Origin of the sequence: Streptomyces sp. sk2.1 (assembly GCF_008120935.1) — a bacterium.
In the GTDB taxonomy this organism is placed as follows: domain Bacteria; phylum Actinomycetota; class Actinomycetes; order Streptomycetales; family Streptomycetaceae; genus Streptomyces.
Genome location: NZ_RDBO01000020.1, coordinates 390,024 through 433,448 on the forward strand (window position 1 = coordinate 390,024; position 43,425 = coordinate 433,448).

Annotated in this window: 37 protein-coding genes; 19 read left to right on the plus strand and 18 right to left on the minus strand. The window is 72.8% G+C overall.

The genetic code is table 11. From position 1 onward, the window contains the following. Positions 1 to 359, plus strand: a 359-nt coding sequence (locus EAO76_RS05190) for a type ISP restriction/modification enzyme (RefSeq protein ID WP_316248316.1), incomplete at its 5' end; no start/stop codon positions are given. Positions 360 to 385: 26 nt separating this feature from the next. Here EAO76_RS05190 and EAO76_RS05195 read toward each other — a convergent pair. Then, positions 386 to 1,093, minus strand: a complete 708-nt coding sequence (locus EAO76_RS05195) for a TetR/AcrR family transcriptional regulator (protein WP_148833791.1) — start codon at positions 1,091 to 1,093, stop codon at positions 386 to 388. Between the two features lie 62 nt (positions 1,094 to 1,155). Between EAO76_RS05195 and EAO76_RS05200 the strand changes: the two genes are divergently transcribed. Together EAO76_RS05200 and EAO76_RS05205 are read left to right on the plus strand one after the other, a co-directional pair. Next, a complete protein-coding gene (locus EAO76_RS05200; RefSeq protein ID WP_148833793.1) occupies positions 1,156 to 2,151 on the plus strand; it encodes an ATP-binding cassette domain-containing protein in 996 nt (331 codons plus the stop codon). Further along, the gene (locus EAO76_RS05205) at positions 2,148 to 2,963 is read left to right on the plus strand and encodes an ABC transporter permease (RefSeq protein ID WP_148833796.1); all 816 of its coding nucleotides are present in this window, start codon (positions 2,148 to 2,150) and stop codon (positions 2,961 to 2,963) included. Before EAO76_RS05200 ends, EAO76_RS05205 begins: the two co-directional genes overlap by 4 nt. Before the next feature lie 243 nt (positions 2,964 to 3,206). Here the strand turns inward: EAO76_RS05205 and EAO76_RS05210 are convergent, their stop codons facing one another. Next, entirely contained in the window at positions 3,207 to 3,470 is a 264-nt protein-coding gene (locus EAO76_RS05210) for a hypothetical protein (RefSeq protein ID WP_148833798.1), read from the minus strand. Positions 3,471 to 3,741: 271 nt separating this feature from the next. Then, positions 3,742 to 4,551 (minus strand): SGNH/GDSL hydrolase family protein, encoded by an 810-nt coding sequence (locus EAO76_RS05215; RefSeq protein ID WP_148833800.1) that lies wholly within the window; start codon positions 4,549 to 4,551, stop codon positions 3,742 to 3,744. A gap of 235 nt (positions 4,552 to 4,786) precedes the next feature. Between EAO76_RS05215 and EAO76_RS05220 the strand changes: the two genes are divergently transcribed. Then, on the plus strand, positions 4,787 to 5,881 hold the full coding sequence (locus tag EAO76_RS05220; RefSeq protein WP_148833803.1) for a DUF5925 domain-containing protein: 1,095 nt from the start codon (positions 4,787 to 4,789) through the stop codon (positions 5,879 to 5,881). 53 nt (positions 5,882 to 5,934) lie between these two features. Here the strand turns inward: EAO76_RS05220 and EAO76_RS05225 are convergent, their stop codons facing one another. After that, complete coding sequence (locus EAO76_RS05225; protein ID WP_148833804.1) at positions 5,935 to 6,309, minus strand: GntR family transcriptional regulator; 375 nt, start codon at positions 6,307 to 6,309, stop codon at positions 5,935 to 5,937. A gap of 83 nt (positions 6,310 to 6,392) precedes the next feature. On the opposite strand from EAO76_RS05225, the gene EAO76_RS05230 reads away from it, so the two are divergent. Both EAO76_RS05230 and EAO76_RS05235 read left to right on the plus strand, forming a co-directional pair. Further along, positions 6,393 to 7,313, plus strand: coding sequence for a GNAT family N-acetyltransferase (locus EAO76_RS05230; RefSeq protein WP_148833806.1), 921 nt, complete (start codon positions 6,393 to 6,395; stop codon positions 7,311 to 7,313). Then, positions 7,294 to 7,788 (plus strand): DUF402 domain-containing protein, encoded by a 495-nt coding sequence (locus tag EAO76_RS05235; RefSeq protein WP_148833808.1) that lies wholly within the window; start codon positions 7,294 to 7,296, stop codon positions 7,786 to 7,788. The genes EAO76_RS05230 and EAO76_RS05235 overlap by 20 nt, the downstream gene beginning before the upstream one ends. Before the next feature lie 414 nt (positions 7,789 to 8,202). Here the strand turns inward: EAO76_RS05235 and EAO76_RS05240 are convergent, their stop codons facing one another. Continuing rightward, positions 8,203 to 8,919 (minus strand): TetR/AcrR family transcriptional regulator, encoded by a 717-nt coding sequence (locus EAO76_RS05240; protein ID WP_148833810.1) that lies wholly within the window; start codon positions 8,917 to 8,919, stop codon positions 8,203 to 8,205. A 172-nt stretch (positions 8,920 to 9,091) separates the two neighbouring features. Here EAO76_RS05240 and EAO76_RS05245 point away from each other — a divergent pair, with 172 nt between their 5' ends. The 3 genes from EAO76_RS05245 (at position 9,092) to EAO76_RS05255 (ending at position 13,770) form a co-directional block, all read left to right on the plus strand. Then, on the plus strand, positions 9,092 to 10,543 hold the full coding sequence (locus EAO76_RS05245; protein ID WP_148835576.1) for an APC family permease: 1,452 nt from the start codon (positions 9,092 to 9,094) through the stop codon (positions 10,541 to 10,543). A gap of 87 nt (positions 10,544 to 10,630) precedes the next feature. Continuing rightward, positions 10,631 to 12,268: an amidohydrolase gene (locus EAO76_RS05250; protein ID WP_148833812.1), complete on the plus strand. Its 1,638-nt coding sequence runs from the start codon at positions 10,631 to 10,633 to the stop codon at positions 12,266 to 12,268. Beyond that, on the plus strand, positions 12,265 to 13,770 hold the full coding sequence (locus tag EAO76_RS05255) for an amidase (RefSeq protein ID WP_262375280.1): 1,506 nt from the start codon (positions 12,265 to 12,267) through the stop codon (positions 13,768 to 13,770). Before EAO76_RS05250 ends, EAO76_RS05255 begins: the two co-directional genes overlap by 4 nt. Before the next feature lie 40 nt (positions 13,771 to 13,810). Here the strand turns inward: EAO76_RS05255 and EAO76_RS05260 are convergent, their stop codons facing one another. Both EAO76_RS05260 and EAO76_RS05265 read right to left on the minus strand, forming a co-directional pair. Next, complete coding sequence (locus EAO76_RS05260) at positions 13,811 to 15,361, minus strand: trifunctional class I SAM-dependent methyltransferase/NUDIX hydrolase/VOC family protein (protein ID WP_148833814.1); 1,551 nt, start codon at positions 15,359 to 15,361, stop codon at positions 13,811 to 13,813. A 222-nt stretch (positions 15,362 to 15,583) separates the two neighbouring features. Beyond that, positions 15,584 to 16,477: a triacylglycerol lipase gene (locus EAO76_RS05265; RefSeq protein ID WP_148833816.1), complete on the minus strand. Its 894-nt coding sequence runs from the start codon at positions 16,475 to 16,477 to the stop codon at positions 15,584 to 15,586. A gap of 256 nt (positions 16,478 to 16,733) precedes the next feature. Between EAO76_RS05265 and EAO76_RS05270 the strand changes: the two genes are divergently transcribed. The 7 genes from EAO76_RS05270 (at position 16,734) to EAO76_RS05300 (ending at position 24,300) form a co-directional block, all read left to right on the plus strand. Next, a complete protein-coding gene (locus EAO76_RS05270; RefSeq protein WP_148833818.1) occupies positions 16,734 to 17,771 on the plus strand; it encodes a DUF3533 domain-containing protein in 1,038 nt (345 codons plus the stop codon). A 190-nt stretch (positions 17,772 to 17,961) separates the two neighbouring features. Then, positions 17,962 to 19,350, plus strand: coding sequence for a hypothetical protein (locus EAO76_RS05275; protein ID WP_148833820.1), 1,389 nt, complete (start codon positions 17,962 to 17,964; stop codon positions 19,348 to 19,350). Between the two features lie 52 nt (positions 19,351 to 19,402). After that, entirely contained in the window at positions 19,403 to 20,695 is a 1,293-nt protein-coding gene (locus EAO76_RS05280; RefSeq protein ID WP_148833822.1) for a MoxR family ATPase, read from the plus strand. Between the two features lie 14 nt (positions 20,696 to 20,709). After that, positions 20,710 to 21,972: a DUF2201 family putative metallopeptidase gene (locus EAO76_RS05285; protein WP_187438536.1), complete on the plus strand. Its 1,263-nt coding sequence runs from the start codon at positions 20,710 to 20,712 to the stop codon at positions 21,970 to 21,972. A gap of 120 nt (positions 21,973 to 22,092) precedes the next feature. After that, the gene (locus EAO76_RS45875) at positions 22,093 to 22,605 is read left to right on the plus strand and encodes a hypothetical protein (RefSeq protein WP_148833826.1); all 513 of its coding nucleotides are present in this window, start codon (positions 22,093 to 22,095) and stop codon (positions 22,603 to 22,605) included. A 110-nt stretch (positions 22,606 to 22,715) separates the two neighbouring features. Continuing rightward, positions 22,716 to 23,189 carry a phospholipase gene (locus tag EAO76_RS05295; RefSeq protein ID WP_148833828.1) on the plus strand — a complete coding sequence of 158 codons (474 nt, stop codon included), beginning with the start codon at positions 22,716 to 22,718 and terminating at the stop codon, positions 23,187 to 23,189. Positions 23,190 to 23,424: 235 nt separating this feature from the next. After that, the gene (locus tag EAO76_RS05300; RefSeq protein ID WP_187438466.1) at positions 23,425 to 24,300 is read left to right on the plus strand and encodes an alpha/beta fold hydrolase; all 876 of its coding nucleotides are present in this window, start codon (positions 23,425 to 23,427) and stop codon (positions 24,298 to 24,300) included. Positions 24,301 to 24,349: 49 nt separating this feature from the next. Here the strand turns inward: EAO76_RS05300 and fxsT are convergent, their stop codons facing one another. The 4 genes from fxsT to fxsA form a co-directional block, all read right to left on the minus strand. After that, positions 24,350 to 28,279 (minus strand): FxSxx-COOH system tetratricopeptide repeat protein, encoded by a 3,930-nt coding sequence (gene fxsT / locus EAO76_RS05305; protein WP_148833830.1) that lies wholly within the window; start codon positions 28,277 to 28,279, stop codon positions 24,350 to 24,352. After that, a complete protein-coding gene (fsxC, locus tag EAO76_RS05310; RefSeq protein WP_187438467.1) occupies positions 28,263 to 29,585 on the minus strand; it encodes an FxsC protein in 1,323 nt (440 codons plus the stop codon). Before fsxC ends, fxsT begins: the two co-directional genes overlap by 17 nt. A gap of 244 nt (positions 29,586 to 29,829) precedes the next feature. After that, entirely contained in the window at positions 29,830 to 32,061 is a 2,232-nt protein-coding gene (fxsBH, locus tag EAO76_RS05315; protein ID WP_187438468.1) for a radical SAM/SPASM protein FxsBH, inactivated beta-hydroxylase extension form, read from the minus strand. A gap of 77 nt (positions 32,062 to 32,138) precedes the next feature. Further along, the gene (gene fxsA / locus EAO76_RS05320; protein ID WP_187438469.1) at positions 32,139 to 32,306 is read right to left on the minus strand and encodes an FxSxx-COOH cyclophane-containing RiPP peptide; all 168 of its coding nucleotides are present in this window, start codon (positions 32,304 to 32,306) and stop codon (positions 32,139 to 32,141) included. 225 nt (positions 32,307 to 32,531) lie between these two features. On the opposite strand from fxsA, the gene EAO76_RS05325 reads away from it, so the two are divergent. After that, positions 32,532 to 33,458 (plus strand): DUF4231 domain-containing protein, encoded by a 927-nt coding sequence (locus tag EAO76_RS05325; RefSeq protein ID WP_262375281.1) that lies wholly within the window; start codon positions 32,532 to 32,534, stop codon positions 33,456 to 33,458. Positions 33,459 to 33,591: 133 nt separating this feature from the next. Here the strand turns inward: EAO76_RS05325 and EAO76_RS05330 are convergent, their stop codons facing one another. From EAO76_RS05330 to EAO76_RS05360, 7 genes are all read right to left on the minus strand, one after another. After that, on the minus strand, positions 33,592 to 34,071 hold the full coding sequence (locus EAO76_RS05330) for a hypothetical protein (RefSeq protein ID WP_148833832.1): 480 nt from the start codon (positions 34,069 to 34,071) through the stop codon (positions 33,592 to 33,594). Positions 34,072 to 34,281: 210 nt separating this feature from the next. Then, positions 34,282 to 35,181 carry a S1 family peptidase gene (locus tag EAO76_RS05335; protein WP_148833836.1) on the minus strand — a complete coding sequence of 300 codons (900 nt, stop codon included), beginning with the start codon at positions 35,179 to 35,181 and terminating at the stop codon, positions 34,282 to 34,284. 258 nt (positions 35,182 to 35,439) lie between these two features. Beyond that, a complete protein-coding gene (locus EAO76_RS05340) occupies positions 35,440 to 36,255 on the minus strand; it encodes a DUF1684 domain-containing protein (protein ID WP_148833838.1) in 816 nt (271 codons plus the stop codon). 4 nt (positions 36,256 to 36,259) lie between these two features. Further along, positions 36,260 to 37,561 (minus strand): NtaA/DmoA family FMN-dependent monooxygenase, encoded by a 1,302-nt coding sequence (locus EAO76_RS05345; protein WP_148833840.1) that lies wholly within the window; start codon positions 37,559 to 37,561, stop codon positions 36,260 to 36,262. Beyond that, the gene (locus tag EAO76_RS05350) at positions 37,558 to 38,643 is read right to left on the minus strand and encodes an LLM class flavin-dependent oxidoreductase (protein WP_148833842.1); all 1,086 of its coding nucleotides are present in this window, start codon (positions 38,641 to 38,643) and stop codon (positions 37,558 to 37,560) included. Before EAO76_RS05350 ends, EAO76_RS05345 begins: the two co-directional genes overlap by 4 nt. Positions 38,644 to 38,694: 51 nt before the next feature. Continuing rightward, entirely contained in the window at positions 38,695 to 40,548 is a 1,854-nt protein-coding gene (locus EAO76_RS05355) for an FAD/NAD(P)-binding domain-containing protein (protein ID WP_148833844.1), read from the minus strand. Between the two features lie 524 nt (positions 40,549 to 41,072). Beyond that, the gene (locus EAO76_RS05360) at positions 41,073 to 42,320 is read right to left on the minus strand and encodes a DUF5685 family protein (RefSeq protein WP_187438470.1); all 1,248 of its coding nucleotides are present in this window, start codon (positions 42,318 to 42,320) and stop codon (positions 41,073 to 41,075) included. A 306-nt stretch (positions 42,321 to 42,626) separates the two neighbouring features. Here EAO76_RS05360 and EAO76_RS05365 point away from each other — a divergent pair, with 306 nt between their 5' ends. Then, positions 42,627 to 43,067, plus strand: a complete 441-nt coding sequence (locus EAO76_RS05365) for a cell division protein SepF (protein ID WP_148833848.1) — start codon at positions 42,627 to 42,629, stop codon at positions 43,065 to 43,067. A gap of 137 nt (positions 43,068 to 43,204) precedes the next feature. Then, on the plus strand, positions 43,205 to 43,425 hold a 221-nt coding region (locus EAO76_RS45880; protein ID WP_148841624.1), incomplete at its 3' end, for a transposase.

The following is a 43,425-nucleotide window of genomic DNA, read 5'->3' on the forward strand; positions in this document are numbered from 1 at the left end:
GCCGCATCTCGCCCGTGCCCGCCGGGGCCTGGGATTTCCGGGTGGGCGGGGTCCGGGTGCTGGAGCTGTGGTTCGGACGCCGCGCGGCGTCCGGCGCGCCGGACCCGGACGGCCTGGAGGCCGTGCGCCCCCGGGCCTGGCTCCAGGAATGGACCTCGGAGCTGCTGGAGCTGATCACCCTGCTGGCGCTGCTGGACGGGCTCCGTCCCCGGCAGGAGGGCCTGGACGTCGGCCCGCCGGTCACCGCCGCGGACCTGCGGGCGGCGGGCGTCCTGCCGGCCCCGGCCGCCGCGCGCCGGCCCGCGTCCGTGCTGGACCATCAGGAGGAGGGCCCGGACGGGCAGTTCGCGCTGCTGTGACCGGGCGTACGGCGGCCGCCGGGGAGTCACCGGTCGAACGAGTCCAGTACCCGGTCGAGCGCCCGGTCGAAGATGCCCTCCAGATCGATCGGCCCGGGGTCCTCGGCGAACCCCGCCGCCATCCGCGGGTACTTCCCGGTCGCGATCTGGCTGATCAGGTAGGCGGTGCGCACCTGCTGCTCCTGCTCCTCGGACCAGGGCAGCGACCGGCTGCGCTCCGCCGTGGCGATCTCGTTGGCCACATAGGTGGTGACCACGCCGTTGACCATGGCGATCAGTTCCATCTTCTCGCCGAACCGCGCGTCGACCCCGTCCAGGCAGCTGAGCGCGTACTCCAGGTACCGCAGCGCGTTCGGGCTGAAGCCGTACACGGGTGACATCAGCCGGGGCACCCAGGTGTGGCGGTGCATCATCGCGCGGGCCTGGCGGGCCAGCGCGCCGAGGTCGGCCCGCCAGTCACCGGACGGTTCGGGGAGCTCGTACTCGGCGCTGACCGCGTCGAGCATCAGCTCGTGCAGGTCCTCCTTGCGCGGCACGTAGTTGTAGAGCGACATCGTGCCGCAGCCCAGCTCCGCCGCGACCTTCCGCATGGAGACCGCGTCGAAGCCGTCCGCGTCGGCGATGCGGACGGCCGCCGCCGCGATGTCGGCACGGCTGAAGGCCGGCCGGGGGCCGCGGCCCGCACGCTCGGGGCGCGCCCAGATCACTTCGGGTACAGCGGGTCGCCCCACCATCGATCATCACCTCGCCCCCATCTTAGTTACGTACAGCGTACGTAGTGCGGTACGGTGGTCGCATGACAACTACGTACGCTGTACTTAGTGAAGGTCTGGAGAAGCGCTACGGCGACGTCCACGCGCTGCGCGGGCTCGACCTCGCCGTGGCCGAGGGCTCCGTCTGCGGGGTGCTGGGGCCGAACGGCGCGGGGAAGAGCACCGCGGTCCGGGTGCTCACCACGTTGACGGCACCGGACGCCGGGAGTGCCCGGGTCGCGGGCCACGACGTGGTGCGCGAGGCGGCGGCGGTGCGCGGGGCGATCGGCGTCACCGGGCAGGACGCCTCCGTCGACGGCGAGCTGACCGGGCGGCAGAACCTGCGGCTCTTCGCGAAGCTGTTGCGGCTGCGCGGCGCGGCCGCGCGCGGCCGCGCCGACGAACTCCTGGAGCGCTTCGAGCTGACCGGGGCGGCCGACCGCCCGGCCCGCACATACTCGGGCGGCATGCGGCGCCGCCTCGACCTCGCGGCCAGCCTGCTGACCCGCCCGCGGGTGCTCTTCCTGGACGAGCCGACCACCGGGCTCGACCCGCACAGCCGCAACCAGATCTGGGCCGCGATCCGGGACCTGGCGGGCCTCGGCACGACCGTCCTGCTCACCACGCAGTACCTGGAGGAGGCCGACCAGCTGGCCGACGACATCGTGCTGATCGACCGGGGCCGGGCCGCCCACCGCGGCACCCCCGCGGAGCTGAAGTCCCTCATCGGCAGCTACGCCGAGGTGGTCGTCGCCGACGACTCGGCGCTGGTCCCGGCGGCCGGCGTGCTCGACCGGCTCACCGGCACCGAACCGGCGCTCGACCACGAGCACCGCACCGTGGGCGCCGTCGCGGCCGACACCACGCTCACCCTCCCGCGGATCGTCCGCGAACTCGACGCGGCCGGAGTGCCGCTGGTCGACGCGAGCCTGCGTCCGCCGACGCTCGACGAGGTCTTCCTCCGGCTGACCGGCCGCGGCGACGTCCGCACCACCCCGAACCCGACCCCCGGCCCGACCCCGAAGGAGGCAGCGGCATGAGCGTCACGACACCGCGCGTCGCCCCCGCCACGAGCACCCCGGTCGCCGACTGCCTGGCCATGCTGGGCCGTCACCTCCAGCGGATCAAGGCGTCCCCGGGCGTGATGATCCTGACCCAGACCATGCCGATCACGATGCTGCTCTTCTTCGGGTACGTCTTCGGCAGCGCCCTGGCCGTGCCCGGCCAGGAGTACCGCGCGTTCCTGGTGCCGGGGCTGCTGGCGGCGACGGCGGCGAACGGCATCATGGTCGGGATGTTCCAGTCGGCGCAGGACTGCCAGCGCGGGGTGATGGACCGGCTCCGCACGCTGCCGATGAGCCGCCCGGCCGTGCCCTTCGGCCAGACCGCGGCCGACCTGCTGACCACGGCCGTCGGCATGGTCCCGCTGATCCTGGTGGGGCTCGCGGTCGGCTGGCGGATCGAGGGCGGACCGCTCGCCGCGCTGGGCGCCCTCGGGCTGCTGCTGCTCTTCCGCTTCGCCACGTCCTGGCTGGGCTACTGGCTGGGCCTGCTGATCCGCAACGAGGAGATCGCCGGCCAGGTGGGCAGCGCCACCTTCGTCCTGCCGCTGCTGTCGAGCGCGTACATCCCGACCGACAACCTGCCGGGGTGGCTGCGGACGGTCGCGGAGTGGAACCCGATCAGCGCCATGGCCTCGGCGACCCGGGACCTGTTCGGCAACGCGTCACCGGCCTCCGACGCCGCCTGGCCGGTCGCCCATCCGGTGGCCGGGACGCTGCTCTGGTCGGCACTGCTGCTCGCGGTGTTCGTGCCGCTGTCGGTACGGCGCCACGCACGCGGCGGCGAGTGACGGGAACGCCGGTGGCGGCGCCCGGCGCGGGAGTGACGGTCCGGCGCGGGGGACGGCGATCCGCCGGAGGGGGAACATGCCGAAGCGCCGCCGCCGGCCCCGGGGATGACGGGGAGGGTCGACAGCAGCGCGGAGCCGGGACGGTGCGTTTGGTTCACCGTCCCGGACCGGAGGCCCGGATGACGGGCCCCGGCCGGGGAGTCCGGGCCGAGGACCGACGGGTGGTCATGACGGGCCGAGGGGTCAGCGGTGACTTCCGAAGAGCGAACGCCTCAGTCGTCGCAACGGCGCGAAGAGCGACACCCGCGCGCTCTTGCTCCGACGGCGGTGAGCGGCGTCGCGCGAGGTGAGCTCGCGCATCAGCAGCGTCGCCTCCGCGGCTTCCCGCTGTGGCACGGCGGGTCCGCCGAGCACCGCGAGATGACGGTCGAGGCGCGAACTCGTCGCACCGCTCCCGCATGTGATGGCAGGCACACGCGGCCTGCTCCGCATCGCTATCTGTTCCATGTCACTCCCCACCCGTACGAGGGCACCCGCCCCGGGCAGGTTAACCCTATCGCCCCGCGACGACACTCGTGTATCCCGGGCGCAGGATTGCGCACACCTGTACGGGGGTTGACACCGGCCTCCGGATCCCTTCGCGTCGGGGCGAATTGGGCGCGAGGGACCCGGTCCGGTCCGGTGGCCGTGCGCGACCCGCCGGACGGAGGCCCCGTCGGGCGGGGCCTCCTGCCCGACGGACGGCCGACGGGACCGGCGGGTGCGCGACCGGGCGGAATCAGGCCGCCGAGGTGAAACCGGGCAGGTAGCCGCCCGACTGCCCGGCGGCGGTGGGGTGGTAGGACTCGCCGATGTTCAGCCAGTTGACGCTGTGCAGCCAGGAACTGCTGGAGCAGATCTCGTGGCCGGTGAACCGCCCCGCGACGTCGGCGAAGGCGAATCCGTGGTCGGCGGCGCGCTTGGCGGTCGCCGTGTTGAGGTGGTCGGCCGCCGAGTTGATCGCGGAGCGCACCTTGTCGCTCAGGCCGACGGCGCAGCTGCCGCCGATCTGGTAGAAGCGCGGGTAGCCGAGGACGACGACCCGGGCGGACGGCGCCTTGGCGCTGATCGCCGAGTACACCGAGTCGAGGTTCCCCGGCAGGGTGGTGTCCACGAAACTGCGGGCCGTGGCGATCCGGTCGAGGCAGGTGGTCTCCGACTGGAGCACGCAGGTGAGCATGACGTCGGCGAAGCCCGCGTCGTTGCCGCCGATGGAGATCGAGACCAGGTCGGTCGAGGAGTTGAGGGGGCCGAGCTGATTGGCCTTCACGTCCCCGGTGCGGGCACCCGAGCAGGCGGTGAAGGCGAAGGAGGCGGGCGAGTTCGCGGCGGCCCAGAGGGCGGGGTACGACTTGGTGCTGCGCTTGCAGGAACCGCTGGCGCCGTCGTAGCTGCCGGCCCCGACGCCCGAGGAGTACGAGTCTCCGAGAGCGACGTAGTCGACGGCCTGGACGGACGGGGCGGCGAGGGCGGTGGCCGCACCGGTCAGGGCGAGCACGGCACCGAGCAGGAGCGAGGACGAGAACGCCGCGAGTCGGGACATCTTCATGGAACCTCCCGTGGACCGACGGGCGGGATCTCCACCCGGTCTGCCGAGTCCGTGGTAGCAGCAGCCGCACCCCTGCCGGAAGTGGGCATGCCAAGTTGCTCCAACGAGTCCTCCCGTGCGCCCCTTTGATCCCGAGTCATACCCCCGCTCCCCCCTTCCGGGTGACGGCCAGGGGGCGGTCGGAGGGCGGCGAAACCCGGGTGCACCCGCGGTCCCCGTGCCCGATCATGGCGCCATGTCAGCCACTCCCGAGTCCGCGCTGCCGATCCGGCTCACCGTCGACGACAGCGATTCCCCGTCGGACGTCATCGACGCGCTGTTCCTGGGCCGCTTCGCGACGGGCGAGCAGCCGTACTCGCACAGCACCTCCCTGGAGCGCGTCAAGGCCGGGGCCAGCCTGCTGCCCCCGTCCGCCAAGGTGCTGCGCGCCGCCCGCGACGACGACCGCAGCGCCACCCTCGCCGAGGGCGACGGCTGGACGCTGCTCGTCTCCCGCTGGAACCGCGGCGCCGACGTCACCGTCACCGCGACCGGCCCGGAGCTGGCGCGGGAGGTCCTCGACCGGGCGACGGACGGCGCCCGGGACGAACCCGAACCCCGCCCGGAGAACGTGACGATGGGCTTCTGGTACGCCTCCCCGCGCCGCGGCCCGCACCGCACCACCCGGCAGATCTCCTCCGGCACCTGGGACGAGGTCCGCGGCAACTACACGGCTCCGGTGGCCCGCGCCATGGACCGGCTGATGACGCTCACGCCCGACGACGTCTCGGGCCGGCTGCTCCTGCTGCACGGCCCGCCGGGCACCGGCAAGACGTCCGCGCTGCGCACGCTCGCGCGCTCCTGGCGGGACTGGTGCCAGGTCGACTGCGTGCTCGACCCGGAGCAGCTCTTCAACGACGTCGGCTATCTGATGAACATCGCGATCGGCGAGGACGACGGCACCGCGAAGGGCCGGTGGCGGCTGCTGCTCCTGGAGGACTGCGACGAGTTGATCCGCGGCGAGGCCAGGCACACGGCGGGCCAGGCGCTGTCCCGGCTGCTGAACCTCACCGACGGGCTGCTGGGCCAGGGCCGCAACGTGCTGGTGGGGGTCACCACCAACGAGGACCTGGGCCGGCTCCATCCGGCCGTGGTCAGGCCCGGCCGCTGTCTCGCCAGGATCGAGGTGGGCGCGCTGACCCGCGAGGAGGCGGTGGCCTGGCTCGGCACGGAGGAGGGGATCGGCCGGGAGGGCGCGACGCTCGCCGAGCTGTACGCCCTGCGGCGCGGCAACGGCCCGGCGTCGGTCCCGAAGCAGGACTCCGGGGCGGACGCGGGCCTGTACCTCTGACGCCCGCGCCGGGGGCCGGGCGTCCGGCCCGGACCCGGCGTCCTCCGCCCGGGTCAGTCCGCGTACGCCGCCCGCACCGCGTCCGCCACCAGGGACAGCGCCTCGTCCCGGGGCAGGCCCAGCCGCCGCGCGTGCTCCGCGTACTCCTGCGCCGCGGCCGCCGCGTGCCGGTCCGCCGCGTCACCGGCGGCGGCGACGAACGTGCCGTTGCGCCCCCGGGTCTCGATCACCCCGTCGGTCTCCAGCGCGCGGTACGCCTTCGCGACGGTGTTCGCGGCGAGGCCGAGCTCCTCGGCGAAGCCGCGTACGGTCGGGAGTCTGAAGCCGACGGGCAGCGCGCCGGAACGGGCCAGTTCGGAGATCCGCGTGCGCAGTTGCTCGTACGGGGCGATGCCGGAGTCCGGGTCAAGGACGATCTTCAAAGTCACGTCCCGATTCTCCCCCACACCGCCCCCGTCACCGCCGGAAATTCAGGGGCGGGCACCTGCGTCCCGCGCGTAGCGTCCGGTTCATGACTGTCATCGTTCGCGACTTCCGGCCCGCCGACGCGGAGGACTGGGTACGGATCCGGCGCGCCGCGCTCCCCTACATGGTGACGACTCCCGAGCACGTCGTCCACGACCTGTCCCGCGCCCATCCCGACAAGCGCTACCGGCTGCTGGTGGCCGAGGAGGACGGGCAGCTCATCGGGACCGCGCAGGTCGGTCTCGCGTACGACAGCCCCGAGCCCGGCCAGGGATTCTGCAATCCGTACACCCACCCGGAACACACCGGGCGCGGGGCGGGCGCACTGCTGCTGGGAACGGCCGAGGAGCACCTGGCCCGGGAGGGCGCGACCACGGTCCACGCCTGGGTGCTCGACGCCCCGGCGAACCGCGCCTTCGCCGAGAGGCGCGGCTACGCGCCGAGCCGTTCGGCGCACTTCCTCCACCTCGGCCTGGCGGGCGGGAACCTGCCGCCCCGTCAGGAGCCGCCGGCGGGGGTGGAGCTGCGCACCGCCGCGGACTTCGCGGACGATCCGCGTCCGCTCTTCGCGCTGGACGCCGAGACCGTGGCCGACGAACCCGGCGACATCCAGGCCGAGTTGACCGACTACGAGGACTGGCTCGACCACACCTGGAACGTCCCCCTGCTCGACCGCGAGCTGACCACGGTCGCGGTGGTCGACGGGGAGCCGGCGGCGTTCAGCCTCGCGGAGACCGACGGTCTGACCCGGTACATGTCCGGCATGACCGGCACCCGTCGGGCGTACCGCGGCCGGGGTCTGGCCAAGCTCGCCAAGAACGACTCGCTGCACCGGGCCCGCGCCGCCGGGTACACGGACGCGTACACCGGCAACGACACCGCGAACGGCCCGATGCTGGCGGTCAACCGGTGGCTCGGCTACGAGGTCTGCGCCACGGAGGTGCGGTATGTCCGCGGCCTCGGCTGAGACCTCGCTGACGGTCGCCCTGGTGAAGGCCGGGCGGACCAAGATCAGCTATCCGGCGGACGTGGTCCGCGACGACGGCGTCCGGGTGACGGTGCGTGCGCCCTGGGCGGCGCCCGGCGTGCGCGACTTCGGCTTCGTGCGGTTCGAGCCGGGCGACGTGTTCACCGAGCACTACTGGCGCGACCGGTGGTACGCGGTGAAGGAGGTCCGTTCCGGCGCGGGCGTGCTCAAGGGCTGGTACTGCGACGTCGCCCGCCCCGCCGTGCTGCGGGACGGCCGGCTCCTGGTGGAGGACCTGGACCTCGACCTGTGGGTGTCGGCGGACGGCACGTCCGTGCTGCGGCTGGACGAGGACGAGTTCGAGCACAGCGGTCTGGCCGGACGCGACCCGGCGGCGGCCGACGCGGCCCGCCGGGCGCTGGACGAACTGGAGCGGCTGGCCCGCGCGGAGGGCCTCGCACCGCTGCTGGCCTGACCGTCCGCCGGGGCTCCGGGGGCCGTTCCCCGGCCGGGAACGGCCCCACCCGGACGCGGGGCGGCGGCCCCCGGCCGGGACCGGCGCACCCGGCCGCGCAGGCGCCCCGCCCCGGTGAGCCGTGCCGAGGAACGCGGAGAAACGGGTACGGGTGCCGGTCGCGGCGCGCCGGGTCGAGCACCGCCGCGCCCTCGTCGCCCCGAGCGCCCCTCGGGTGGTCCGTGGAGCGGCCGTGTCCGCGGGTGCCGCCGTCGGGCTCCGGGCCCGAATCGATGTCGACGGCCTCGGCGCAAGGCATGGCCGGGCGGCCGGGTCCGGACCGGGCCCGGACCCYGRCGCCCGGCCATGCCTTGCGCCGAGGCCGTCGACCCCCGGACCCGGTCGCGCCCGGACCCGACCGCGCCCGGCCTGCGCTCAGTCGCCCGCCGCTGCCGCTCCGGGCAGCCTCGACTCGGCGGCGTCGAGGAGCAGCTCCAGCGCGAACGGATAGCCGCTGAGCGTCATGTCCTCGGCCAGCAGCCCGGCGGTGGCAGCGATATGGGGGTAGGTGTCCGCGTCCAGGCGGCCGTAGCGGCGCTGCCACACCTGGAGATCCGCGGCCTGCGCGGCAGCCGGCAGGGCGAGCGTGGCCGAGTCCAGGGCCGCGAAGGCGAGCGCCTGGTCCACGAAGGCGTGGTAGATCCGTACCACCTCCGGGTCGGGGAAGCCGGCCGACCTGAGTATGCCGAGGATCGCCTCCACGGCCCGCGTCTCGTTGTTCCGCCCGGTCGTCCGGTGCGCGGCCAGCATGGCGGCCTGCGGGTGCGCCTGGTACGAGGCGTGGACGCGCAGGCCCAGTTCGCGCAGGTCGCCGCGCCATTCACCGGTGGGCCGCCAGCCCTGCTGGGCGCGGCCGATGAGCTCGTCGGCGACCGCCAGCAGAAGATCGTCGGTGCTGTGGAAGTACCGGTAGAGCGCACTGGGGTCGGCGCCCAGTGCGGCGCCCAGCCGCCGGACCGTCAGGGCATCCGCACCATGCTGGCCGACCAGCCTCAGCGCCGTCTCCACAATGACCTGTTCGGACAGCACCGTGCCCTGTTTCGTCGGCCTTCTGCGCCGCCGCCGCGATTCCGGAACCACACGCTCACTCATGGCGCGGAGCTTATGACAACACCATTGACCTGTTAAGGGGGCAACGGTTTCATGGCCTGCCATCCGGGCTCTCCGGCGACTTTCCCCCTGAGCAAGGCGACGACCGTTGGCGGTACCAGTGAAGAACGCAAGCACCACGCCGGACAGCGGCGACCAGATCCCGCGGGCCACGATGCGCAAGTCAATCGGCATCGTCGACGGCATCGTCCTCGCCGCGTCGAGCACCGCGGCCACCAGCAGCATCGGCGTCGGACTCGGCCTGATGGCGACCATCGTCGGCCTGCACCTGCCGGCGATCATGCTGCTCGCCTTCCTGCCCGTGCTCGGCATAGCCGGCGGATACGGCCGGCTCAACCGCGTCGACCCGAACGCGGGCAGCAGCTACCAGTGGGTCGGCCGCATTTTCAGTCCCTGGCTGGGCTTCCTGACCGGATGGGTCAACGTCGTCGGCACCATCGTGTTCATGGCCTACACCACGACGATCACGGGCTCGGCGATCATCCAGCTGCTGGGCCAGGCCGAGCTCCACAGCATCGGGGGCCTGGCCCTCGATCCGGACTCCACCCTTCAGTCGACCCTGCTCGGCATGGCCGTCCTGATCGCCGCCGCGCTGGTCGCGGTGCGCGGACTCGACCTGGCGGCACGTCTCCAGAAGTACCTGCTGATCTTCGAGTACGGCGTGCTGCTCGCGTTCTGCGGCTACGGTCTGTTCGCCGGTGACCAGCCCTTCTCGCTCCAGTGGTTCAACCCCTTCGACATTCCCTCGGCCGCCGCCCTCGCCCAGGGCATGGTGCTCGCGGTCTTCTGCTACTGGGGCTTCGAATCGGTCTTCAGCGTCGGCGAGGAGGTCGGCGACCCGCGGGACGCCTCCCGCGGCGGGTTCATCGCGCTGACCGTCATGATGCTTCTCTTCCTGCTCGCCGGCACCGCCTTCCAGCGGGTCCTGCCCCTGGACGAACTGGCCGACAACGGAGCGCAGGGACTCGCCTACTTCGGCACCGAGCTCGCCGAGCAGCCGCTGGCCGCCCTGCCGCTCATCGCCCTCATGTTCTCCGCGGTCGCGTCGCTCCAGGCCTCGGTCATCCCCACCGCCCGCGGGATGTACGCGATGGGCCGCGACGGCGTTCTCGGCCCGGTCTGGACACGGTTGCACCCCAAGCACAGAACCCCCGCCGTCGGCACCCTGCTGATCACCGCGATCGCCCTGGTCCTCGCCACGCTGGCCCTGGTCATCCCCACCGTCAACGATCTGATCTTCGCCTCCGTCAACGCGATCGGCATCGTCGTCGCCCTCTACTACGCCCTGACCGCCGCGGCCGCCGCGGTGCGCTTCCGCCACCTGCTGCGCACCTCACCGCTGGAGGCCCTGCGCGCCGTCGTCGGTCCGGTGCTGGGCGCGCTCGCGCTGCTCGCCACCGGCGGCTACCTCGCCTGGACCTTCTACCGCTCCACCGACCACTTCGAGGTCTCCGCCGACAACGGATGGTTCGCGCTGCTCGTCCCGGTCCTGATGATCGGTTCCGGACTGCTGGCCGCCGCGTGGGCCCGCTGGCACCGCCGGTCGCCCTACTTCGTCCCCGCCCGCGTCCCCTCGGCCGACGGCGAGCCCACCGCCGCCGTGTGACGTCCGCACCGCCGGTCCCCGGTGCGAACCGCGACACCTCGTTCCATCCAGCGGCCCCGGGCCGCCGAACCACCAGGAGCACCTCCCATGACCAAGGCCGATCTGGTCTTCTCCCAAGGCCCCGTGCACACCGGCGATCCCGCCCGCACCCGGGCGAGCAGCCTCGCCGTCACCGGGGAGCGGATCTCGGCCGTCGGACATGACGAGGTACGGGAACTGATCGGCCCGAAGACCGAAGTGGTCGACCTCAGGGGCAAACTGCTGCTCCCCGGCTTCCAGGATTCCCACATCCACGCCGTCTACGGTGGCCTGGAACTCGCCGAGTGCGACCTCAGCGGCACCGAGGACGCCGGCGACTACCTGCGCCTCGTCGGGGAGTACGCCCGCGCCCGCCCCGGCCTCGCCTGGATCACCGGCGGCGGCTGGTCGCTGGACAGCTTCGAGGGCGGGCTGCCGACCCGGCAGCTGCTCGACGCCGTGGTCCCCGACCGCCCGGTGTACCTGGTCAACCGGGACCACCACGGTGCCTGGGCCAACACCCGCGCGCTCGAACTGGCGGGGGTCGACCGGGACACTCCGGACCCCGACGACGGCCGGATCGAGCGGGAGGCCGACGGCACGCCGAGCGGCGTCCTCCAGGAGGGCGCCACCGGTCTGGTGGCCCGGCTGCTGCCCGCGAAGACCGCCGCCGATCGCCTCGACGGCCTGCTGCGCGCGCAGCGGCTGCTCCACTCGCTCGGGATCACCGGCTGGCAGGACGCCCTGCTCGGCGTGTTCAACGGCCAGCCCGACCCCTCCGACGCATATCTCACCGCCGCCCGCGAGGGGACTCTCACCGCCCGGGTCAACGGTGCGCTCTGGTGGGACCGCGCCCGGGGCGCCGACCAGATCCCGGAGCTGGTCGCCCGTCGCGAGAAGCTGGCCCACGGCAGGTTCCGGGCGGGCTCGGTGAAGATCATGCAGGACGGCATCGCGGAGAACTTCACCGCCGCGATGACCGCCCCCTACCTGGACGGCTGCGGCTGCGCCACCGCCAACAGCGGCCTGAGCTTCGTCGACCCGGTCGCGCTGTGCGCGTACGTCACCGAGCTCGACGCGCTCGACTTCCAGGTGCACTTCCACGCTCTCGGCGACCGCGCGGTGCGCGAGGCGCTGAACGCGGTCGAGGCGGCCCGCACCGCCAACGGCCGCCGTGCCACCCGGCACCACCTCGCTCACCTCCAGGTGGTCCACCCCGACGACATTCCGCGTTTCGCCGAGCTCGGGGCGATAGCCAACATCCAGCCGCTCTGGGCTTCACACGAACCCCAGATGGACGAGCTGACCATCCCGTTCCTCGGCCCCGAGCGCGCTGCCCGGCAGTACCCCTTCGGTTCCCTGCTGCGAGCCGGTGCCACGCTCGCGGCGGGCAGCGACTGGTCCGTGAGCAGCCCCGACCCGCTCGCCGGAATCCACGTCGCCGTCAACCGGATGCAGCCCGGGGCGACCGACGGCCGGGTCTTCCTGCCCGAGCAGCGGCTCGACCTCGCCACCGCCGTCGCCTCCTACACCGCGGGCTCGGCCCACGTCAACGGCATGGACGACGCCGGAACGCTGCGGCCGGGCCACCTCGCCGACCTGGTGGTCCTCGACCGGGACGTCTTCACCGAACCGGTCGAGGAGATCCACGCGGCCCGGGTCCTGCAGACCTACGTCGGGGGATCGCGGGTGTACTCCGCCTCATGACGGACGTGCCCCTGGACCGGGCCACCCCTGCGGCCGACTCCCAGCCCCTGCGGCTCATTTCGAAGGAACAGCACATGACCGACCTCACCGACCTCGCCTACCTGCCCGCCACCGAGGCCCTGCGCCGCTTCCGCGACCGCTCGCTCTCACCGGTCGAGCTGATGACCGCGGTCATCGCGCGTGCGGAAGCCGTAGAACCGAAGGTCAACGCCCTGGCCGAGCAGACCTTCGAGGAGGCGCTCGCCGCCGCCCGCGAGGCCGAGGCCCGCTACGGGGGCAAGGGCGAGGCACCCCGCGCGCTGGAGGGCCTGGCCGTGGCGACGAAGGAGGAGCAGCCCATCGCGGGACGCCTCAGCACGGACGGCTCGCTGGCGTTCCGGGAGGAGATCGCCGAGCAGACGCACCCGGTGATCGAGCGGGTCCGGGCCGCCGGCGGCATCGTGCACGCCCGGACCACGACGCCGGAGTTCAGCTGCGCGGGTTACACCCAGTCACGGCTGTGGGGCATCACCCGGAACCCGTGGAACACGGAGTTCAGTCCGGGCGGCTCCTCGGGCGGTGCGGGCGCCGCGCTCGCGGCGGGCGAGACGACGCTCGCGACCGGCTCCGACATCGGCGGCTCGATCCGCATCCCCGCTTCGTGCACGGGCACGGTCGGCTTCAAGCCGCCCTACGGGCGCGTGCCGTCGATGCCGCCCTTCAACCTCGACACGTACTGCCACGACGGCCCGATGGCGCGTACCGTCGCCGACTGCGCCCTGCTGGAGAACGTCATCGCGGGGCCCCATCCTCTGGACGCCGTCTCGCTGCGGCCCGGATTCGTCCTGCCCGAGCGGTTCGGGAGCGTCGAGGGCCTGCGCGTGGCGCTCTCGGTCACCCTCGGGGACTGGCCCGTCGATCCCGAGGTCGAGGCCAACACCCGCGCGGTCGCCGAGGCGTTGCGCGCGGCCGGTGCCGTCGTCGAGGAGGTGGAGGTCCCCATCATGCGGGCGGACGTGATGCGGGCCGCGATGATCCATTTCGGCTCGATCTTCGGCCCGTACATCGCTTCGGTCGCCGCCGAGCACGGTGACCTGCTCACCACGTACGCGCTCGACTTCGCCCGGCGGGCCGGCGAGGCCGTCCGGGAGCCCGGCAGCTTCCTCCAGGGCCTCGAACTCGAAGCCGGGGTGCAGACGACGCTCGGTCTGCTGCTGGAACGCCACGACGTCCTGCTGTGCCCGACGACCGCCGTCCCGGCACTCGGGGCGGACGACGACCACCTCTCGTCCAAGGTCGTGATCAACGGCGTCGAGCTGGACTTCTATCTGGAATCCGCGATGACCACACCGTTCAACATGGCCAGCCGCTGCCCGGTGCTGAGCGTGCCGTCCGGCTTCGCCTCGACCGGCGTACCGACGGGGGTGCAGATCGTCGGACGCACCTATGACGACACCACGGTGTTCCGCGTCGCGCAGGCCGTCGAGTCCGCCCGGCCCTGGAACCGCACCCCGGTCCTCTGACACACCGCCGACCGGGCCCGGTCCGTTCGCGCGGACCGGGTCAGTCGCGGCGCCGCGCCCAGACGTCGGCGTACGGATCCGCTTCCACCCGTGCCGGGCGGGGCTCCCGGCGGCCCCCGGCGACCAGCTCCACCTCGTATCCCGCGGCGTCCTCCAGATAGGCGGCGACGTGCTCCTCGCCGCCCGCGTGCGGATAGCGGTCCGCGAAGAGCTGCCGCCAGCCGTGCTCCGGGGCCCGCGCCACCAGGGCGTCGAGGGCGGCCCGGTCGCGGACGTGGAACGCGAGGTGGTTGAGCCCGGGGCGGCGGCGGTCGTACGGCTCCGGGATCAGGTCGGGCGACTGCTCGACCACCACGTAGCTCTCGCCGCGCCGCCAGCTCCGCCCGTGCTCCCAGCGCTGGTACGGGACGTGGCCCAGCTCGCCGAGCAGCCAGCCCCATCCCCGCTCGGCCGCCGCCAGGTCGGGCACCCACAGCTCGATGTGGTGCACCCCTCCGCCGCCGGCCCGCCCGGCCGGCAGCGCGACGGCCCGGCCCGCGCCGTGCGGCCGATGGGCCACGGAGTCGCCGTCCTCGTGCCAGTGGATCAGGAAGTGCTCCCCCGCGCGGTATCCGTCGAGCCCCGCCCGGCAGTAGGCGACCATGTCGTCCGGGAGGTCGTCCAGCGGGAACCATCTCAGCTCGGAGCACTTGTCCGGCTCGCGGTTGTGGGGTTCGCGGCCGGGGTCGTACTCCGCCTCGAAGAACCAGCCCGTCCTGGGGGCGCCGCCGGGGCCCCGGTGCTGCATGACCAGGGCGACCCGCAGCTCGTCCGGGCCGAGTTCGAGCCCGATCTCCTCGGCTGCCTCGCGGATCATCGCCTCGCGGACGTCCTCGCCGTCCTCGACGTGCCCGGACGGGCCGTTGAACAGCCCGTCCGCGTACCCCGTGTTGGCGCGGCGGGCGAGCAGGACCTCGGAGCCCCGGCGGAGGATCAGGTGCACGTCGACGACCTCGGTGTGCCGGTGCGGCGGCACGGCGCGGGCCACCAGGGCGTAGCGCTCGTCGTGGACCCGCTTGCCCCAGAGGTCCGGATCGTCGGAGAGCCGCTCGTGGTGGACGCGCTCGGTGAATTCCGAGAGCAGCCCGGTCAGGGTCTCGGCGGGGACTCCGACGCCATTCCAGACCCCTTCGATCAGGATCAGCCGGCCGCCGGGCCGCAGCAGGCCGAACCAGTGGCGCAGGGCCGCGGCCGGATCGGGCAGCAGCCACACCACGTGCCGGGCCAGGATGACGTCGAACTGCCTTCTGCCGACCGGCGGTCGGGCCGCGTCCCCGAGGAGCACCCCGGTCCCCGTCCCGGCGAGCTTGGCCCGTGCCTGCTCCACCATGCGCGGGGACCGGTCGAGGGCCGTGACCCGGTGGCCCTGCCCGGCGACGAGGAGGGAGAGGCTCCCGGTGCCGCATCCCAGGTCCAGCACCTCGGAACGCTCCCCGGGCAGCCAGCTCTCCATCCGCCGCGCCCAGGCGTGCCGGACCACCGGGTCGAGCAGGCCGTGGTCGGGTTCCTCGTCGAAGGAGTCGGCCGCGGAGTCCCAGTCGATCGTCGTCATGGGTCGATCGTGCCAGCCGCCACCGACAACGGCGCCCCTCCGGACGGATCGCGATCGGCTCGCGGTGGTGAATCCGGGCGCACGGGCCGTTCGAGCGGCGCCACACCGGCTCACGGCGGTACGAAGGGGCACGGCCGGACCGGCCCCCCGTACCGCCGCGGGTGCGACCGCTCGTCACCGGCGCACGGAGCGCCCCGGGCCCCGCCCTCCGGGCGAGAGCCTTCAGCCGATGACCGAGGCGCAGGTGGTGGGGGTGGCGTGTGCCGGGTCGAGGGCGTTCACCACCTCGTGGTAGGCGATCCGGTCGACGGTGCCGATCGCCACGTGCTCGGAGAGGTCGAGCGGGCACAGGTCCTGGAGCAGGACGTTGCGCACGTTCGGCCCGTCCAGGAACTGCGTGCGGTACGGGGTCACGACCTCGTCGTACCGGGTCGCGATGACGGTGTACTTCACGCCCGGCACGGTGTCGTCGCCCGCGTTGAGCCTGGTCATGAACGGGGAGCCCGCCACCTGGTCGGCGAGGCCGGGGGTGTTGGCGTTCAGCAGGTCCTCGACCCCGGGGAAGTACGGCAGCAGTTTCGTCAGCCCGAGGAGGGTGGTGCCGTGGTTGTCGGGGGCGAGCCCGATCAGGGCGTTCACCTTGGCGGCGCCGCCGAGGAACTTCAGGTAGTAGTTCGGCATCATGCCGCCCTGGGAGTGGCCGACGAGGTCGGCCTCGGGAGCACCGGTGGCGGCGAGCACCTTGTCGACGAACGCGGCGAGCTGACCGGCCGACTTGTCGATCGGGCCGAGGCCGTTGAAGAGCGGCACGCCGGGCAGCTGGCCGTAGTCGAGGGAGTAGACGCAGTAGCCCCGGTTGACCAGGTAGGGCGCGAGGACCAGCCAGTTGTCGATGGAGTTCCCGAAGGTCCCGTGGACCAGGACGACCGGTCGGGGGTGGGCTGCGGAGGGCTTGCAGGAGTAGTCGTTCCAGCCGCGGGAGGTGGCCGCGGCGGCGGTGGGGGCGGCCGCGGCCGCGGTGGTCGTGGAGGCGGCGACTGCGGCGACGGCGAGGAGCAGTGCGGCGAGGGTCCTGCGCGCACGTGGGGTGCGCGACGCACGGTTCCAGGGCAGCATCGTGGGGTCTCCTTGCGGCTCAGGGGAGTTTCGATGTCTGTGCACCCTGCGGCCCGGACCACAAGTTCTGACGCTGGCTCTGCTTGCTTCGTGCCAAATTACGCGTGAGTAAGGTGGCATGGGAAGTTACGCGTCGGTAAAAAGTGTCGGCGCGTCAACCCTGCGGGGCGGAACCGTGCGGACGGCCCGGTCCCGCGGTCCGCCATCCGGCCCAGCCCCGACTGCACGAACGGCCGATGCCCCGGAACGTGGGGACATGACTTTCGTCGACGAGGTGAAGAACGCCGTCACCCCACGGGCCGCGCTGCTCGTCATCGGTGTGCTCGCACTGCAGTTGCTGTTCATCACGTCCTACGTCGGGGCACTGCACAAGCCGAAACCGACGGACGTGCCCTTCGGCGTGGTCGCACCCCAGCAGATGTCCGCCCGGCTCACGGCCGACCTGAAGGCGCTGCCCGGCGGTCCGCTGGACCCCCGCCCGGTCGCCGACGCGGCCACGGCCCGCGAGCAGATCCTCGACCGCGAGATCGACGGCGCCCTGGTCGTGAACCCCACCGGCACCACCGACACCGTCCTCGTCGCCTCCGGCGGCGGCACGGCCATGGCCGACACGCTGACGCGGATCATCACCGAGGTCGACCGGACGCAGCAGCGCACGGTGCGCACCGTCGACCTGGCCCCCGCCTCCGACCAGGACTTCAACGGGATCTCGTCCTTCTACCTGGTCGTGGGCTGGTGCGTGGGCGGCTACCTCTGCGCCTCGATCCTCGCGATCAGCGCGGGCGCCAAGCCCGCCAACCGCCGGCGCGCGGTGATCCGGACCGGTGTCATGGCGCTGTACTCGATCGTGGGAGGGATCGGCGGCGCGCTCATCATCGGCCCGATCCTCGGCGCCCTGCCCGGAAGCTTCTGGGGCCTGTCGGGGCTGGGCGCGCTGACCGTCTTCGCGGTCGGCATGCTCACTCTCGCCCTCCAGGCCCTCACGGGCATCGTCGGCATCGGCCTGGCCGTCCTGATCGTGGTGATCGCGGGCAACCCGAGCGCCGGCGGTGCCTTCCCGCTGCCGATGCTGCCGGACTTCTGGCGGGCGATCGGCCCCGCCCTGCCGCCCGGCGCGGGCACCTGGGTGGCGCGCTCGATCGCCTACTTCAAGGGCAACACGATCACCGGCCCCCTGCTGGTGCTCTCCGCGTGGGCGGTGGCGGGCACGATCGTCACCCTCCTGGTCGCCGTGCGCCGCACCCCGGAGGAACTCACCGGCGACCACCCCGCCATCGGCTCGGTCGTCGACTGACCCCGCGGCCCGGCGACCTCGCGCCACAGGTCCGGCGCGGGGCCCTCCGGAAGTCCGGCCCGGGGTCCGGCCGGACCTCCGACCGGAAAGAAAGTCCTGGCCGATCGGGGAAAGGGGAGCTACGCTGCCCCGCGATGACCACTTACTCTCTCAGCAGATTGGGGGACCCGTCCGCGCAAGGTGAGTGCTGATGCTCACTCAGGACGCGAACGGGGATTCCCGGCTTTCCTTCTGGCGGCGCGTGCGCGAGTTCGCCGTGCCGCCCTCCATGATCGAGACCGCGACCGCCCGCCGCCGGGTCGGCGACTGGGCGGGGGCGTGCGCCGCCGCGGGCATCGACGTCGACCTCAACCCCCGGTCCGCGGCACGCGCCCACGGCCGGGAACTCGCCTCCCGGCTCCGGGACGATCTCCGCCACCTGGCACCCGACCTGTTGCGCTGGCACATGCCGAGGATCGCTCCTCGCGGGCTGCTGCGACCGGGCCTGACGATCACTCTGGCCCGGTACGCCACCGAGGGGCCCGACGGCGTGCGCCCGGTGCACCTGGTGGTGCGGACCCCGCCCGCCTGGGCGGACGCCGGACAGCGGGTCGGTCTCGCGCTGTGGGACGGCTCCGGGGACGGTCCCCGCCGCCACCCGCACCATCGCCCGAACCCCCGGTTCCGCCTCGACCTGCACCGCCACCTGTGGGATGCGCGCCGGGCCGACGAGTTGCGGGTCCGGTCCGGGTTCGGCCCGCCGCCCTCCGACGACCCGCCCCCGGTGCCCCCGGAGGTGCTGGAGGCGGTGCCGCCGGGGCGTCACTGCGCCGTCGACCGGTGGGCGGCCGAGGCTCGGCTCCTGCTCCGCGCCGAGGGACGGTCCGCGGGCCCCGTCGCCGTACGGCTCGGGGGCCGGCACCGGCTGCTCCTGGACCTGGCCGCGGAACGGGACGGCTACGGGCCGCCCGCGCTGCGGCTCGCGGGCGGGGCCGACGGCCCGTACGCACCACCGGTCCTGCCCGACGCGGCGACCTGGACGCTGCCCGACCTCGAACTGATCCGTACCGGTGCGATCGGGGCCGGCCAACTGCACCCGCTGGTCGCCGCGGCCCTGATGCCGGGTCACACCCCGGCCGCCGCGTCCCGGCCCCCGGACCCGTCGGGGCAGCCGCGCCTCGTGGAGTGCCGGGGCGACCGGCACCGGATCGGTCTGGTCGACGGGGTGCTGGTCCCGCTGGACCACGACCCGGCCGAGATCCGCCGGGAGGAGCTGCTGGTCGCCCTGACCGGCACTCCGCTCCCCTGCCTGCGGGCCATCGACGAGGCGCACCGCCGCCCGGACTGCCTCACCGGCGTGCGCGAACGCCTGGACCACGGCGACATCGCCGGTGCGCTGGCCGTCGTCGAGGGCCTGCTGGGCCCCGGCGCGCTGCTGCGCAGCGGCGAACTGCGGGACGAGCTGGAGGAGGCCGCGCGACGGCGGATCACCTACGGGCTGTTCCGGGCGGGTCTGGCCGAAGGGCCCGACCGCATCCGTCCGTACCGCCATCGCCCCCGGCAGCGCCGCGCGCACCCGCGCGACGCGGCCCTTCGCTGAACCGGCGCCCGCCGGCCCCGTACATCCACCACGACTCCGAAGGTGATCAGCCATGCCCGTACGCACCCCCGCAGCATCCTCCGCACCCTCCACCCCTTCCCTCTCCCCCGTCGTCCGGGACCGTGTCTCCCAGCTCGACATCGCCGACGAACTGACGGCCCTGCTGAGCGAGACCACCACCGAACCCCGCCCCGACAGCCGGCTGGAGGCCCTGACCCTGGCCGTGGCCGCCGACCTGCCCGTACTCCTGTGGGGGCAGCCGGGCATCGGCAAGACCGCCGCCCTCACCCGGCTCGCCGAGTCCCTGGACCTTCCGCTGACCACGGTCATCGCCAGCGTGCACGAGCCGTCCGACTTCTCGGGACTGCCCGTCGTCGGGGACGATCCCGCGGAACAGGGCGTCCCGATGGCGCCGCCGGACTGGGCGGTGCGCCTGGTGAGGGCCGGCCGGGGGCTGCTGTTCCTGGACGAACTGTCCACCGCGCCCCCGGCCGTCCAGGCCGCCCTGCTCCGCCTCGTGCTGGAGCGGCGGGTCGGCGCCCTGCGACTGCCTTCCGGGGTACGGATCGTGGCCGCCGCCAATCCGCGTTCCTCGGCGGCCGACGGCTGGGAGCTGAGCCCGCCGCTGGCCAACCGGTTCGTGCACCTCCAGTGGACGCACGACCACGAGGTGGTGGTGCGCGGCCTCGGCGGGACCTGGCCCCGGGCGACGCTGCCGCGGCTCGATCCCGGACGGCTGCCGCAGGCCGTGGACTTCGCCCGGCGCGCGGTGTGCGGGCTCCTCACCGGCCGTCCCGCGCTCGTGCACCGACTGCCCAGCGGCGAGACGCACCGGGGCGGGGCCTGGCCGTCGCCCCGCAGCTGGGACATGACCCTGCGTCTGATCGCGTTCGCGACCGCGGCCGGCTCCTCCCGGGACGTGCTCTCCCTGCTGGTCAGGGGCACCGTGGGGGACGGTCCGGGGCTGGAGCTGCTGGCGGCCCTGGACCGGATGGACCTGCCGGACCCCGAGACGCTCCTCGCCGACCCGGCGGGGGCCGAGCTGCCCGAACGGGGGGATCTGCGCCAGGCCGCGCTCGACGGCGCGGTGGCGGCGGTCCGCAACCGCCCGGAGAAGTCCCGCTGGGACGCGGCGTGGGCGCTCCTGGTCCGGGCGCTGGAGGACGGGGCCCCGGACGTGGTGGTCGTCCCCGCGACCACGCTCGCCTCGCTGCGCCAGGAGGACTGGGACGTTCCGGAGTCGATCGAACGGCTCGCCGGAGTGGTCTCCCTGTCCCGGCGGGCGGACCGGGCGGCGGCACGGACGGCGGACCGGGCCTCGGCCGCCACGAAGGCCGGCCGATGACCCCGGACGAACCGATGCCCCCGGACGGGCACGGAACACCGGACGGGTCCGGGGCGCTGGACGGGTCCGGGGCGCTGGACCTCGACAAGCTCTTCGCCGCCCGGCTGCAGGCCGTCCGGGTCCGCCCCTATCTGGCGACCGCCCTGTTCGCCCTGCGGGTCGTGGAGTCGCGGCGGGTGCCGACGATGGCCGTCGACCGGCACTGGCGGTGCTACGTCTCGCCCGGCTTCGTGGACCGGACCCCGGTGGAGGAGCTGGCCGGGGTATGGGTGCACGAGGTGTCGCACCTGCTGCGCGACCACCACGGGCGCGGCGACCGGGTCGCCCGGGAACGCGGGCTGACCGGCCCCGGGGAGCGGCTGCGGATGAACATCGCCGCCGACTGCGAGATCAACGACGACGTGTTCGGCGAGGGACTGACGCGGCCGGAGGGCGCCGTCGATCCGGAGGCCCTGGGGCTCCCCGCGGGGCAGCTCATGGAGGACTACCTGCGCCAGTTCCGGCTCGGGTCGCATCTGGGGGACCTCGCCTGGCTGGACTGCGGCAGCGGCGCCGACGGGCTGGAACGGGAGTGGGACCTGGGGCCGGACGGCGCGCACGGCCTCAGCGAGCAGGAGCAGGACGCGGTCCGGTTCCGGGTGGCGCAGGGCATCACCGGCCGTCCGGGGAACGCCCCGAAGGGGTGGAAGCGGTGGGCGGAAGAGGCGTTCCACCCGCCCCAGCCGTGGCGGGAGCTGCTGGGCGCGGCGGTCCGTTCGGCCGCCTCCGGGGCCGGTGCGGGCGACGACTACACGTACGGCCGCCCGTCGCGGCGCTCGGCGAGCGTGCCCGGAGCCGTCCTGCCGAGCCTGCGGCGCAGGCCGCCCCGGGTCTGCGTGGTCATCGACACGTCCGGTTCGGTCAGCGACGCCGAACTGGGCAGCGCCCTCCTGGAGGTCGTCGCGATCTCCCGCGCCGTCGGCGGCCGTCGCGACCTGGTCACCGTCCTCCCGTGCGACGCGGCCGCCCGGGTCGCGCACCCGCTGTGCAGTGCCGAGGGGGTACCGCTGGTGGGCGGCGGGGGCACGGATCTGCGCACGGGCTTCACCAGGGCGCTGCGGACGCGGCCCCGGCCCGATGTGGTCGTGGTCCTGACCGACGGTCAGACGCCCTGGCCGAGCGCTCCGCCGTCGTGCCGGACGGTGGTGGGCCTGTTCCCCCGGCCGTGGGACGAGGACGACCCCCACCACGTCCCGGTCTCCCCGCCCGCCTGGGCGCGGACGGTTGCCATCGGCTGACCCCCTCCGGGGCCGGCGCGACCGGTTCCGGAGGCCGCCGTCGACCCCCTCGTGCACCCCGGGTACTGTCCGCTTGTTCGAGTCGAACCCCTGGTCAGGGGGGCACGTGGGAGGGACGTCATGAACGGTGCGGGCCGGGCCGGAAGCGTGTGGAAGCCGAGTGACGAGGAGGGCGGGGAGCTCGCGGGCCGGTGGTGGAAGTGGGCCATGTCCGCGCCCGACGACCGCAGCCCGGTCAAGGACACGACGGGTGAGCACGCCGCCTGGAACCAGCCGGACGACCTCTGGTTCCTGGCCGGCACCTACGGCGGCCGGGTGGTGCGGCGCTGCCCGATCCCCTCGGACCGGTCGGCCTTCTTCCCCGTGCTCAACATGCAGCACCCCCGGTCGTACTCGCGGGTGCCCCTGTCCATGCAGGTGGTGGAGGCCACCGCGTCGCTCAACGGCGTCCCGCTGCCGCTGCGGGAGTTCTCCGCGTCGTTCCGGACGGGGCTGACCCAGCGTTACGCGTGGGGCGTCTGGGGCGGCTTCCCGCCGCTGATCCCCGGCGAGTACGTGCTGGAGATCAGAGCCAGGGCCACGAACGGCTTCTGGGTCGACACGACCTACCACCTGGAGTCGAGGGCCTCCTGATCCACCGAACGGCCCCTAGGCATGACAAGTACATGCCGCCATGCTGGAGCGACCCCGTGAGACCACGAGGAGCACGGGCCCAATTGGCTCTCGTACCCCGGAGGTTGCTCATGCGTCGCCGATTCGCCGCTCCGCTCGCCGCGGTGGCCCTGTCGCTCCCGCTCGCCCTGCTCCCCACCGCGTCCGCCTCGGCCGCCCCCGCGGACAAGCCCCAGGTCCTCAGCTCCTGGACCCAGACGAGCCTGTCCAGCCACAACGCCTGGAAGTCCGCCCGCGGCAACCGGAGCGCCTGGGCCGCGTACGGCTTCGACTGGTCGACGGACTACTGCAGCAGCTCCCCCGACAACCCCTTCGGCTTCCCCTTCCGGACCGCCTGCGCCCGCCACGACTTCGGCTACCGCAACTACAAGGCCGCCGGCACCTTCTCCGCCAACAAGTCCCGCATCGACTCCGCGTTCTACGCGGACCTCAAGCGCGTGTGCGCCGCCTACACCGGCGCGAAGCTCACCGCGTGCAACAGCACCGCGTGGACGTACTACCACGCCGTGGACATCTTCGGCGTGGTACCGGCGAAGACCGCCTGACCGCCACTCCCGCGGGCACGGCCGGCCTCCCCACGGGGCCGGCCGTGCCCGCACGGCTGCCGGCCGGGACCCGTCCGCCGTTGCACTCGCACCTTCTCACCGGGACGGGCGCACTCTCCGAATGCCTCCACGGTTTCCCAACGCACATACCCGGCAAGAGCTCTGATGAGCCATCATCGAATCTGGCGTCACAAGTCGGGCACGCGGTGCCCGCACCACACGGAGGAGGCGCGGAGTGCGTAGTCGGGTGCGCGCGAGGGACGGGCGGCAGCTGGTGGTGGAGCGCCTGGGGGATCCCCGGGGCAGGCCGGTCTTCCTGATGCACGGAATGCCCGGCAGCAGACTCGGCCCCGCCCCGCGCGGCATGGTGCTGTACCAGCGCAAGACCCAGCTGATCACCTACGACCGGCCGGGCTACGGCGACTCCGACCGGCTTCCGGGCCGCTGCGTCGCCGATGCCGTCGAGGACGTGCGGGCCATCGCGGACCACCTCGGCATCGAACGGTTCGCCGTGGTGGGACGGTCCGGCGGTGCCCCGCACGCCCTGGCCTGCGCGGCGCTGATGCCCGACCGGGTTACCCGTACCGCCGCCCTGGTCGGACTGGCGCCCCGCAGCGCCGACGGCCTCGACTGGTTCGACGGGATGGCCGCCTCCAACGTGCTGGCGTACTCCACCGCGGTGGCCGATCCGGACGGGCTGGCGGAGTCGTTCATCTCGCGGTCCGCGGTGATCCGGCAGAACCCGGTCCAGCTCATCGACGAGCTGCGCCAGGAACTGACCGACTCCGACCGGATGGTGGTCAACGACGCCGGGGTCCGCACCATGCTGCTGCGCAACTACCGTGAGGGGCTGCGCACTTCGGCCTGGGGCTGGATCGACGACGCGCTCGCTTTCAGCAGCCCGTGGGGCTTCGAGCCCGCCGACATCCCCGGTCCGGTGCTGCTGTGGCACGGCGAGAAGGACGTGTTCTCGCCGGTGGGCCACTCCCGTTGGCTGGCCGAGCGCATCCCGAACTCCACCGTCGTGGTGGAACCGGCGGCGGCGCACTTCGACGCGCTGCACGCGCTGCCCAGGATCCTGAACTGGCTGCTGGATCCGCCGACCGACTGAGCGACGGTCCGGGGAGCGTCCGGCCACGGGGCCGGACGCTCCTCCGCGCCTACACCGCCGTCGGTTCCAGCTCGCGCTCGAACCGGCGCTCGTCCCGGGCGATCCGGGTCATCGGATGGTCGTCGCCGAGCTGCCGGGACAGCTCCTCGACCGTCTCGCTCCTCAGCCGCAGCGCCTCGTCCTTGCGGCCCATCGCGTCGAGCGTGACCGCCATGTTGGACGTCATGGCCAGGGTCTCGGGATGGTGCGCCCCCAGGACCCGGCGGAGCTGCCCGGACACCTTCTCCTCGGTCTCCAGGACCAGTTCGAGATCGCCCCGCTCCGCCGTCGCGTTGGCCAGGTTCATCACGCAGAACAGGGTGTTGGGGTGTTCCGGCCCGTACACCTCGCGCATCGCGGCGACGGCCCGGGTCAGTACCAGCACCGCCTCCTCCGACGCGCCGGCGCCCGACTGGTAGACACCGAGGTTGTTCAACGCGGCCAGGGTGTACGGGTGTTTCTCCCCCGGCACCTTCATGTACTGGTCGACGACCTCCTGCGCGGTGTCCCTGGCCTCGGTCGTCTCGCCGGCCGCGTACAGGTCGGCCGCCATGTTGAGGTCGCAGGCCAGCGACTCCGGGTTGGCCGAGGTGTACTTGGCCCGGTACCTGCCCCGGGTGGCCACCGTCAGCCGGCGGGCGTCCTCCAGCCTGCCCGCCCGGCGCAGCGACACGGCCAGGCTCTTCGCCGCGCTCAGCGTGCCGGGGAAGGCCCGGCCCAGCGTGGCCTTGTAGCTGTCGTACGTACGGCTGAGGATGCCGACCGAGTCCTCGTACCGCCCGACGTCCCGCAGGTCCCGGGCCAGGTTCATGGCCGAGGAGAGGCTGTAGGGGTGTTCCGCGCCGAGCACCTCGACGCGCCGGTCGAAGACGTCCTGGTCGATCTCGCGGGCCTTGGCGTACTGCCCGATGGAGCGCAGGGTGAACGCCAGGTTGTTGGCCGCGGCCAGGGTCCTCGGGTGCGATTCGTGGAAGATCTGGTTGAACCCCTCGGTGGCTTCGGTGGCCAGCTCGATCGCCCTGGTGTACTCGCCGAGCGTGCCCAGGTCCGTCGCCAGGCTGCTGGTGCTCATGTACGTGTGCGGGTGCTCCGGGCCCAGGACCTCCTGCTGCACCGACAGGGTGATCTCGTCGAGTTCCCGGGCCTCCACGTAGCGGCCGCGCGAGCGGTAGATGTTGGAGAGGTGGAAGCAGAGGTAGAGGTACTGGATGTCCCGCTCGCCCAGCGTCTCCCGCCAGATCTCGCGCAGCTCCTCGCAGAGCGTGGTGGCGGTCCTGAAGTCACCGCGCTTCCAGAGGTAGCGGACCCGGTCGATCAGCAGCCTGCGGGCCTCGGGCTCCTTGCAGTTGCGCGCGTCGGACGGGCCGAGGTGCGGCCAGATGGTGGCGAACTGCGGCCAGGTCGAGGGGTTGTCGATCGGCTCGTCGTCGTCGGGCCGGGCGCCCGCCAGGATGCGGTGCACGGCGTGCCGGGCGTCCCGCTGCTCCTGCTCGCTGAGCTGTGCCCGGATGACCGCCTGGACGAGCCGGTGCACCTGGATGGAGTTGGAGACCTGGTCGACCTTGGCGAGGGCGAACCGGCCGATCTCCCGGATGACCCGGCCCAGCACCAGCTTCTCCTGGAGCGAGGCGTCGTACGGCTTCAGCGCCTCGATCATCTCCTTGCTGTACAGGAGGTTCCCCGAGATGGGCTCGGGGGCGAAGAAGGCGCAGAGCTGGAGCAGCCGCACCGCGGCGGGCGAGCGCTCCTTGAGCCGTTCGATGGAGATGTTCCAGGTCGCGGCGACCGGCTGCGGGTAGCCGGCCGGCTGGTTGAGCGCCAGGACCTCGGGGGCCTGCTGCGCCAGCTGTTCCAGATACGTGTCGATCGGGGTGGCGGTCTCCGCGATCCAGGCCGCCGCCTGTTCGACGGCGAGCGGCAGGTCACCGACGGCGGTGGCCACCTGGGCGGCGTCCTCGTCGCTCAGGCCCGGGGCCCGGCGCTGGAGGTGCTCGACGGACTCCTCGCGCAGGAAGACGTCGACGGGCAGTGCGTCGCCGTGCTGGGACCATGCCTGGTTCCGCGAGGTGACCAGGATGTGCCCGGATCCCCCCTGCGGGAAGTAGCGCCGGAGCCGTTCGGGGTCGTCCGCGTTGTCGAAGACCAGCAGCCAGCGGTCCGAGGGCACACCGCGGCGCAGCAGGTCCACGGCCTCCTTGGAGGCCGCCGCCATGTCGTCGCCGCCCTGGGCTCCCAGCCGGACCGCGAGTTCGGCCAGCGCGGCCACCACGTCGTCGGTCTGCTCGGAGGATATCCACCAGACCAGGTCGTAGTCCGCCATGAACCGGTGCACGTACTCCAGGGCGACCTGGGTCTTGCCGACGCCGCCGAGTCCGTACAGGGTCTGCGGCTGCGGCAGCACGACGGCCATGCCGCCGCCGAGCTGGTCGCGCATCCGCTCCAGGACCAGGGAGCGGCCGGTGAAGCCGGGGTTGCGCGGCGGCGCGTTCCAGATCCGGGGGACGGTGCCGGGGAAGCGCGGTCCGGGCGACACGGAGTCGGTGAGCTGCACCGGCCGGTCCAGGGCGCGCAGCAGCGCGGCGGTGGCGTGCACCTCGTCGAGCCGGAAGAGGTCGACGGGGTTGCGGTCGATGTAGGGCGCGGAAAGGCGTACGTCGCCGACCCTGAGCGGCAGCAGATGGCGCCGCCCGCCGCCGGGGTCCTCCGCGACGGCCCGGTCCCAGAGGTTCACCGCGCGCTGGGACTTGAGGTAGGCGCTGGAGAGCAGCACCACGGTACGGGCCGCGTTCTCGGGGGTCGCCGGTTCCGGGGTGTTCCGTTCGGCGGAGACGTCGCGCGGTACGACGCGGAACCCGGCCCTGGTGAGCACGGACTCGATCCAGTCGGCCCACATCCGGTTCTCCGCCACGTAGCAGAGGAAGAGATCGGCGGGCAGGGCCGGCCTGCGCCGGGTGAAGGCGTCCCGGATGCGCAGCCGCACCTCCTCGCCGACCGGCGGCATCGAGGTGATCTGCTGGTCGGTGATGACGGCGGTGAGCCGTTCGAAGGCGGAGAGCAGCGAGTTGGTGAGTCCGGCCTCGTCGCCGAAGGTCGCGAGGGTCTCCTCGTACGCGTAGTAGGGGCGGTACGGGATCTCCACCGCGCCCCAGTAGGCGGTGAGTTCGTCCCCGGACAGGTCGCGCGGCAGCCGGTCGAACTTCAGTCGGGCCAGGGCGCGTCCGGCGTCCGCCTTCTCCTTCTCGCCCTCGTCGATGCGCATCGGGACGGGGAAGATGGAGATGGGGCGGCCGGTGTAGCGCTCGGAGATCTGCCGGGCCACGGAGGCGGCGCCGTCGATGGACTGGTCGCTGAGCGTGAAGCAGTCGACGAGGACGTCGGGGAGGTGGACGGTGCAGATGTCGGCGATGTCGCTGAGGCCGGTGCGGCTGTCGATGAGGACGTAGTCGTAGTTGGCCTTCATGTCGTCGCGCAGGGCGTCGAAGAAGTGGCCGCCGCCGAGCCGGTCGTAGAAGTTGTCCCAGTCGAAGGTGGAGACGGTCGCGGAGTACTCGCGGTTCTGCCGCCCGGCGGACACGAAGTCCAGGGTGCCGCCCTGCGGGAACTCCCAGCCGAGCGCCTCGGGGGTGAGGGAGACGGCGTGCGGCTGGATGCGGGCGTAGTCCCGGTGCCAGTCGTCGGCGCGCTGGACGGGACTGGTCGCGGCCCACGCGTACTCGGTGATCAGGTCGATGACGCCGGTGGTGGCACCGAGGGTGGACGGGTCGAGGAACGGGTGGAAGAACCGGTGGAGCCCCGGCGCCTCCAGGTCCCAGTCGACGGCCAGTACCCGTTTGCCGTTGGCGGCGAGTATCCAGGCGGTGTTGGCCAGGGCCATGGTGCGCCCGGTGCCGCCCTTGTACGAGTAGAAGGTGACGATGCGCCCGTCACGACCGGCCGTCATCCGTGTCCTCCGCATCCGTCGCAGGGTCGTGTGTCTCGGGGATGTAGTTCGTCTGTGCCATCGGCCCCAGCAACCTCGTCCGTTCGCTGTGTCCGCCACCGGCGGCGGGTGGATACACCGCCGCGTGTCTCAGGTACTGCTGGGCCGCCACCTCGACCACCTGCGGCAGGATCTGGCCGAACGCCTCCATGCTGGGCACGCCCCTGGCCGCGGCGCGGCAGTAGGCGCGCCCCTGGCGCATCTTGGTCGGCATGGTCTGTTCGAGCTTCTCGGTCAGTTCGGCCTCGATCGCCATGCTCTGCCGGTCCTCGCGGCTCCACGGCACGACCATCGTGACCCAGGGGCGGTTCTCGGCGTCGAAGGCGGCGAGCCTCCTGCACCGGTCCTCGTCCTGGAGGGCCCAGCGGTCGACGAGCAGGATCTCGGGCCTGCTGGGCGGCTGCTTGCCCTCCCCGTGCCCCACCTCCTCGTCGAAGGAGGTGATGGTGGCCTGGTAGTTGAGGGAGCGCACCAGGTCCTCGGCCACATAGGCCAGGGGGCGGGTGGTGGCGGGGTGGTAGGGGTTCCAGTCCTGCGGGTTGTCGCCGTAGTAGTCGGCCAGGCGCCCCTCGGGCAGGTCGTGCCGGGTGGGTGCGGCGATGGTCACCTGCATGGGGCGGGGGCCGCCGGCCACGCTGTCGGGCGGGCCGAAGGCACTGGGGGCCAGCCGGTAGTCGACCGGGCGCCCGGTGCCGATCCTTATGGTGTCGGCGACGTTGACGATGCGCTTGGCGAGCTCGTACACCGCGCGCTCGTACTCCTCGGCGAAGAGCCTGAGCTTGATGAGGCCGTAGAGCCCGTCGCTGACGTAACGGTCCCCGAAGTCGCGGTGGTTGAACTGCAACCGCTCGGCCGGACCGGGGAGCTGGCTCGGCGGCACGGGCACCCAGAGCGCCGGGACGATCGCCTCGGCAGGCTGGTTGGAGCGGGCCCGGTAGTGGATGGCGCGCTGCGCGAAGGCGTACCACTCCTTGCCGCACATCTCACTGGCGAAGTAGCGCGGCGAGAACAGCGGAACGAACACCCGGCAGGTGGCGAGCACCTCGCCGAGCCGCTCCGACCAGCCCTCGCCGGAGCGTATCTCCCGGTCCATGAACCCCGCGGGCGCGCCCGCGGGCAGATCCGTCATGGCCAGCACGTGGTCACAGAGATCCTTGAAGAGGCGTTCGACCCACATGTCCGGGTCCGTTCCACCGCCGTACCCCGGTGTGTGGGCGTAGCTCAAGAAGAAGTACGGCCGATGGTCCGCCGCTCGCTGCTGCGTCATCGCGTGCACACGACCCCCGTCCTGTGTGAGCACCCGCACCCGAGGCGTGAAGCGAATGCGAGCGAATTCATCATTCCGGAGCGGAGGTTGCTCCACCCCCATGGTGTTCGGTCATTCAACGCCGGTTTTCAGTCATACGTTCCCGGGTTCGACCGGTCATTTCCTTGATCGAATTCGGTCTGCGGTCGTTCCTCCCGGTTGTCCCCTGTACGTCGGCACCCCTGATCGAACCGGAATTCGACCCTCAGATCTCTTTTCGCATCAGATCCAGCAGTTGTTTCCCGCCGACGGTCACTTCGGCGGCGCCTTCCAGCATGTCGAGGGCTTCCGGCACGCCCTCCAGGCAGCTCGGCTCGAATGCGCCCAACGCCACTCGCTCATAGGTATCGGCCAGCAACCGGGAAAACGGAACTGGTTCTTCCTGCCAAGGCATTCGATGTTCCCAGGAGCCGTCCGCCGCGTAAAGATCCGTGACGTCGACGAGCGCCCGCAATTCGGCCCTCCGGAATCCCCGCAGCAGCGCGAACGCCAGTTCCTCGGCACCGCCGTCCACGGGGATGCCCAGCGCCCCGAGTCCGTGCCGTCCCACGGCGGGCTCGGCCGGGTCCAGACCCGTGAGGGGCGTGAGGGTGGTGAGGCGGTCCGCCATCTCCGCGGCCCGCGCGGGGGCCTTCGCCCCGATCAGGGTCCAGGCCTCGACGATCCTGGCCCCCAGATCCGCCGCGGCCCGGTCGTCCAGGGGGGCCGCCGCGGGCACCGGGAAGCAGTCGCGGAACGGGTCGGCGTCGTCGAGCACCGGGCCGGACGCCGCCCCGGGGACCGCGAGCCGCCGCAGCGGCCGCCAGCCCGGACCGGGTTCCGCCGGCCGGACGACCCGCGCCCCGGCCCCGCCCCCCGCCGGCCGGACGAGGAAGCCGTCCCCGGCGGCCCGCAGCACACCCGTGCCGCGCTCCCCCGCGTCCGCCACGCGCAGCCCGCCGAGACCGGGCAGGAAGAGACCGCCGCCCGAGAGGTCCACCGGCACGGGCAGGTCGAGACCGCCCCGCACGACGGCCGCCGCGAGGTACGCCGACAGCCGGTGCGCCGCCCGTACGGCGCCGGGGTCCTCGTGGACCGACTCCAGCGCCCCGAGCAGCCAGCCGCGGGCGTACGGCAGGGACAGCACCCCGTCCAGGGCGCGGGCGCCCTCCTCGGACGCCTCGACGGCTGCGGCGAGCTCCCAGGCGGCCTCCCACTCCGCGCCGCCGTGCCGGCCGATGTCGGCGTTCAGCCGGGCGAGCAGGGTGCGGTCGAGGTCCAGTTGGGCGGCGGCCGCCCCGGCGGGCCCGGTCACCGCGGGCGCGACGAGCTCCGCCGCCGTACGGGCCTCGATGCCACGCACCAGGGCGAACAGGTCGGCGCAGTACACCGAGGGGTTGTCGAACCCGCCCGACGGGCCCTCGGAGCGGTACCTGTGGGTGTACAGGCCGCCTCCGCAGGTGCGCACCACGGGGCAGCGGCGGCAGGTCCCGCCGACCCCGGCCAGCCCGAGCTGGCGGGCCCGCACCCCGGGGTGGCCGGCGACCTCGTCGAAGGTGTGGGTGAAGACGTCGAACCCGGTGGCCGCGGCGCCCTCGTAGGCGCTCTTGAGCGAGTCGACCTGCTCCAGCCGGCCGTCGGTCTCGACGACGACGAGGTCCGTCGGGGCGAGCCCCAGGGACTCGGTGAGGCTGGGGCCGCCGCCCAGCGTGGAGAGCACCGACGAGAAGAGCCGCACCGGCACCGGGCGCCCCTGCTCCTGCCAGCGGTCGAAGATCGCGAGGAGCCAGTCGGCGTAGGCGGTGGGCGAACCGTCCGGACGCGGCGGCGGGGTGTCCCAGGTGGCGTGCGGGAGCAGGAAGTCGATGAGCGGCGGTTCGAGTTCGGTCAGCGCGTCGAGGACCGCGTGCGGGTCGTTGCGGATGTCGACGGTGCACAGGAGGCCGAGGTCGAGATGGCGGTAGCGCTCCTGGTGGAGCAGTTCGACGGCCTTGAGGACCAGGGGGTGGCTGCTGCGCCCGTCCGCGTAGCGGCGGTGCCGGTCGTTGGCGGCCCGGTCGCCGTCGAGGGAGATGCCGACCCTGACGCCGAATTCGTCGAAGAGGTCGAGGTACCGGGGGCTGAGCTGGAGCCCGTTGGTGTGGATGCGGAGGTCGAGCTCCGCGACGCCGTCGAAGGCGGAGGTGAGCTCCTCGCAGACCCGTCGCAGTCGCGCGGGGCCCGCCAGCAGGGGCTCCCCTCCGTGCAGGATCACTGACACGGAGGGCAGTGCATGTGTCTTGGCATGCTCGGCCAAGCGTTGAGCAGTCCGGAAAATGACATCATCAGAGATTGTTCTGGGTTGGGTTTGCCAGCTCTGATCTGCATGTTCATAGACATAGCAATGGTCACAGGCAAGATCACACCTGCTGTGAACCTTGAGAACGACTTCGCGGAAAGGGACCAGGGGTCCTGTCATTCCACCAGTCTAGCCAGCCCGAAGGGGTGCTCGGGGCGTCGGCCGGGGGCGCCATGAGGCGCTCGGCGCGTCGTTTTTCAGAGCGCCGAGTTGAAGGTCGACGTCTGGGTGGGGCGACCGGTCGACGCGGCGTTCACACGGCCGAGCTTCCGGGCGGCGGCACCGCCGCGGACGTCGATCTCGGTGAGCGGCACCCGGTTCTTCTTCGCAACGGCGAAGGAGGTGGAGGATTCAGTGGTCTTCACGGCTGTCCTTGAGGGGATTTGTTCCGATGGAATGTTTCCAGACAGGAATGCAGCAAGGGTATCTGCACCATTGCAGTGCCTGGCGGCACGACTTTACTCTCATGACCTCTGTTGGCAACTGAGGACGCCCACTTGGGACAAGAGCGTTGCACGAGGCCGTCCGAGCCGAACGGAACTAGTGATTCCGCCATTGAGGTGACGACAAACCCGCAGACGGGAGTGAACATGACGGCGCTTCCCGGGCCGCTCCAGAGCATGGTCTTCAGGAACGCCGACCTTCCGGCGCTCTTCCACCACACGGACGAGATCGCCGTCGCGAGCCAGCGGGAGGCCGTGAACACCACCCGCATTCAACTGATCCTGCTGGTCGTGGGTGCTGTCCCGGCCGCGGTCCCATGGCACGCGACGATGGGTGACACGTTTCAACTCGTCGACGCCGCAGGCGTGTTGGCCTACCTGGGTGTCCTGATCACGACGTACCTCTCCGCCCGGCGCAAAGCAAAGTCGCAATGGCAACTCAACCGCTCGGCGGCAGAGTTCATCAAGTCGATGTGCTGGCGTTACTCGGTGCACGGGGCGCCTTTCGACACCGGTACCCAGCATCCGGAGGCGGTGTTCGCCAACCGCCTCGAAGAAGGGCTCCAGGAACTCCGGAAAGTGGGCTGGGCCGACCCCCGCGATCTGACGGCGGATTCCGGCGGGCTCATCACCGAGTCCATGCGCGAGTTGCGGGGAAAGGCATTCACCGTACGTAAAGAGACGTACGTGCGGGACCGGCTCATCGAGCAGAGAAGTTGGTACCGCAGGCGTCAGGAGGTGTCGCGGCGGGCCACCCTCGTCTGGTCGACCACCATCGCCGCGCTGACCGCGCTCGCCCTGGTCCTCGCCCTGCTGAGGATGTTCTCCGTCGCCCAGTCCTTCGCCCTGACGGGGGTGCTGTCGGGGGCGGCCGCGGCCTGCCTGGCGTGGAACGAGATGCGGCGGCACCACCCGCTGATCTCGGCGCACTCGCTGGTCGAGCAGGACCTGGAGGCGATGCAGGTGGCGATGGAGACCACGCTGACCGAACGTCAGTGGCCGCGGGCGGTCTTCGAGACCGAGCGCATCGTCTCCCCGCAACACACCGACTGGCTGGCCCGGCACCAGATGTGACGTGGTGCGTTGCGCCGCGCGAGGCGGCGCCGCACCGGACGCGGCGCGACGCCGGATGTGCCGCGGCATCGCGCGGGGTGACGCCGGCCGGGTACGGGCGGCCTCGCCCGACCGGTCGGCCGTGCCCGGCCGGTCAGCCGCGCTCCACGCCCTCGCGCCAGATCACCGTGACGGGACGGCCCAGACTGCGGGCGTACGTCACGATGTCGCCGGTGCCGCCGAGGCCGCGGGCGGGCCGGCCGTCCCACACCGCGAGCAGCCGGTCGCAGTGGTCGGCGATGTACGCGCCCGCGGCGTAGTACGCCTCGTCGGTGGAGTGCGGGTAGTCGAGCCTGACCTCCCGGACCGCCCGGTCCTTGAGGGCCCGGTAGCGGGCGAGTTCGTCGGCGTCGGCGAAGGAGGACTCGTAGTCGCCGCTGGGGATGACCACGGTCAGTTCGGCGCCGCGGGCCAGGGCGATGTCGGCGAAGAGCTGGTCGGCCCCCACCGCCAGGCTGGAGAAGGCCTCCAGGGAGCCCTCCAGGCCGCGGAAGGCCGCCCGCAACCCGTCGAGCACATGGGCGTGGGCCTCCTGCGGGATGCTGCGATGACCGGTCACTCCGATGCGTTTCACGGACCTGGAACCCCCTGAGGTGTCTGCCGGGGGCCCGGCCCGGGGTGTCCCCCGGCGGTACGACCGCCCCCGTGTGCTCCTGCGTGACCGACCTGTACCCCACATCCTCTCAAAAGCCGCGGGGTGTGCGGGAGCCCCCGCCCAGGATTCGGGCAGGGGCTCCGCCTCGGTCGACCTCGCGTTCGAGGGTGGGACCGGTGTGCCGGGGTGTCAGAAGACGCTGACCCCGTACGCGCTGAGCGCCTCGGTGACCGGCTGGAAGTACGTCGTGCCGCCCGAGGAGCAGTTGCCGCTGCCGCCGGAGGTGAGGCCGATCGCCCTGGAGCCGGAGTAGAGCGGGCCGCCCGAGTCGCCGGGCTCCGCGCAGACGTTGGTCTTGATCATGCCGTAGACGACGTCGCCGCCGCCGTAGTTGACCGTGGCGTTGAGGCCCGTGACGGAGCCGCTGTGGGTTCCGGTGGTGGAGCCCCGGCGGGTGACGGACATGCCGACCGTGGCGTTGGCCGCACTGGTGATGTCGACGCTGCCGACGGTGCCCGGGTGGGCGACCGCGGTGTTGTCGTAGCGGACCAGTCCGTAGTCGTTGGTCGGGAAGCTGGAGCCGACCGTCGGACCGATCTTCGTCGTCTTGGCGGAGTTGGAGTACCAGTCCGGGTAGCCGTCGGTGCAGTGACCGGCGGTCAGGAAGTAGTAGGTGGTGCCGCTGCGGACGTTGAAGCCCAGGGAGCAGCGCCAGCTGGGCGCGTAGATCGCGTCGCCGCCGGCGACCAGCTTGCTGAACTTCCCGGGGATGCGCTCGATCTTCAGGGCTCCCGCGTTGACCCCGGCGGTCTTCTTGATGTGCGCGATCTCGGCCTGCGAGACCGTGCTGTCGGCGGTGACCACGACCTTGCCGGTGGCCGGGTCGACGTTCCAGGCGGTGCCCGCCACGTCGGCGCCCAGGACGGCGTCGCTCGCGGCGGAGAGCTGCGCCGTGCTGAAGGTGGTGGCGGTGTCGGCCTGGGCGCTGGGGACGGCGAGCGCGGCGACGGAGACGAGGCCCGCCGCGACGGCCACGGCCCTGGCGCGTCTCGCGGTGCCGTTGAGGGGGGCGGTGCGCTTGATCCTCACTTTTCATTCCTCCAAGGGGGAAATCGGGGGTCCGCCTGTGGGGTGGCCGGACCCGTGAGGCGCAGTCGTTCGCACGGCATGGGTCCGCGATGCGAACCTGCCGTGTTCCTGACAAGCGCTGTCCCGGAAGTATTCAAGGCGTTCAACTTGTGGCGCAAGAGGGCCCCATGGCCTGAACCTGTCATGCCCGGCGCGTGTACCCCGGTGCCGCTCGGGGCACCGGGGTACACGCGCCGGGGGGGGTGACGGCCCGGTGCGTCAGTGGTCGACGCGGTTGCGCTCCCCCGCCTCGACGGCGACGGAAAGGGTGTTGCCGGGCGGCGGGAAGGGGCAGATGAAGTGGTCCGCGAAGGCGCAGGGCGGCAACAGTGCCCGGTTGAGGTCGACCGTCACGCCGCCGTCGGCGTCCGGGGCGGCGGGCCGCAGGAAGCGGAAGCGGTAACTGCTCCGGCCGCTGGTGGCGTCGGCGAAGACGGCCCAGAGCGAGCCGTCGGCCTCGACCGCCACCTGGAGGGTGTGCTCCGTGCCGTCGATCCCGAAGACGATCTCGCCGGCGAGTCCGAGTCCGCGCTCGACCCCGTCGGCGTTCTCCACCCGGACCGTGCGGGAGGCGTCGTACGGGCGGAAGGTGCCCGGCAGCACCCAGCGGGGGTCGTACGGGGTGGCCTCGATGGTCCGGAAGGCGCGCCGCGCGGCGGAGGCCGGGTCGAAGTCCCGCACCGCCCACAGTCCTTCGCGGCTCAGCACGACCAGGCGCCGTTCGCCGTGCGCGACGCGGGAGCCGTCGATGGGGCCCCGGTCGGCGGTGAGGCGCACCCGGCCGGTGAAGGGCTCGCCGTCGACGGTCAGTCCGTCCCCGTCGGTGGCGTCGAGCACCACCGCGTCGCCGTCCTCCCGCCACTGTCCGGGAATCCCGGGGATGCGGCCCTCCGGGTGGTCGGAGAGCCAGTGGGTGCCGGTGAGGGAGAGGGGGCCGTACGGTGCGGCGACCGCGGCGGTGCGCTTCTCGTGCCAGTGCTTCCAGTCCTGCGCCGCCTGCTCGGTGCCGTGCGGCTGCTGTGCGTCCGTGCTCATGCGGTCAACCCTTCCACACCGGCTCGGCGAGCCCGAGATGCGACCGCAGCGTGGGACCGCCGTATTCGGAGCGGAACGCGCCGCGCTCCTGGAGGAGCGGGACGACCCGGTCGACGAACTCGTCCAGCCCGCCCGGGGTGAGGTGCGGCACGAGGACGAACCCGTCGGCGGCGTCGGCGGCGACGAACTCCATGAGCCGCTCCGCGACCGTCCGCGGGCTGCCGACGAAGGACTGCCGGCCGGTCGCCTCGATGACGGTCTGCCGGGTGGAGAGCCCCTTCCGCTCGGACAGCGCGCGCCAGCGGGCGGCGGTCTCCAGGGGGTCGCCGTGCGACACCCGGCCCCGGGTGGCCGGGGCGCCGGGGTCCGGGTCGACGGCGGGGAGCGGTCCGTCGGGGTCGTGGCCGGTCAGGTCGCGGCCCCAGACCTGTTCCAGGGCCAGGATCGCGTTCTGCGGGGAGATCTGCTGGAGGCGGATCTCGGCCGCCCGTTCCTGGGCCTCGGCGTCGGTGTCGCCCAGCACGAAGGTGACCCCGGGCATGATCCTCAGCTCGTCCCGTTCCCGCCCGTGCTTCGCCAGTCGCGCCTTGACGTCGGCGTAGAACGCGCGGCCCGACTCCAGGGTGCCGTGCCGGGTGAAGATCACGTCGGCGGCGGACGCGGCGAACTCGCGCCCCTCCGCGGAGTCCCCCGCCTGGATGACGACCGGGTGGCCCTGCGGGGAGCGCGGGACGGTGAACTCGCCCTCGATGCCGAAGTGCCGGCCGTGGTGCGCGAAGGGGCGCGGGGTGCCGTCGGGGGTCCAGGTGTCCCACAGCTCGCGGGCGGTGGCGACGAACTCGGCGGCCCTGGTGTACCGGTGGGCGCGGTCGAGGTAGCCGCCGCGCCGGAAGTTCTCCCCGGTGAAGGCGTCCGGCGAGGTGACCGCGTTCCAGGCCGCCCGGCCCTCGCTGAGGTGGTCGAGGGTGGCGAGGCGGCGGGCCAGTTCGTAGGGCTCGTTGAAGGTGGTGTTGACGGTGGCGGCGAGGCCGATCCGGTGGGTGACGGAGGCCAGCGCGGCCAGCACGGTGAGGGATTCGGGCCGGCCCACCACGTCCAGGTCGTGGATGCGGCCGTGGTGCTCGCGCAGCCGCAGCCCCTCGGCGAGGAAGAAGAAGTCGAACAGGCCGCGTTCCGCGGTGCGGGCGAGGTGTTCGAAGGAGGAGAAGTCGATCTGGCTCCCGGCGCGGGGATCCGCCCAGACGGTGGTGTTGTTCACGCCCGGGAAGTGGGCCGCGAGGTGCATCGGCCGGGTCGTGGTGGTCATGCGCGTCCCCTTTCCGGGGCGTACCGGTCGGCCCGGGCGTACCGGTTGGCGGGACGGGCCAGGCCCAGGTGCTCGCGCAGGGTGCCGCCGGGATGGAAGGTGCGGAACAGGCCGCGGTGCTGGAGCAGGGCCACGGTGCCGTTGACGATCCGCTCGAGGTCGCGGCCGGGGGTGATGGGCGTGAGGTGGAAGCCGTCCGCCGCCCCGCCGCGGTGCCAGCGGGTGATCAGTTCGGCGAGGTCGACCGGGCCGCCCCGGTAGTACGAGCCGCCGGCCGCGAGCGGGGGGCCGCTCTCCAGACCCGGTTCCGGGGTGGTCTCGATGTCGCCGAGGTCGACGGTGAGCGCGACCAGCACCCGGAGCGCGTCGGGGTCCCGTCCGTGCGCCGCGGCGCGCCGGCGCAGTTCGGCGCGGATCGCGGCGGCCCGTTCGGGCGCGGTGGCCCGTACCAGGACGACGTCGGCGTGGCGGGCCGCGACCTCCGTGGCCGGGCCGCCCGTGCCGTCGACGACGGTGACCGGGTGCCCCTGCGGGGGCCGGGGCACGATCGCCGGGCCCCGGACCGAGAAGAAGGCTCCCTCGAAGTCGATGTGGTGCAGCTTGTCGCGGTCGACGAAGCGTCCGGTGGCGGTGTCCCGGATCTCGGCGCCGTCCTCCCAGCTGTCCCACAGCCGGGCCCCCGCGTCGGCGACCTCACCGGCCTCCCGCCACAGCTCGTCGGCGGGTGCCGCCGGGCGCCGGCCGAACAGCCGGGCCTCGGCCCCGGTGGTCGACACGTCGACGTACCAGCCCGCCCGGCCACGACTCACCCAGTCCAGGGTGGCCACGGCGGACGACACGTGGAACGGCTCGGTGTGGGTGGTGGTGACGGTGGGCACCAGGCCGATCCGGCGGGTGGCGGGCGCGACCCGGGCGAGCACGGCGAGCGCGTCGAGCCCCGGCCTGAGGAACGAGTCGCCGAGCGTGACGAAGTCGAGCGCCCCTCGCTCGGCGAGCCGGGCGAGGCCGATGTAGTGCCCCGGGTCGTAACGGGGCGGGCCGCCGATCTCGGCGGCCAGGTGCAGGGGGGCGGTCGCGGACATGGGTGTGACCTTTCGGGGAGGTGGGCCGGGCGGCTCCGGGCGGGAGCCCGGTCAGGTCCGGGGGCCGTCGTCGCGGACGAGGTCGCGGAGCAGGCGGAGCGCCGTGCGCGCGGTGGCGTCGTTCTGCCGGAAGGCCGGGCCGCCGGTGCGCGGCCGGGTGAACGCCGCGCCGGTGCGCGTGGAGGTGAACGGGCCCAGCGCGAAGCGGCGCGCGTGGGGGCGGCCGTCGCGGTACAGGACGCGGCCGTCGTCGGGGTCGACCGAGAGCAGCCCGGAGCCGGTGGCGGCGGCGCCGTCCGCGTACAGCTCCCGGAGCAGCGTGCTGCGGACGCGGTCCGGGGCGGGGTCCGGCAGGCGGGCCTCGACCAGGGCGCGGGCCGTCGTCCGCAGCCCCGGCACGGTGGTGCCGCCCGCCACGAAGAGGCCCCGCCGCTCGTCGGCCTCGACGGTCATCCCTGCGCCGATGAAGCGGACGACGCCGGCCCGCGAGAGGGCGAGCAGTCTGCGCAGCCGGGGTCCCGGCGGGCCGGAGGCGAGATGGCTGAAGAAGCCGTGCCACCAGTCCCCGGTGTCCCCGAGCCGGAGCAACTGCCCGTAGGCGGAGAGCAGTCCGAGGAAGACGGCGAGGTCCGGGCTGCGACCGGGGTCGTGGCGGCGTTCCAGGTCGGCGGTGATGTGGTCGCGCATCCCCTTCTGGAGCGCGTCGTACGAGGAGTGGCGCACCCCGTCCAGGGGGCGGTCGAGCGCTTCGAGGTCGAGGCGGTCCGCGGGGTCGGGCACGGCGGCCTCGACTAGGGCGCGCAGTTCGGGTCCGGCCGGGTCCGCGGCGGCGTACCGCGCCTCGAAGGCGGCCCGGTCGCCCCTGGTGCGTTCGGGGTGGGCGGTGAAGAGGCGGTGGTAGTGGGCGTGGCCGAGTTCCTTCGCGACATGCGGCCACACGTCCCGCCGGAAGTCGACCGGTCCGTCCTGCTTCAGCAGCGCCTCGGTCCGGTCCGGTCCGAGGAAGCGCGGCAGCACAGGCCGTTCGCCCTCCCAGGCGTAACCGATCTTGGAGTGGTACGGGACGCCCCGGCGCGATCCGACGTACAGCACGGGTTCCCTGCCGGAGGGCACGTACTCGCCGGTCTCGTACCTGCCGCCGCGTCCCTCGGTGAGCAGCACCATGAGGTCGACGAAGGCGAGGCCGAAGCCCCGGACGAGGACCGGTTCGCCCCCGGGCAGTACGGACAGGTCGCTGTCGGCGGTGAAGTCCGGCGGCAGGTGGACGAGTCCGTGGCGGTCGGCGAACTCGGCCAGTCCGACGTGTTCCGGCTCCGGTTCGGCGTCGAGGTGGCCGATGGTGACGGCGACGGCGTCGGCGAGCAGCGGGGTGCCGTGCCCCTCCAGCCAGACGCGCTGGCGACCCTCGCGCGGTCCGGTGATCCGCAGGGCCCGGCCGCGGTGCCAGGTGACGTCGACGCCCTCCGGGAGCGCGGCCACCGCCCGCCCGTACACCCAGCGCAGATAGGCGCCCTGCAGTTGTCTGCTCGGGAAGGTGTCGCCCGTCAACGCCTCGATCTCGGCGCGGAGTCCGGGCTCGGCACCGGCCTCGTCGGGGAGGGGCAGTCGTCCGTCCCGGATGTCCGCCGCCCAGGTGTGCAGCGCGGGCCCCGGGCGTACCGGGCCCTCCTGCCGGACCGTTTCGTCGGTGAACATCGTGACGTCCTCGGCCATGGAGTTCATCCACAGCAGCGGGGACTGGTCGTGCCGCCATACCCGTCCGCCGCCGGGCGGGTACGGGTCGACGATCCGGATGTCCAGGGGGCGGTCCCCGTACAGTTCGGGGGCGTTGGCGGCGATGCGCTCGATCAGGCCGGTGCCGCGCGGGCCCGCGCCTATGACGACGAGCACCGGGGCCCGGCTCATCGGGGGCCCGCCGCGCGGTGCGGGCGGGCACCGGCCGTCGGAGGGCTCCCGGCGGGAGGGCGGGGCGGGAAAAGGGGATCGGGCTGCGCGGGCATGCGAAGGCTCCGTGGATGCAGAGATCGGACACGGGGCGTGCCTTCGGCGTGAACACAACGCGGACCGGGCCCCTCAGCACCGGTCCGCTCCGAGACAACCGCTGTTCACCGCGGGCTGTCAAGCCCGTCCACACTGTGAGCCGTACGTCCGGGCCCGGTTGACGGGTCACCGGATGCCTGTTCCACTTGGGCCATGCATTCGCAGCAGTGGCTGGTCAAGCGCTCCCACATCGACTTCGGTCGCGTGTGGTCCGCCTCCTGTTGAGCCGACCCCCTGCGCCCTCGCGTCTTCCCGCCCCGCCCCGTGCGCGGCGTCCGAGCAGTTCTCCCGCGTGCCCGCGCGTGCCCAACGCCGCCTTCCCCTCCCCTCGTTCCACCCCGCCCGGTCCTGGGTGATCCGGCCGGATCACCCAGGACCGGGCGGGCGGTTCAGCAGTCGCAGTTGCAGTCGCAGCAGCCGCCGTCGTCACCGCCACAGCTGCTGCAGCAGTTGCAACACTCGCAGCAGTCACCGCAGTTGCCGCAGTCGCACTGACTGCAGAGTCCTTCGCGACGCTGGTGGCTCCACGGGTCCTCGAACGTCCCGCAGCACATCTGGCAGGTGCAGGCCAGGCCCGCCCACACCAGGCAGCCCATGATCAGGCCGCGCCGGTCGCGCGGCGGCTCGGGCGGCTGCCAGGGACCACCGGGACCGCCGGGGCCGCCGGGGTTCGTCGGCGCGTACGGATTGCCCGGGGGCGGTCCGAACGCCCCGGTCGGTCCGGCGGCCGCCGACGGAGCCGTTCCGTCCAGCAGGACCGCGCCCGGCTGGTGCGAGCACGCCGTGGTGCCGAACGCCCGGTCCACCGACTGCCGCAGCTCGTGGGCCAGCAGTACGTGGGCCAGCTTGCCGTCGGTGAATTCGGCGTCGCGCAGGGCCAGCCGTACGCCGTGCAGCGCGTCGTCGCACAGCCGGCGCGCCTCGGCGCGCGAGGTGCCGGTCGCGGTGAGCGGGTTCCAGGCGCCCGACGCGGCGTCGGCCTCCTGGTCCTCCACGGCGTCCAGCAGGTGCGCCAGTCGTCCGAAGAGCCGGCCCGCCTCGGCGAGCGGCTCCGCGTTCCGCGGCCGGCCGGCGAGCACCGCGGTGTGGGCGAAGGCCGCCGCGGTGGCGGTCTCGGTGGGCTCGGTGATGGTGAGCAGCGGGGTGCCGGGCCCGGCGGCCAGTTCGATTCCGGTCTGCCGGTCGACGGCGTCGACGAGGAGCGCCGTGTCGAAGCCGAGCTGCGCGCCGGTGCGCGCCCCGGCGCGGTCCCAGCCCGCGGCGACCCGGCGGGCCGCCGCGGCGACCGGGCGGCGCCTCAACAGCCCGTCCCCGTCGGCGACGTGGTCCCTGACCTTCGCCGAGGCCAGCACCAGCGAGACGGCGGCGGCCAGCCGGGCGCCCTCGCCGCGGGCGACCGGGGCGGTCCGCATGGCACGCAGCGGGCAGGGCCCCGCGGTGCGCCGCCATCCGGTGGTGCGTTCCGACTGAGCCTCCGTCAGAACGGAGACGATCAGGCCGTCATAGTTCGTCACGATCCGGGCGAACTGTCCGTGGTCGGAGCGGAGTGCGAGACAGAGCCCGCAGAGATGGGCCATCCATTCGGTCCTGAGCCCCTCGGACAACCGATGGGTACAGGGCCTGACTATTCCGAACACGACGATCCCCCGAGAGTTTTCCGCCTTCGCGCCGGGTCGTGCGACCGCGCGACGTGCATCGTACCGAGCACCCCGTTCACCCGTACGTCCCTCATGTCACCCGTACGGACCGGGGCATCATATTTTCTTTCTTTCACTCCCTTTATACGGGAGGAACCCTGACGAAACGCCACATCTTCTGCATCAGTACCGTCACGAACCCTCTGCGCGCCGACTATCCACTTGGCGCACGATCCGCATCATGGACGACCATAGGGATACGAAAGAGATGCGGACATCACGGAACCGCGGTGAGAGGAGGCGTCCATGGGATCGGTGCGCAAGGCAAGTGCCTGGCTGGGCCTCGTGGAGGACAACGACGAGCGGTACTACGACGACGAGTACGCCGAGGGCCCCCAGACCGGGGCGGCCCAGGCCTGGGTGACCGACCCCCGGGTGCAGATCGCGTCCGAGACGGCCGAGGAGACGGGCCGCCGGATCGCCACCGTCACCCCGGACAGCTTCCGGGACGCGCGGGCCATCGGCGAGCTCTTCCGGGACGGCGTTCCCGTGATCGTCAACCTCACGGCCATGGACCCCACCGACGCCAAGCGCGTCGTGGACTTCGCGGCCGGCCTCACCTTCGGCCTGCGCGGCTCGATCGAGCGCGTGGCCACCCGGGTCTTCCTGCTGACCCCGGCCGACACCCAGGTGGTCAGCGGCGAAGCCGTCGGCCGGCCGGCCGACGGCTTCTTCAACCAGAGCTGAGCAGGGCGCTCGTCGGGCCGTTCCCGTACCCCTTCCGGCAGCCCCCCGCCGGTCGTGGTCCTAGGGCCTGTGTGATGTCGTGATCAATCCTGTGGATCCGGGTCCGTCTGGAGGGCGGATCCGGTAGGAATGCGGTCGTGACGCGTAGGCAACTCACGGATAACCAATGGGAGTTGATCGAGCCGTATCTGCCGATCGGCGAGTACGGTCCGTACCCCGAGCGGCTGAGGGATCAGTTCGAGGGGGTGATCTGGCGGTTCAGGACCAGCGCGCAGTGGCGTGAGATGCCGGCCGAGTTCGGGCCGTGGCCGACCGTCTACGGGCGCTTTCGGGTCTGGCGGAACACTGGTGTGTTCAC

Bases quoted from the DNA above. Each gene is read 5' to 3' on its own strand.
- EAO76_RS05215 (WP_148833800.1), bottom strand. From the start codon at position 4,551: ATGAAGATGTCCCGACTCGCGGCGTTCTCGTCCTCGCTCCTGCTCGGT.
- fxsT (WP_148833830.1), bottom strand. From the start codon at position 28,279: ATGACGGCCGGTCGTGACGGGCGCATCGTCACCTTCTACTCGTACAAG.
- EAO76_RS05210 (WP_148833798.1), bottom strand. From the start codon at position 3,470: ATGGAACAGATAGCGATGCGGAGCAGGCCGCGTGTGCCTGCCATCACA.
- EAO76_RS05240 (WP_148833810.1), bottom strand. From the start codon at position 8,919: ATGAGTGAGCGTGTGGTTCCGGAATCGCGGCGGCGGCGCAGAAGGCCG.
- EAO76_RS05205 (WP_148833796.1), top strand. From the start codon at position 2,148: ATGAGCGTCACGACACCGCGCGTCGCCCCCGCCACGAGCACCCCGGTC.
- EAO76_RS45875 (WP_148833826.1), top strand. From the start codon at position 22,093: ATGAACGGTGCGGGCCGGGCCGGAAGCGTGTGGAAGCCGAGTGACGAG.
- EAO76_RS05365 (WP_148833848.1), top strand. From the start codon at position 42,627: ATGGGATCGGTGCGCAAGGCAAGTGCCTGGCTGGGCCTCGTGGAGGAC.
- EAO76_RS05275 (WP_148833820.1), top strand. From the start codon at position 17,962: ATGCTCACTCAGGACGCGAACGGGGATTCCCGGCTTTCCTTCTGGCGG.
- fsxC (WP_187438467.1), bottom strand. From the start codon at position 29,585: ATGACGCAGCAGCGAGCGGCGGACCATCGGCCGTACTTCTTCTTGAGC.
- EAO76_RS05245 (WP_148835576.1), top strand. From the start codon at position 9,092: ATGCGCAAGTCAATCGGCATCGTCGACGGCATCGTCCTCGCCGCGTCG.
- EAO76_RS05325 (WP_262375281.1), top strand. From the start codon at position 32,532: ATGACGGCGCTTCCCGGGCCGCTCCAGAGCATGGTCTTCAGGAACGCC.
- EAO76_RS05250 (WP_148833812.1), top strand. From the start codon at position 10,631: ATGACCAAGGCCGATCTGGTCTTCTCCCAAGGCCCCGTGCACACCGGC.
- EAO76_RS05340 (WP_148833838.1), bottom strand. From the start codon at position 36,255: ATGAGCACGGACGCACAGCAGCCGCACGGCACCGAGCAGGCGGCGCAG.
- EAO76_RS05285 (WP_187438536.1), top strand. From the start codon at position 20,710: ATGCCCCCGGACGGGCACGGAACACCGGACGGGTCCGGGGCGCTGGAC.
- EAO76_RS05295 (WP_148833828.1), top strand. From the start codon at position 22,716: ATGCGTCGCCGATTCGCCGCTCCGCTCGCCGCGGTGGCCCTGTCGCTC.
- fxsBH (WP_187438468.1), bottom strand. From the start codon at position 32,061: ATGACAGGACCCCTGGTCCCTTTCCGCGAAGTCGTTCTCAAGGTTCAC.
- EAO76_RS05195 (WP_148833791.1), bottom strand. From the start codon at position 1,093: ATGGTGGGGCGACCCGCTGTACCCGAAGTGATCTGGGCGCGCCCCGAG.
- EAO76_RS05270 (WP_148833818.1), top strand. From the start codon at position 16,734: ATGACTTTCGTCGACGAGGTGAAGAACGCCGTCACCCCACGGGCCGCG.
- EAO76_RS05230 (WP_148833806.1), top strand. From the start codon at position 6,393: ATGACTGTCATCGTTCGCGACTTCCGGCCCGCCGACGCGGAGGACTGG.
- EAO76_RS05235 (WP_148833808.1), top strand. From the start codon at position 7,294: ATGTCCGCGGCCTCGGCTGAGACCTCGCTGACGGTCGCCCTGGTGAAG.
- EAO76_RS05280 (WP_148833822.1), top strand. From the start codon at position 19,403: ATGCCCGTACGCACCCCCGCAGCATCCTCCGCACCCTCCACCCCTTCC.
- EAO76_RS05255 (WP_262375280.1), top strand. From the start codon at position 12,265: ATGACGGACGTGCCCCTGGACCGGGCCACCCCTGCGGCCGACTCCCAG.
- EAO76_RS05355 (WP_148833844.1), bottom strand. From the start codon at position 40,548: ATGAGCCGGGCCCCGGTGCTCGTCGTCATAGGCGCGGGCCCGCGCGGC.
- EAO76_RS05260 (WP_148833814.1), bottom strand. From the start codon at position 15,361: ATGACGACGATCGACTGGGACTCCGCGGCCGACTCCTTCGACGAGGAA.
- EAO76_RS05350 (WP_148833842.1), bottom strand. From the start codon at position 38,643: ATGTCCGCGACCGCCCCCCTGCACCTGGCCGCCGAGATCGGCGGCCCG.
- EAO76_RS05200 (WP_148833793.1), top strand. From the start codon at position 1,156: ATGACAACTACGTACGCTGTACTTAGTGAAGGTCTGGAGAAGCGCTAC.
- EAO76_RS05220 (WP_148833803.1), top strand. From the start codon at position 4,787: ATGTCAGCCACTCCCGAGTCCGCGCTGCCGATCCGGCTCACCGTCGAC.
- EAO76_RS05345 (WP_148833840.1), bottom strand. From the start codon at position 37,561: ATGACCACCACGACCCGGCCGATGCACCTCGCGGCCCACTTCCCGGGC.
- EAO76_RS05265 (WP_148833816.1), bottom strand. From the start codon at position 16,477: ATGCTGCCCTGGAACCGTGCGTCGCGCACCCCACGTGCGCGCAGGACC.